Origin of the sequence: Escherichia sp. E13S3 (genome assembly GCF_004212325.1) — a bacterium.
Taxonomy (GTDB): domain Bacteria; phylum Pseudomonadota; class Gammaproteobacteria; order Enterobacterales; family Enterobacteriaceae; genus Escherichia.
The window spans coordinates 115,343-173,013 of sequence record NZ_RHJR01000003.1 but is presented as its reverse complement, the minus strand read 5'-3'; the positions used below and the strand labels follow the sequence as shown (position 1 = coordinate 173,013).

Below are 57,671 nucleotides of genomic sequence, written 5' to 3'. Positions count from 1 at the left end.
CCGATCTGATCGTCTGGCAGCACCCGATGCAGTGGTACAGCATTCCACCGCTCCTTAAACTTTGGATCGATAAAGTCTTCTCCCACGGCTGGGCTTACGGTCACGGCGGCACGGCGCTGCATGGCAAACATTTGCTGTGGGCGGTGACGACCGGCGGCGGGGAAAGCCATTTTGAGATTGGTGCGCATCCGGGCTTTGATGTGCTGTCGCAGCCGCTACAGGCGACGGCAATCTACTGCGGGCTGAACTGGCTGCCACCGTTTGCCATGCACTGCACCTTTATTTGTGATGACGAAACCCTCGAAGGGCAGGCGCGTCACTATAAACAACGTCTGCTGGAATGGCAGGAGGCACATCATGGATAGTCATACGCTGATTCAGGCGCTGATTTATCTCGGTTCGGCGGCGCTGATTGTACCCATTGCGGTACGCCTTGGTCTGGGATCGGTACTTGGCTACCTGATCGCTGGCTGCATTATTGGCCCGTGGGGGCTGCGACTGGTGACTGATGCCGAATCTATCCTGCACTTTGCTGAAATCGGCGTGGTGCTGATGCTGTTTATTATCGGCCTCGAACTCGATCCACAAAGGCTGTGGAAACTGCGTGCGGCGGTGTTCGGCGGTGGCGCATTGCAGATGGTGATTTGCGGCGGCCTGCTGGGGCTGTTCTGCATGTTACTTGGACTGCGCTGGCAGGTAGCGGAACTGATCGGCATGACGCTGGCGCTCTCCTCTACGGCGATTGCCATGCAGGCGATGAATGAGCGCAATCTGATGATGACGCAGATGGGCCGCAGTGCCTTTGCGGTGCTGCTGTTCCAGGATATCGCGGCGATCCCGCTGGTGGCGATGATCCCGCTACTGGCGGCGAGCAGTGCCTCGACGACGATGGGCGCATTTGCCCTGTCGGCGTTAAAAGTGGCGGGCGCGCTGGTGCTGGTGGTACTGCTGGGGCGCTATGTCACGCGTCCGGCGCTGCGTTTTGTTGCCCGCTCTGGCTTGCGGGAAGTGTTCAGCGCCGTGGCGTTATTCCTCGTGTTTGGCTTTGGTTTGCTGCTGGAAGAGGTCGGCTTGTCGATGGCGATGGGCGCGTTTCTGGCGGGCGTACTGCTGGCAAGCTCGGAATATCGTCATGCGCTGGAAAGCGATATCGAACCGTTTAAAGGTTTGCTACTGGGGCTGTTTTTCATCGGCGTTGGCATGTCGATAGACTTTGGCACGCTGCTTGAAAATCCGTTGCGCATTGTTATTTTGCTGCTCGGTTTCCTCATCATCAAAATCGCCATGCTGTGGCTGATTGCCCGACCGTTGCAGGTGCCAAATAAACAGCGTCGCTGGTTTGCGGTGTTATTAGGGCAGGGCAGTGAGTTTGCCTTTGTGGTATTTGGTGCGGCGCAGATGGCGAATGTGCTGGAGCCAGAGTGGGCGAAATCGCTGACCCTGGCGGTGGCGCTGTCGATGGCGGCAACGCCGATTCTGTTGGTGATCCTCAATCGCCTTGAGCAATCTTCTACTGAAGGAGCGCGTGAAGCCGATGAGATCGACGAAGAACAGCCACGGGTAATCATTGCCGGATTCGGTCGTTTTGGGCAGATCACCGGACGTTTACTGCTCTCCAGCGGGGTGAAAATGGTGGTGCTCGATCACGACCCGGACCATATCGAAACGCTGCGTAAATTCGGCATGAAAGTGTTTTATGGCGATGCCACGCGGATGGATTTACTGGAATCTGCGGGTGCGGCGAAAGCGGAAGTGCTGATTAACGCCATCGACGATCCGCAAACCAACCTGCAACTGACGGAGATGGTGAAAGAACATTTCCCGCATTTGCATATTATTGCCCGCGCCCGCGATGTCGACCACTACATTCGTTTGCGCCAGGCAGGTGTTGAAAAGCCGGAACGTGAAACCTTCGAAGGAGCGCTGAAAATCGGGCGTCTGGCGCTGGAAAGTTTAGGGCTGGGGCCGTATGAAGCGCGAGAACGCGCCGATGTGTTCCGCCGCTTTAATATTCAGATGGTGGAAGAGATGGCAATGGTTGAGAACGATACCAAAGCCCGCGCGGCGGTCTATAAACGCACCAGCGCGATGTTAAGCGAGATCATCACCGAGGACCGGGAACATCTGTCACTCATCCAACGGCATGGCTGGCAGGGTACTGAAGAGGGGAAACATACCGGTAATATGGCGGATGAACCGGAAACGAAACCCTTATCCTAATAAAGAGTGACGTAAATCACGCTTTACAGCTAACTATTTGTTTTTATTTCATTGTATTGCGGCGAGTCCACGAACAGATTATGGACTCGCCAGCAAAATAAAAATTTTCCTCAACATCATCCTCTCGCCAGTCGACGAAGGTTTACGCTTTACGTATAGTGACGACAATTTTTTTTATCGGGAAATTTCAATGATCAGTTTGATTGCGGCGCTAGCGGTAGATCGCGTTATCGGCATGGAAAACGCCATGCCGTGGAATCTGCCTGCCGATCTCGCCTGGTTTAAACGCAACACCTTAAATAAACCTGTGATTATGGGCCGCCATACCTGGGAATCCATCGGTCGCCCGCTGCCAGGACGCAAAAATATTATCCTCAGCAGCCAGCCGGGTACGGACGATCGCGTAACGTGGGTGAAATCGGTTGATGAAGCCATTGCGGCGTGTGGTGACGTACCAGAAATTATGGTGATTGGCGGCGGTCGCGTTTATGAGCAGTTCCTGCCGAAAGCGCAAAAACTGTATCTGACGCATATCGACGCAGAAGTGGAAGGCGACACCCATTTCCCGGATTACGAGCCGGATGACTGGGAATCGGTATTCAGCGAATTCCACGACGCTGATGCGCAGAACTCTCATAGTTATTGCTTTGAGATTCTGGAGCGGCGGTAATTTTTTGCCAGGACTACAAATTGAACGATAAGACGTTTGATTTTACCAGTGAGCGCGATTTTGTGAGTCGCGCTCATTGCGTAGGTCTAAACCTTCAAGCCACTCTACAGTGGAATGAAGTAAACGAGGATGCCATCTCGGCATTAAATGAATTTGCAGAAGAAACTGGATGTTTCTCTGATGAGTACCGGAAGTTTTAAGTTTTTAAACTCTGCTATTTCTGTACAGAAGTCAGAATGTTGAGTATCTGCTAAATACTTTCTTTTTGGTCTATCGTCTGGCGATATATTTTGGATTGTTACACATCACATCGTTGCTGAATAACATCAGCAAAGTGTTTTTTGAATAATCGAATCCAGGTTTGGTCATCAAAAACATCACCGATGATGTCAGGAATTTCAATTATTCGAAGATCGTCAGGACTAGAAAGTAGCAGTTCAAGCAATTCCTTAGTGGGTAACTTCTGGGCGTAGGGAATAGTTTCTGGCGGATAAAGCTGTTTAAGTTGTTGCCAAATATCAATGAGTTGGGTCGTTTTACTTTCTGTTATCCATACATCTTCAGCCATCCTGGTTATGTTCATTATTGACTGCTGAGAGACAGAACAGAAGAAGCCGTAGTCGACAGCAACGCTGATGCAATCACATAGAAAAGCGATTCGCCTGCGATGCCAGGTCCGCTGCTCAGCAAATGGGGGGGCATCTGCTTCGTCAATCATTTCCAGAATAATTTCTCTGGTATTAAGCCCGGTGTTGATTTGTCGCACTTAGATATTTTCCGCTTAATAGGCGCGTATTTGTCTCAGGAATTTTTCATTCCCAAAGCCTTTCTCGCAGCTGCACTAACAGGATAAATTTTTTCTGGCGGCAGGAAGGATTTCGCCTGTGTTGTTTTACCGTTTATCAAAAGGTTATGACACTTTCGCACCAGCGGAGTCAGATCATCAATAGCAACAATCGCGTCTTCGTTAAATTGACTGATCAAGTTACGAGAAATACCAAGCTGTAATGATCGGTGCTCCAGTTTTTTACCATTTATGCTGCGTTCTGGGTCCCACTGAACATACACATTTGCTTGTGCAAATAACGTTTCCCAAATTCCTGCATGTGGATAGACATGGGCTTCCGGCGTGGTTAGCACCGCTTGTTCCAGCAATGCATCAAAAAAGGTGCGTTTGATTCGGATAGCGAGAATGCGTTGTTGATCTTTTTTCAGCCCCCAGTTGCTACGCTCCATCATCCACATAAAAGAGGGTTTAATCCAGGTCATGCGGTTGAATGAAAAAGGGCTGCCAAATCGCCCGCCACGTACGGCGACGTCAGCGATTGCATCATTGTAAGCCTGATAAACCGTGATGGTGTGCTGATTGTAATCAGCACGTATTTCAAAATAGTCAGCCATTATTCCTCCCTGAATGGTAATTCGTTAAGACGCGGCCGCCTCTCCCTCACCCATATCTTTATGCCGGTTCGACGGCTGGACAAAATACTGTTTATCTTCCCAGCGCAGGCAGGTTAATGTACCACCCCAGCAGCAGCCGGTATCCAGCGCGTAAATACCTTCCGGCGTACCTTTGCCTTCCAGCGATGCCCAGTGACCGAAGGCGATGCTGTACTCTTCAGCGACAGGGCCAGGAATCGCAAACCACGGTTTCAGCGGGGCTGGGGCTTCTTCCGGCGATTCTTTGCTGTACATATCCAGTTGACCGTTTGGAAAGCAAAAGCGCATACGGGTAAAGGCGTTGGTGATAAAACGTAATCGCGCCAGACCACGCAAATCTGGTGACCAGTTGTTCGGCATATCGCCGTACATGGCATCGAGGAAGAAAGGGTAAGAGTCGCTTGACAGTACCGCTTCTACGTCACGTGCGCACTCTTTCGCGGTCGGTAAGTCCCACTGCGGCGTGATCCCCGCGTGGGCCATCACCAGCTTTTTCTCTTCATCGATTTGCAACAAAGGCTGACGACGTAGCCAGTTAAGCAGTTCATCGGCATCAGGTGCTTCCAGTAGCGGCGTGAGACGATCTTTTGGTTTGTTGCGGCTTATGCCTGAAAATACTGCCAGCAGATGCAGATCGTGATTGCCCAGCACCAGACGTACGCTGTCGCCTAAGGATTTCACATAGCGCAGAACATCAAGCGAACCAGGACCGCGCGCAACCAGATCGCCCGTCAGCCAGAGAGTATCTTTCCCAGGGGTAAATTCCACTTTATGCAGCAATGCGATCAGTTCATCGTAACAGCCATGAACATCGCCAATAAGGTATGTCGCCATAGTTTTTTAATGAATGAATATTGGAACGGCGAGTCGGAATACGGGAATGTCGATGATAAAGGGAACGCCGTTCTCATCAATCATTTCGTAGTGACCCTGCATGGTGCCCAGCGGCGTTTCGATAATCGCGCCGCTGGTATACTGGTACTCTTCGCCAGGCGCGATATGCGGTTGGACGCCCACCACACCTTCGCCCTGGACTTCTGTTTCACGGCCATTGCCGTTAGTGATCAGCCAGTAACGCCCCAACAACTGCACTGGCGCTCGCCCCAGGTTGCGTATGGTTACGGTATAAGAAAAAACGTAACGTTCATTATCAGGTGAAGATTGTGCCTCAATGTAGACGCTTTGAACCTGAATACACACTCGGGGCGAATTGATCATCGTTAACTCTCCTGCAAAGGCGCGTTCTCCGCCAGATAGTTCGCCATCTGGCAATATTGCGCGACAGAGATATTTTCCGCTCGCATCGCCGGGTCGATCCCCATTCCCGTTAACACCTCGACGCTAAACAGGTTGCCGAGGCTGTTACGAATGGTTTTACGACGCTGGTTAAAGGCTTCAGTGGTGATACGACTCAGCACGCGAACATCTTTAACCGGGTGAGGCATCGTTGCATGAGGAACCAGGCGCACGACGGCGGAATCCACTTTGGGTGGTGGTGTAAAGGCTGATGGCGGCACTTCCAGCACCGGGATCACGTTGCAATAGTATTGCGCCATGACGCTTAATCGACCATACGCCTTGCTGTTCGGTCCTGCAACCAGACGATTCACCACCTCTTTTTGCAACATAAAGTGCATGTCGGCAATGGCATCAGTATAGCTAAACAGATGGAACATCAACGGTGTGGAGATGTTATACGGCAGGTTGCCGAAAACACGCAGCGGCTGGCCCATTTTCTCTGCCAGTTCACCGAAGTTGAAAGTCATCGCATCCTGCTGATAAATCGTCAGTTTCGGGCCTAAGAACGGATGCGTTTGCAGGCGCGCTGCCAGATCACGGTCAAGTTCGATGACTGTCAGCTGGTCCAGTCGTTCGCCAACCGGTTCGGTTAAAGCTGCCAGACCGGGGCCGATTTCGACCATTGCCTGGCCCTTTTGCGGGTTAATGGCAGAAACAATACTGTCGATCACGAACTGATCGTTGAGAAAGTTTTGCCCGAAGCGTTTACGGGCTAAATGGCCCTGGTGGACTCGATTATTCATTGGGTATTAACAATCATTTTGATGGCGAGATTAAGCGCCGTAATAAAACTGCCGACATCGGCTTTGCCACGTCCCGCCAGTTCAAGCGCGGTGCCGTGGTCCACTGATGTGCGAATAAAGGGCAGGCCCAGCGTAATGTTCACACCGCGCCCGAAGCCCTGGTATTTTAGCACGGGAAGACCCTGATCGTGGTACATCGCCAGCACGGCGTCGGCGTTGTCGAGATATTTCGGCTGAAACAGGGTATCGGCAGGCAACGGCCCGTTGAGTTTCATCCCCTGCGCCCGCAGTTCGTCGAGAACGGGAATGATGGTGTCTATCTCTTCCGTGCCCATATGACCGCCTTCGCCCGCGTGCGGATTCAGGCCACAGACCAGAATCCGCGGTTCGGCAATACCAAATTTGGTTCGCAAATCGTGATGCAAAATAGCAATCACTTCGTGCAGAAGCGCAGGGGTGATGGCGTCAGCAATATCGCGCAGCGGTAAATGCGTTGTTGCCAGCGCTACGCGAAGTTCTTCGGTTGCCAGCATCATCACCACTTTTTTCGCCTGCGAGCGTTCTTCAAAAAACTCGGTATGACCGGTAAACGGAATGCCTGCGTCGTTGATAACGCCTTTATGCACCGGACCTGTGATCAGCGCGGCAAATTCGCCGTTAAGGCAACCGTCGCATGCGCGTGCCAGCGTCTCCACCACATAATGCCCATTCTCAACTGCTAATTGTCCCGCATTGGCAGGTACACGTAGTGCAATGGGAAGTAGCGTCAGCGTTCCCGCAGATTGCGGTTGCGCAGGGGAGTCGGGGGAATAAGGGCGGAGGTTAAGCGGTAAACCGAGCATCGCTGCCCGGTCGGTAAGGAGAGTGGCATCGGCACAAACAACCAGTTCTACCGGCCACTCTCGTTGTGCAAGCTGGACAACTAAGTCCGGGCCAATCCCGGCGGGTTCGCCGGGAGTGATCACAACACGTTGGGGTTTAACCATTAGTTGCTCAAAATTTTCACATAAGCGCTGGCGCGTTGTTCCTGCATCCAGCTTGCTGCTTCTTCCGAGAACTTACGGTTCATCAGCATGCGGTATGCACGATCTTTTTGCGCCGCATCGGTTTTATCGACGTTACGGGTGTCCAGCAGTTCGATTAAATGCCAGCCGAATGAAGAGTGAACCGGTGCACTCATTTGACCTTTATTCATGCGGGTCAACGCATCACGGAAGGCTGGATCGAAAATATCTGGCGTAGCCCAACCGAGATCGCCGCCCTGATTTGCAGAGCCAGGATCCTGAGAGAACTCTTTTGCTGCGGCAGCAAATGTGGTTTTACCGCTCTTGATATCCGCAGCAATTTGTTCCAGTTTCACGCGGGCCTGTTCGTCAGTCATGATAGGCGACGGTTTCAGCAGAATATGGCGAGCATGAACTTCGGTCACCGAGATATTTTTGCTTTCGCCGCGCAGGTCGTTAACTTTCAGAATATGGAAGCCAACGCCGGAACGAATTGGGCCAACAATGTCGCCTTTCTTCGCGGTGCTTAATGCCTGGGCGAAGATCCCCGGCAGCTCCTGAATGCGACCCCAGCCCATTTGGCCGCCGTTCAGCGCTTGCTGATCGGCAGAGTGAGCGATAGCCAGTTTGCCGAAGTCTGCACCGTTACGTGCCTGATCGACAATGGCACGCGCCTGAGTTTCCGCCTCATTCACCTGTTCAGAAGACGGGTTTTCCGGCAGCGGGATCAGGATGTGGCTTAAGTTCAGTTCAGTGCTGGCATCATTTTGATTACCGACTTGCTGCGCCAGAGCTTCAACTTCCTGTGGCAGGATAGTGATGCGACGACGCACTTCGTTGTTGCGCACTTCCGAGATAATCATCTCTTTGCGGATCTGATTACGATAGGTGTTGTAGTTCAGACCATCGTAAGCCAGACGGCTGCGCATCTGATCCAGCGTCATGTTGTTCTGTTTGGCAATGTTGGCAATCGCCTGATCAAGCTGCTCATCGGAGATTTTAACCCCCATTTTCTGCCCCATCTGCAGGAGGATTTGATCCATGATCAAACGTTCCATGATTTGGTGGCGCAGCGTAGCGTCATCAGGAAGTTGCTGCCTTGCCTGGGCAGCGTTCATTTTTACCGACTGCATTAATCCATCAACGTCGCTTTCCAGCACGACGCCGTTATTGACGACGGCTGCGACTTTATCGACTACCTGGGGGGCAGCGAAACTGGTATTCGCAATCATGGCGATACCGAGAAGCAGCGTTTTCCAGTTCTTCATACTTTTTCCATTTCAATTAACCGCACTGCGGATTACGTGGTAAATCAACAAATCACAAAGAGTTTTGATACGGCAGAATGTTCGAACGCAGCATCTCTTGCGTACCCAGACCGTAGTTGGAACTCAGGCCACGAAGTTCGATGTTAAAGCCGATTGCGTTGTCATATATCGCATGTTGTTTATCGTTATCCCAACCGTTCAGCTTACGCTCATAACCGACGCGAATCGCATAGCAGCAGGAGCTGTATTGCACACCTAACATTGAGTCGGCTTGTTTGTTCGCGTTGGTGTCGTAGTAGTACGCCCCGACAATCGACCAACGATCGGCGATTGGCCAGCTAGCGACTGCACCCACCTGCGAAATGCCATTCTTATACTGCTCGGCAGTGGAATAGTATTTAGGCAGTGTAGCCTGAATATATTCCGGGCTGGCGTAGCGATAGTTCAGCTGTACCAGACGGTCTTCATCCCGACGGTATTCAATGCTGGTGTTACTGGTGGCTACGTTATCAAGACGAGTATCGTACTGAATACCGCCACGCAATCCCCAGCGCTCGGAGATGCGCCAGTAGGTATCGCCTGCCCATACCAGTGAGCCCGTTTTGTCGTCATTCTCCCATGTTATGTTGTCATCGCCAGTGCGAGACTCCGTGAAATAGTAGATTTGACCAACGGAAATATTAAAACGTTCAACGGCTGCATCATCATATACGCGAGTTGTGATACCGGTCGTGACCTGGTTCGCGGAAGCAATACGGTCAAGACCGCCATAAGTCCGGTCCCGGAACAGGCCCGAGTAGTCGGATTGCAGCAATGAGGAGTCATAGTTATAGATGTCGCTCTGATCGCGATACGGCACATACAGGTATTGTGCGCGCGGCTCCAGCGTCTGGGTGTAACCCGGCGCCAGCATTTCCATATCACGTTCGAAGACCATTTTGCCGTCAACTTTAAATTGCGGCATTACGCGGTTAACAGAATCTGCCAACTTATTGTTTTGTGGGTTGCTGTTATACCAGTCGAGATTGGTCTGCTGATAATGGGTAGCCAGCAGCTTCGCTTCGGTATTGATACTGCCCCAGGTGTTAGATAACGGCAGGTTGATCGTCGGCTCCAGATGAACGCGAGTAGCCTCCGGCATATTGCTGTTTGTATTAACAAAATGCACAGCCTGACCATAAACTCGGGTATCAAACGGGCCGAGATCGTTATGGTAGTAGTTGACGTCTAACTGTGGTTCAGCGGCATAGCTGTTGCCACTGGTATCATCAAAAACCTGGAATTGTTTAGTCGAAAGCGTGGCGTCAAAGTTCTGCACCGCATAGCCCACGCTGAATTTTTGCGTGGCATAACCATCGGTACTGGAACCATATTTATTATCAAAATCATTGAAATAGGTCGGGTCGCTGACTTTGGTGTAGTCGATGTTAAAGCGCCAAACCTGGTCCATCACTCCGGAGTGTTGCCAGTAGAACAACCAACGGCGTGAATTGCTATCTTCTGGATGTTCATCTTCATAGACTTTATCCGAAGGCAGATAGTCCAGTTCCATCAAGCCTGCGCCGGCCTGGGTGAGATAACGGAATTCGTTTTCCCACATAATGTTGCCACGACGATGCATATAATGCGGCGTGATGGTGGCATCCATATTTGGCGCAATGTTCCAGTAATACGGCAGGTAGAACTCAAAGTAGTTGGTGGTGGTGTACTTGGCGTTCGGGATCAAGAAACCAGAACGGCGTTTGTCACCCACCGGCAACTGTAAATAGGGGCTGTAAAAGATCGGAACCGGACCCACTTTAAAACGGGCGTTCCAGATCTCCGCGACTTGTTCTTCGCGGTCATGAATAATTTCGCTACCCACCACGCTCCAGGTATCAGAACCTGGCAGACAGGAGGTAAAAGAACCGTTATCCAGAATGGTGTAGCGGTTTTCGCCACGCTGTTTCATCAGGTCTGCTTTACCGCGCCCCTGACGCCCCACCATCTGATAATCACCTTCCCAGACGTTGGTGTCTTTGGTGTTCAGATTCGTCCAGCCTTTTGGCCCTTTGAGGATCACCTGGTTATCGTCGTAATGGACATTACCGAGCGCATCGACGGTACGTATCGGCTCCGGTTGTCCTGGCGCCTCTTTTTGATGAAGCTGTACTTCATCGGCCTGCAGACGGCTGTTACCCTGCATGATATCCACGCTGCCGCTAAACACGGCGTCATCGGGGTAGTTCCCCTTTGCATGGTCAGCATTAATCGTCACGGGTAGGTCATTGGTATCGCCCTGTACCAGAGGACGGTCATAGCTTGGCACGCCCAACATGCACTGTGAGGCGAGGTCGGCTGCCAGTCCCTGTTGACTATAAAGGGCGGTGGCAATCATGGTGGCCAGGAGAGTGGGGATACGTTTTTTCATACGTTGATTTTATTGTTCCATCATCGGTAACGTTGCGCGTGACAAACGGTCAGAGACTAACGTACTCGTCATCTCTACGCTAGTGTTAATCCTGTCCGAATAGCGTCTGTGGTGTTAGGCACGGCATTGAATGACAGGTATGATAATGCAAATTATAGGCGATGTCCCACAATTGACCGCAGCCGGAAAACGGTAAAAGCACCTTTATATTGTGGGAGATAGCGCTGGTTTCCGTAAGTCCATTTGGGGAATATATGCAGTATTGGGGAAAAATCATTGGCGTGGCCGTGGCCTTACTGATGGGCGGCGGCTTTTGGGGCGTAGTATTGGGCCTGTTAATTGGCCATATGTTTGATAAAGCCCGTAGCCGCAAGATGGCGTGGTTCGCCAACCAGCGCGAGCGTCAGGCGCTGTTTTTTGCCACCACTTTTGAAGTGATGGGGCATTTAACCAAATCCAAAGGTCGCGTTACCGAGGCTGATATTCATATCGCCAGCCAGCTGATGGAGCGAATGAATCTTCATGGTGCTTCCCGTACTGCGGCACAAAATGCGTTCCGGGTGGGAAAATCAGACAATTACCCACTGCGCGAAAAGATGCGTCAGTTCCGCAGTGTCTGCTTCGGGCGTTTTGATTTAATTCGTATGTTTCTGGAGATCCAGATTCAGGCGGCATTTGCTGATGGTTCGCTGCATCCGAATGAGCGAGCGGTGCTGTATGTCATTGCTGAAGAATTAGGCATCTCCCGCGCCCAGTTTGATCAGTTTCTGCGCATGATGCAGGGCGGTGCACAGTTTGGCGGCGGTTATCAGCAGCAGTCCGGCGGTGGTAACTGGCAGCAAGCGCAGCGTGGCCCGACGCTGGAAGATGCCTGTAATGTGCTGGGCGTGAAGCCAACGGATGAGGCGACCACCATTAAACGCGCCTACCGTAAGCTGATGAGTGAACACCATCCGGATAAGCTGGTGGCGAAAGGTTTGCCGCCTGAGATGATGGAGATGGCGAAGCAGAAAGCACAGGAAATTCAGCAGGCGTATGAGCTGATTAAGCAGCAGAAAGGATTTAAATAAGTTTCAAATTGTAGGCCTGATAAGACGCGGTCCGCGTCGCATCAGGCAATCGGCGCAAAATTGCCGGATGCGGCGTGAACGCCTTCTCCGGCCTACCGAACTTCGCCAGCGTGACGATTAAAAATCCGCTGGCGCTTTAAACGTCATACTATTGCCATACGCCGGATGGGTAATCGTCAGCATCTCCGCATGCAGCAACAAACGCGGTGCCATTGCTCTCGCTTCTGGTGATGCATAAAAACGATCGCCGAGAATCGGATGACCCAGCGCCAGCATATGCACACGCAACTGATGCGAACGCCCGGTAATCGGTTTTAACACCACTCTTGCCGTGTTATCCGCCGCATACTCCACCACTTCATATTCCGTCTGCGCAGGCTTGCCCGTTTCGTAACAGACTTTCTGTTTCGGGCGGTTTGGCCAGTCGCAAATCAGCGGCAGATCCACCAGACCTTCCGCAGGGGATGGATGCCCCCAGACGCGGGCCACATACTGCTTTTTCGGCTCGCGCTCGCGGAACTGGCGTTTTAACTCCCGCTCCGCGGCTTTGGTCAGCGCCACTACAATCACCCCGCTGGTAGCCATATCCAGACGATGCACCGATTCTGCCTGCGGATAATCACGCTGAATGCGCGTCATCACGCTGTCTTTGTGCTCTTCCAGACGACCCGGCACAGACAACAAACCGCTCGGCTTGTTGACCACCATAATGTGGTCATCCTGATACAGGATAACCAGCCAGGGTTCCTGCGGTGGATTGTAGTTTTCCATCCCCATTTTCGGCTCCGTTACTGATGCGTTACAACGATCAAACGCAGGGCATCCAGACGCCAGCCTGCCTGATCCAGGCTTTCCATTACCTGCTGACGGTTGCTTTCAATGGCTGTCAGTTCGTCGTCACGAATGTTCGGGTTCACTGCGCGCAGCGCTTCCAGACGAGACAGCTCGGCAGACAGCTTTTCGTCGGCTTCGTTACGCGCTGCATCAATCAATGCACGGGCAGATTTCTCGATCTGCGCTTCACCCAGCTGAAGGATAGCGTGAACATCCTGCTGCACGGCGTTAACCAGTTTGCTGCCGGTGTGACGGTTAACCGCGTTAAGCTGACGGTTAAAGGTTTCAAACTCTACCTGCGCCGCCAGGTTGTTGCCGTTTTTATCCAGCAGCATACGTACCGGCGTCGGTGGCAGGAAGCGGTTGAGCTGCAACTGCTTCGGAGCCTGGGCTTCAACGACATAAATCAGTTCCACCAACAGCGTACCTACCGGCAACGCTTTGTTTTTTAACAGTGAAATCGTGCTGCTACCGGTATCGCCAGAGAGGATCAGATCCAGACCGTTGCGGATCAGCGGATGTTCCCAGGTAATAAACTGAGCATCTTCACGCGCCAGCGCCACTTCACGATCAAAGGTGATGGTGATGCCATCTTCCGACAGGCCAGGGAAGTCCGGCACCAGCATATGATCGGACGGCGTCAGCACGATCATGTTGTCGCCGCGATCGTCCTGATTGATACCGATGATATCGAACAGGTTCATGGCGAAGGCGATCAGGTTGGTATCGTCATCCTGCTCTTCAATGCTTTCTGCCAGTGCCTGGGCTTTTTCACCACCGTTGGAATGGATTTCCAGCAGGCGGTCACGACCCTGTTCCAGCTGTGCTTTCAGCGCTTCATGCTGCTCGCGGCAGTTTTTGATCAGATCGTCAAAGCCTTCGGTTTGATCCGGTGAAGCCAGATAGTTAATCAGATCGTTGTATACGCTATCGTAAATAGTGCGTCCGGTCGGGCAGGTGTGCTCGAACGCATCCAGACCTTCGTGATACCAGCGCACCAGTACTGACTGAGCGGTTTTTTCCAGATATGGCACATGGATCTGAATATCGTGCGCCTGACCGATACGATCCAGACGACCAATACGCTGCTCCAGCAGATCCGGGTTGAACGGCAGATCGAACATTACCATGTGGCTGGCGAACTGGAAGTTACGTCCTTCAGAACCGATTTCCGAGCACAGCAGTACCTGCGCGCCGGTGTCTTCTTCGGCGAACCAGGCGGCAGCGCGGTCACGTTCGATAATCGACATGCCTTCGTGGAACACCGCGGCGCGAATACCTTCACGTTCGCGCAGTACCTGCTCCAGTTGCAGCGCAGTGGCCGCTTTGGCGCAGATCACCAGCACTTTCTGAGAGCGATGGCTGGTCAGGTAGCCCATCAGCCACTCAACGCGCGGATCGAAGTTCCACCAGGTGGCGTTATCACCTTCAAATTCCTGATAAATACGCTCCGGGTAGAGCATATCGCGAGCGCGATCTTCCGCACTTTTGCGTGCGCCCATAATGCCGGACACTTTAATCGCCGTCTGATACTGCGTCGGCAGCGGCAGCTTAATAGTGTGCAGCTCGCGTTTCGGGAAGCCTTTTACGCCGTTACGTGTGTTACGGAACAGCACGCGGCTGGTGCCGTGGCGATCCATCAGCATCGAAACCAGTTCCTGACGGGCGCTCTGGGCATCTTCGCTGTCGCTGTTTGCCGCCTGCAGCAACGGCTCAATATCCTGCTCGCCGATCATCTCACCGAGCATGTTCAGTTCGTCATTGCTCAGTTTGTTACCTGCCAGCAGCATGGCAACGGCGTCTGCAACCGGACGATAATTTTTCTGCTCTTCAACGAATTGCGCGAAATCGTGGAAACGGTTCGGGTCCAGCAGACGCAGACGGGCGAAGTGGCTTTCCATTCCCAGCTGTTCCGGGGTTGCGGTCAACAGCAGAACGCCCGGCACGTGCTCTGCCAGTTGTTCAATAGCCTGATATTCGCGGCTCGGCGCGTCTTCGCTCCACACCAGGTGATGCGCTTCATCGACCACCAGCAGATCCCACTCGGCTTCACAGAGGTGTTCCAGACGCTGTTTGCTACGACGGGCAAAATCCAGCGAGCAAATCACCAGCTGTTCGGTATCGAACGGGTTGTAAGCATCGTGCTGAGCTTCGGCATAACGCTCATCATCAAACAGCGCAAAGCGCAGGTTGAAACGGCGCAGCATTTCCACCAGCCACTGATGCTGTAAAGTTTCCGGTACGATAATCAGCACACGTTCAGCAGCGCCAGAGAGCAACTGCTGATGCAGGATCATCCCAGCTTCAATGGTTTTCCCTAAACCCACTTCGTCAGCCAGCAGAACGCGCGGCGCGTGGCGGCGACCAACATCATGAGCGATGATGAGCTGGTGCGGGATCAGACTGGTACGCTGACCGCGCAGGCCGCTGTACGGCATACGGAACTGTTCGCTGGAATACTTACGCGCGCGATAACGCAGCGCAAAGCGGTCCATACGGTCAATCTGCCCGGCAAACAGGCGGTCCTGCGGTTTGCTGAACACCAGTTTGCTATCAAGGAAAACTTCACGCAGGGCAACGCCGGACTCTTCATTATCCAGGCGAGTACCGATATAGGTCAGCAAGCCATTTTCTTCTTTTACTTCTTCGACTTGCATCTGCCAGCCGTCATGGCTGGTAATGGTATCACCAGGGTTGAACATCACGCGGGTCACGGGGGAATCACTGCGTGCGTACAGACGGTTTTCACCAGTAGATGGGAAAAGTAATGTGACAGTTCGCGCATCCACCGCGACAACGGTTCCAAGTCCTAATTCGCTTTCTGTATCGCTGATCCAGCGTTGACCAAGTGTAAAAGGCATATGTGTTTGGCTCTATATCTTTAATTGCAGGCAATAACTACCCGCTACCAGGCTAATGTGGTAGTGGTGTTATTCAGGTCCAGGAATGGAAAGGGCGCTATGGTACTGGATGGCAAGGCATTCGTCACGCATCAAAATGGTATCTGACGAACTCTTTTTTTGCTCAAAATAGCCCAAGTTGCCCGGTCATAAGTGTAGCAAAATTATCCTCAATAAAGGGGAGTATTCCTTCCGCCACTGGCTGAAGCTGGCGGGTCAGATAGTGTTCGTAATCCAGCGGTGAACGTTGATAGTCCAGCGGCTCCGGGCCGTTGGTGGTCCATACGTACTTAATGGTGCCACGGTTCTGGTATTGCAAGGGGCGACCGCGTGTTTGGTTTTCTTCATCGGCAAGGCGTGCAGCGCGTACATGTGGCGGTACATTACGCTGATATTCGCTCAGCGGACGGCGCAGCCGTTTACGGTAAACCAGTTGGGCATCCAGTTCACCCGCCATCAGTTTGTCGATGGTTTCGCGTACGTATTCCTGATATGGCTCGTTGCGGAAGATGCGCAGGTAAAGTTCCTGCTGAAACTGCTGGGCCAGCGGCGTCCAGTCGGTGCGCACGGTTTCCAGCCCTTTAAACACCATCCGCTGTTTGTCACCCTCCTGAATCAGCCCGGCGTAGCGTTTTTTACTGCCGGTATCGGCTCCGCGAATGGTTGGCATCAGAAAACGGCAGAAATGAGTTTCATACTCCAGTTCTAATGCGCTGGTCAGCCGTTGTTTTTGCAGCGTTTCTGCCCACCAGGCGTTAACGTGCTGCACCAGTGCACGACCGATTTTCGCCGCCTCTTCTTCCGAATGTGCGCCTTTCAGCCAAACAAACGTTGAGTCGGTATCGCCGTAGATCACGTCGTAGCCCTGCGCTTCGATCAATGCTTTGGTTTGCCGCATGATCTGATGACCACGCATGGTGATCGATGACGCCAGGCGCGGATCGAAGAAGCGGCAGGCAGTGGTGCCAAGCACGCCATAAAAGGCATTCATGATGATCTTCAGCGCCTGCGACAGCGGCTTGTTGCCCTGACGTTTGGCTTCATCGCGCCCGTGCCAGATGTTAGTCACAATCTCCGGCAGGCAATGTTTTTCCCGCGAGAACCAGGCATCGAGAAAACCTTCGGTGCTGTGCTGTGGATCAGGCTGCGCCATGCCTTCTACCAGCCCGACGGGATCAATCAGAAAAGTGCGGATGATCGACGGATACAGGCTTTTGTAGTCCAGCACCAGCACCGAATCATAAAGCCCTGGCCGCGAATCCATCACGTAGCCGCCAGGGCTGGCGTGTGGCGGCACTTCGCCGAGATTAGGCGCGACATAACCAGCGCGGTGCATCCGGGGAAAATAGAGATGACCAAACGCCGCCACCGATCCCCCGTGCCGATCTACTGGCAGGCCGTTCACCGTCGCTCGTTCGAGCAAAAACGGCATGATTTCAGTTTTATGGAAAATCTGCGTCACCAGCTCGCAATCTTTCAGGTTATAAGTCGCCAGTGCGGGCTTATCTTCGGCGAAACGGCGGTCAATTTCGTCCATCCGATCCCACGGGTTATCGATAGATTTTCCTTCGCCTAATAGCTCCTGAGCGACAGTTTCCAGTGAGAATGAAGAGAAATTCCAGAACGCGGATTTCAGCGCCTCGATACCGTCGATAATTAGCCGACCTTTGGCCTGGGCGAAAAAGACGCCGTCTTTAAAGCCGTGCTCGCGCCACTCCAGCTCGCTGTTATCGCGCCCCAGACGCAGTGGAATACGGTAACGCTCGGCGTGTTTTTGCAGCATTCGCAGATCGAACTGCACCACGTTCCAGCCGATGATCACATCGGGATCGTGATTTGCAAACCAGGCGTTAAGTTTTTCCAGCAGCTGCGGGCGGCTGGCAACGTACTCCAGTTCGAAATCGAGCGCGGAGGCGTCGCCATTCTCTGGCCCCAGCATATAAACGATGCGCTGCCCGCAGCCCTCCAGGCCGATGCAGTACAGCTCACCGTGGCGGGTGGTTTCAATATCAATAGAAACCCACTTGAGCGGCGGACGATAGTCGGGATGCGGTTTCAGGCGAGCATTAACGATAGCGCCATTGCGCATATCTCCCTCGACCCACACCGGAGCGGTGATAAACCGCTCCATCAGATAGCGTTCAGGCGGGCGCACATCAGCCTCGTAGACGGTAACGCCACCTTCACGCAGGCGCTTTTCGTAATTCATCAACTGGCGATGAGCGCGACAGTAAAGGCCATACACCGGCTGACGGTGAAAATCCTTTAACGCCAGCGGCGTCAGGCGAACACCTTGTTCACCCTGCAAAATATGCTGAGCGCGGGGAACCTGATCGGCGGGAATAAACGCCACGGATTCTTGCGGCGCAAGCGTAACGTGCAACGGCCCGTTGTCCGTTGCCAGCCAGAAAGAAACTTCGGTCCCTTGAGGGGTATCCCGCCAGTGTCGGGTTAAGATAAAACCTGCCTGCGCCACGCTGAAAATCCAATAAAAAACCAGGCTTGAGTATAGCCTGGTTTCGTTTGACTGGCTGTGGTTTTATACAGTCATTACTGCCCGTAATACGCCTTTGCACCATGCTTACGCAGATAGTGTTTATCCAGCAAGGTTTGCTGCATATCAGGGAGCTGCGGGGCCAGCTGGCGGCAGAAAATCCCCATATAAGCGACTTCTTCCAGCACGATGGCGTTGTGCACCGCATCTTCGGCGTTTTTGCCCCATGCAAACGGGCCGTGAGAATGGACCAGAACGCCAGGCATTTGCGCTGCATCGATACCCTGTTTTTCAAAGGTTTCAACGATGACGTTACCGGTTTCCCACTCATATTCGCCGTTGATTTCTGCGTCGGTCATTTTGCGGGTGCAGGGAATGGTGCCGTAGAAATAGTCGGCGTGAGTGGTGCCGGTTGCTGGAATCGACTGACCCGCCTGCGCCCAGATGGTGGCATGGCGGGAGTGCGTGTGCACAATACCGCCAATGGACGGAAATGCCTGATAGAGCAGTCGGTGAGTTGGCGTGTCGGAGGAGGGCTTTTTCGTACCTTCAACCACTTCACCGGTTTCGATGCTGACCACGACCATATCGTCAGCGGTCATGATGCTGTAATCGACGCCGGAAGGTTTGATTACAAAGACGCCGCGCTCGCGATCAACGGCGCTGACGTTGCCCCAGGTCAGAGTGACCAGGTTGTGTTTTGGGAGCGCCAGGTTGGCTTCTAAAACCTGACGTTTGAGATCTTCTAACATGTTGACTCCTTCGTGCCGGATGCGCTTTGCTTATCCGGCCTACAAAATCGCAGCGTGTAGGCCTGATAAGACGCGCCAGCGTCGCATCAGGCGCTGAATGCCGGATGCGCGTTGCTTATCCGGCCTACAAAATCGCAGCGTGTAGGCCAGATAAGACGCGGCAGCGTCGCATCAGGCGCTGAATGCCGGATGCACTTTGCTTATCCGACCTACAAAATCTCAGCGCGTAGGCCTGATAAGACGCGCCAGCGTCGCATCAGGCGTTGAATGCCGGATGCGCGTTGCTTATCCGGTCTACAAAATCGCAGCGCGTAGGCCTGATAAGACGCGTCAGCGTCGCATCAGGCGTTGAATGCCGGATGCGCTTTGCTTATCCGGTCTACAAAATCGCAGCGCGTAGGCCTGATAAGACGCGCCAGCGTCACATCAGGCGCTGAATGCCGGATGCGCTTTGCTTATCCGGTCTACAAAATCGCAGCGTGTAGGCCTGATAAGACGCGCCAGCGTCGCATCAGGCGTTACATACCTGATGCGGCTACTTAGCGACGAAATCCGTAATACACTTCGTTCCAGCGCAGCGCGTCTTTAAACGCTGGCAGGCGGGTGTCGTTATCAATCACCGTGATTTCAATGCCGTGGATCTCGGCGAACTGGCGCATATCGTTAAGGTTCAGCGCATGGCTGAAGACGGTGTGGTGTGCACCACCAGCAAGGATCCACGCTTCGGAAGCAGTTGGCAGATCCGGTTGCGCTTTCCACAGCGCATTCGCCACCGGCAGTTTCGGCAGGGAGTGCGGTGTTTTCACCGTGTCGATGCAGTTAACCAACAGACGATAACGATCGCCGAGATCAATCAGGCTGGCGACAATCGCTGGACCGGTTTGGGTATTGAAGATCAGGCGGGCAGGATCGTCCTTACCACCAATACCGAGATGCTGAACGTCGAGGATCGGTTTCTCTTCCACCGCGATAGACGGACAGACTTCCAGCATATGGGAGCCGAGCACCAGGTCATTACCTTTCTCGAAGTGATAGGTGTAGTCCTCCATAAAGGAGGTGCCGCCCTGCAGACCGGTTGACATCACCTTCATGATGCGAAGCAGGGCGGCAGTTTTCCAGTCGCCTTCGCCCGCAAAGCCGTAGCCCTGCTGCATCAGACGCTGTACGGCCAGCCCAGGAAGCTGTTTCAGACCGTGCAAATCTTCAAAGGTAGTAGTGAAAGCGTGGAAGCCACCTTGTTCCAGGAAACGCTTCATCCCCAGCTCAATACGCGCCGCTTCCAGCACGTTCTGTCGTTTTTCGCCGTGGATTTGTGTGGCAGGCGTCATGGTGTAGCTGCTTTCGTACTCATCGACCAGCGCGTTAACATCGCCGTCGCTGATGGAGTTTACTACCTGCACCAGATCGCCAACCGCCCAGGTATTGACGGAGAAACCGAACTTGATCTGTGCGGCAACTTTATCGCCGTCAGTGACCGCCACTTCACGCATGTTATCGCCAAAACGGCAGACTTTCAGATGACGGGTATCCTGTTTAGATACCGCCTGACGCATCCAGGAGCCGATACGCTCATGTGCTTGTTTATCCTGCCAGTGACCGGTAACGACGGCATGTTGCTGACGCATACGCGCGCCGATGAAACCGAACTCGCGACCGCCGTGTGCAGTCTGGTTCAGGTTCATAAAGTCCATGTCGATGCTGTCCCACGGTAGCGCCGCGTTAAACTGGGTGTGGAATTGCAGCAACGGTTTGTTGAGCATGGTCAGGCCGTTGATCCACATTTTTGCCGGGGAGAAGGTGTGTAGCCACACCACCAGACCAGCGCAACGATCGTCGTAATTCGCGTCGCGGCAAATAGCGGTGATTTCGTCCGGCGTGGTGCCCAGCGGTTTCAGCACCAGTTTGCAGGGCAGTTTCGCTTCCGTATTCAGCGCATTAACGACGTGCTCGGCATGTTGGGTGACTTGACGCAGGGTTTCCGGGCCATACAGATGCTGGCTACCAATTACAAACCACACTTCATAATTATCAAAAATCGTCATTGTCGTGTCCTTATAGAGTCGGAACGGCCTGGGCAGCCTGTGCCGGGGCGGAAGTTGGAAGATAATGTTGTTCGGCGCTCATCGCCCATTGCTGATAGCGGCGATAAAGCTGTTCAAAGCGTTGTGCCTGCTCGCTGCACGGTTGCAGGGTTTTCTCTACCGCACTGGCCATTTTTTGCTGGGCTGATGGGATGTCGGCATGCACTTTCGCGGCGACGGCAGCAAAAATCGCCGCACCGAGCGCACAGCATTGGTCAGAGGCAACAATTTGCAGCGGGCGATTCAGCACGTCGCAGCAGGCTTGCATAATCACCTGGTTTTTCCGCGCGATGCCGCCCAGCGCCATCACGTTGTTTACGGCGATCCCCTGGTTGGTGAAGCACTCCTGAATTGCGCGCGCGCCAAAAGCGGTAGCGGCAATTAAACCGCCGAACAGTAGTGGAGCGTCGGTAGCGAGGTTCAGGCCGGTAATCACCCCTTTCAGACGTTGGTTAGCGTTTGGCGTGCGACGACCGTTAAACCAGTCGAGTACTACTGGCAGGTGATCCAGAGACGGGTTTTGAGCCCATGCTTCGGTCAGCGCCGGAAGCAGTTGTTTCTGGCTGGCTTTGATTTGCTCTTTCAGTTCCGGATGCTGGGCGGCAAGCTGTTCCAGCGGCCAGCCGAGTACGCGACCAAACCAGGCGTAGATATCACCAAACGCCGACTGACCTGCTTCCAGACCGATAAATCCAGGAACCACGCTGCCATCAACCTGACCGCAAATGCCTTTAACTGCCCGCTCGCCAACGCTCTGTTTGTCGGCAATCAGAATGTCGCAGGTGGAAGTACCGATAACTTTTACCAGCGCGTTAGGCTGTGCGCCTGCGCCGACTGCGCCCATATGGCAGTCAAACGCGCCGCCGGAAATCACCACGCTTTCAGGCAGACCGAGACGCTGCGCCCATTCCGGGCATAAAGTGCCCACCGGAATATCGGCAGTCCAGGTGTCAGTGAACAGCGGGGAAGGTAAATGACGGTTGAGGATCGGGTCCAGTTCGTCAAAGAAACTGGCTGGCGGCAGGCCGCCCCAGCTTTCGTGCCACAGAGATTTATGCCCGGCGCTACAGCGTCCGCGGCGAATATCCTGCGGGCGGGTGGTGCCGGAGAGCAGGGCGGGTACCCAGTCGCACAGTTCAATCCACGATGCGGCAGATTGCGCCACGGCGCTATCCTGGCGAGTCACATGCAGGATTTTTGCCCAGAACCATTCGCTGGAATAAATACCGCCAATATAGCGAGAGTAGTCAGTTTTGCCAGGTGTATGACACAAGCGGGTGATCTCTTCCGCTTCTTCAACCGCCGTGTGGTCTTTCCACAAAACGAACATCGCGTTCGGGTTTTCGGCAAACTCCGGGCGTAGCGCCAGCACGTTGCCGTCGGCGTCGATTGGTGCAGGTGTGGAGCCGGTACTGTCGACGCCAATGCCGACCACGTCAGCGCGTTGTTCGGCACTAAGCGCGGCCAGCACGGTTTTCAGCGCCGCTTCCATTGACTCGATATAGTCACGCGGATGATGACGGAACTGGTTATTCGGGGCATCACAATATTGCCCTTCCTGCCAACGGGGATACCACTCTACGCTGGTGGCGATCTCTTCACCGGTGGCGCATTCCACCGCCAAAGCTCGCACAGAATCACTGCCAAAATCGAGGCCAATTGCAATCGCCATCGTTTCACTCCATCCAAAAAAACGGGTATGGAGAAACAGTAGAGAGTTGCGAAAAAAAGCGTCAGGCAGGATCCGCTAATCTTATGGATAAAAATGCTATGGCATAGCAAAGTGTGACGCCGTGCAAATAATCAATGTGGACTTTTCTGCCGTGATTATAGACACTTTTGTTACGCGTTTTTGTCATGGCTTTTGCCCCCCTTTGTTACAAAATGCTTTTCACAAGCGGGGTTGCCGGTTGGATTAGCGAGAAGAGCCAGTAAAAGACGCAGTGACGGCAATGTCTGATGCAATATGGACAATTGGTTTCTTCTCTGAATGGCGGGAGTATGAAAAGTATGGCTGAAGCGCAAAATGATCCCTTGCTGCCGGGTTACTCGTTCAACGCCCATCTGGTGGCGGGTTTAACGCCGATTGAGGCCAACGGTTATCTCGATTTTTTTATCGACCGACCGCTGGGAATGAAAGGCTATATTCTCAATCTCACCATTCGCGGACAGGGCATAGTGAAAAACCAGGGGCGAGAATTTGTCTGCCGGCCTGGCGATATTTTGCTATTCCCGCCGGGAGAAATTCATCACTACGGTCGTCATCCGGAGGCCCGCGAATGGTATCACCAGTGGGTTTACTTTCGCCCCCGCGCTTACTGGCACGAATGGCTTAACTGGCCGTCGATATTTGCCAATACCGGTTTCTTTCGCCCGAACGAAGCGCATCAGCCGCATTTCAGCGATTTGTTCGGGCAAATTATCAATGCTGGACAAGGGGAAGGGCGCTATTCGGAGTTGCTGGCGATAAATCTTCTTGAGCAATTGTTACTGCGGCGCATGGAAGTCATTAATGAGTCGCTACATCCGCCAATGGATAATCGGGTACGCGAGGCTTGTCAGTACATCAGCGATCACCTGGCGGACAGCAATTTTGATATCGCCAGTGTCGCACAGCATGTTTGTCTGTCTCCGTCGCGTCTGTCACATCTGTTCCGCCAGCAATTAGGGATTAGCGTCTTAAGCTGGCGCGAGGATCAACGCATCAGTCAGGCGAAGCTGCTATTGAGCACGACTCGTATGCCTATCGCCACCGTCGGACGCAATGTTGGCTTTGACGATCAGCTCTATTTCTCGCGGGTATTTAAAAAATGTACAGGCGCCAGCCCGAGCGAGTTCCGTGCCGGTTGTGAAGAAAAAGTGAATGATGTAGCTCTCAGGTTGTCATAATTGGTAACGAATCAGACGATTGACGGCTTGACGGAGTAGCATTGGGTTTGCAGAATCCCTGCTTCGTCCATTTGACAGGCACATTATGCAAGCATTGCTGGAACACTTTATTACCCAATCCACTGTGTATTCATTGATGGCGGTGGTGTTGGTGGCCTTTCTGGAGTCACTGGCGCTGGTCGGTTTGATTCTGCCCGGTACGGTGCTGATGGCGGGGCTGGGGGCGCTGATAGGTAGCGGCGAGTTAAGTTTCTGGCACGCCTGGCTGGCGGGGATTGTTGGCTGCCTGATGGGCGACTGGATCTCCTTCTGGCTGGGCTGGCGGTTTAAAAAGCCGCTGCATCGCTGGTCCTTTCTGAAGAAAAACAAAGCGCTACTCGATAAAACCGAGCATGCGCTGCATCAACACAGCATGTTTACCATTCTGGTCGGGCGCTTTGTCGGGCCGACGCGCCCGCTAGTGCCAATGGTGGCGGGGATGCTGGATCTGCCTGTGGCAAAATTTATCACGCCAAATATTATCGGCTGCCTGCTGTGGCCGCCATTTTACTTCCTGCCGGGGATTCTGGCAGGCGCGGCGATCGATATTCCTGCCGGAATGCAGAGTGGCGAGTTTAAATGGTTGCTGCTGGCGACGGCGGTGTTTTTGTGGGTTGGCGGTTGGTTGTGCTGGCGATTATGGCGCAGCGGCAAGGTAACCGATCGTTTAAGTCATTATTTGTCGCGTGGTCATTTGTTGTGGCTGGCACCGTTGATTTCTGGTGTTGGTGTGGTGGCGCTGGTGGTGTTAATTCGCCATCCGTTAATGCCGATGTATATCGATATTTTACGTAAAGTGGTTGGGGTTTAGGGCATAGTCTTGTGCGGGGCGACTGATGCGGACAAAACGCACCCGTAGGTCGGATAAGGCGTTCACGCCGCATCCGACAGTGCATACTAACCCGTAATCCCCAATAGTGCCGAAGCACTCGCCTTACCGCTCAACAATTCATCGGTCTTACCCTGCCAGGCGATACGCCCGTCGGCGACCACCACCGAGCGCGTGGCGATCCGCGCGGCATCTTCCACACTGTGCGACACCATCAATAACGTCATTTTTTGCTGCTGGCAGCTCGTACTTACCAGCGTCAGCATCTCCTGGCGTAGCGCCGGGTCGAGCGCGGAGAACGGCTCATCGAGCAATAAAATCGGTTGTTCGCGCACCAGGCAACGCGCTAACGCCACGCGTTGTCGCTGACCGCCAGAAAGCTCGCCCGGTAACCGCGCCATTAAATTATCAATTCCCATCTGACGGGCAATAGCGTGCATTTTCTCCTGCTGTGCCGCGTTCAGCTTCAGTCCTGAATTAAGCCCCAGCCCGATGTTCTGCGCGACCGTCAGGTGACTGAACAGGTTGTTCTCCTGAAACAGCATCGATACCGGACGGCGTGACGGCGGCGTCGTGGTGTGATCAACGCCGTCGATAGTCAGCGAACCGCTGGCAGGGGGCAGAAAACCGGCGACCAAATTCAGCAGGGTACTTTTACCCGCGCCGCTTGGCCCGAGGATCGCCACCTGCTCGCCGCGTTCCACCGTTAAGCTAAAACGCATCGGCAAATGGTGGTAAAGCCAGGTGATATCAGTCAGTTTTAACATTTCGCCCCGGTAGTTTTTCAATCACGGTAAACAGCAGAAAACAGAGCAGCAGCAGAATTAACGCGGTGACCGCGCCGTCCTGGCTGCGATAGGAGCCAATTTGCTGGTAGAGATAAAACGGCAGGGTGCGGAAATCATCGTTACCGAACAACGCCACCACGCCAAAATCACCAATCGATAACACGCAGGCAAAGGCCAGCGCCTGCGCCAGCGGACGTTTCAGGGCGCGCAGCTCCACCACTTTTAAGCGCGACCAGCCTTCAATACCCAGCGACTGACACAACATGCTGTAACGCGTGGTGATATCGCGCATCGGGTTTTCCAGCACCTTCAGCGCATAAGGGATCGCCATTAACGCATTGGTGAAAATCACAATGCCGTCAGCAGATTGCGGCAGGCCAATGGTGTTGTTGAGCAGTAAAAAGAAGCCCGTTGCCAGCACAATCCCCGGCATGGCGAGGATCAACATGCCGCTCATCTCCAGCACCTGACCCGCCAGCATTTTTTGCCGCGCCCGCAGTTCGCGACTGCTCCATAGCAGCATCATGGTCAGCACTACGCACAATACACCTGCCGCCAGCGCAATACGCAACGAGGTCCACAGCGCCTGCCACAGCACCGGTTGTGCCAGCACTTCCGGCAACTGGCGATTTACCCCATCGACGATCACCGCCAGTAACGGTGGCAGCAACAGCAGCAGCGCCAGCACAATTAACACAGTGTCGCAAATGCGGCTATGCAGACGATCGTCCGGGTCGCGCCAACCTTGCAGCAGCGTGGTGCCAGGCGCAATGGCCTTACTTAGTCGCTGACTCAACAGCACCAGCCCGAGGCAACACACCATCTGGATCAGCGCCAGCATTGCCGCGCGGGCGGGATCGTAGTCGTAACTCAGCGCCTGATAAATAGCCAGCTCGATAGTCGTCGCTTGCGGACCGCCCCCCAGCGATAGCACGGTGGCGAAGCTGGCGAAACAGAGCATAAAGATAAGCGCAGCAACCGGCGGGATTTGTCGCCGTAACCACGGCCATTCGACGAAGCGGAAAAAATGCCAGCCACGCATCCCAAGTTGTGCGGCAAGTTGACGTTGTTCGCCGGGAATGTTTTCCAGCGCCTGGAGTAATAAGCGGCTCGCCATCGGCAGATTAAAAAATACATGCGCCAGCAAAATGCCTTGCAGGCCGTAGGGCGAAAATGTCCACTCCAGACCAAGCGATTGCCAGAGCGATGCCAGCCAGCCCTGGCGACCATAGACGCTAAGAATGCCGAAAACGGCGACCAGCACCGGGAGGATCAAGGTCATTGCGCACAGACGCAACAGCGCCAACCGCCCGGGAAAGCGCCTGCGATAAAGCGCGCGGGCAAGGAATATTGCGGGTACGACAGAGAGCAGCGCCGAGAGAAACGCCTGCCAGAAGGAGAAGCGCACCACATGCCACAGGTAGCTGTCCTGCCAGATTGCCGCCCAGCTACCCTGCGGCGCGTTCCACCACAGGGCGAGAAACGCCGCCAGTGCAACCGCCACCACAAGCGTAGCGGCGCTTACACCTGGAATTAACCAGCCGGGAATTAACGGCTGACGGCGCGTTGCCATTCGCTAATCCATGCCTGACGTTGTGCTGCCACTTCGGCTGGCGTGAACTCCAGCGTGGTTGCTGGTTTGGTCAATTGTTCAAACCCGGCAGGCAGCGTGACGTTTGCTACCGGATACATCCAGTTGCCGGTTGGAATCGCATTCTGGAAAGCCGGAGAAACCATAAACTGGAGGAATTTTTGCGCCAGCTCCGGCTGCTTGCTGGCAGCGGTGCGGGCGGCAACTTCCACTTGCAGATAGTGACCTTCGCTGAAGTTCGCAGCGGCGTAGTTATCTTTCTTCTCTTCGATAATGTGATAAGCCGGAGAGGTGGTGTAACTCAGTACCAGATCGCTTTCACCTTTTAAAAACAGGCCGTAGGCTTCGCTCCAGCCTTTGGTGACTGTGACGGTTTTCTTCGCCAGCTTCTGCCAGGCTTGCGGGGCGTTATCGCCATAGACTTTTTGCATCCACAACAGCAGACCCAGCCCCGGCGTACTGGTGCGCGGATCCTGATAAATCACCCGCCAGTTTTGATCGCTCTCAACCAGTTCTTTCAGGCTTTGCGGCGGGTTTTTCAGTTTGTTCTTGTCATAGACGAAGGCGAAGTAGCCGTAATCAAACGGTACGAAAGTGTCATTATTCCAGCCGCCGGGAACGTTTACGGCATCCGCTGCCACACCGCTTTTGGCAAACAATCCGGTTTTGCTGGCGGCGTCTAACAGGTTGTTATCCAGCCCCAGCACCACATCGGCTTTACTGTTTTTGCCTTCCATCCGTAGACGGTTGAGAAGCGAAACGCCATCTTCCAGCGCCACCAGTTTCAGTTCGCAATTACAGTCGGCTTCAAAGGCTTTTTTGACCACCGGACCAGGTCCCCAGTCGGCGGCGAAGGAATCGTAGGTATAAACAGTCAGAACGGGTTTAGCGAAAACAGGCGCTGTGCACAGCAACAGCAGGGGAAGACATTTTTTTAACACTTTGCACCTCAAAAAAGAGTGGCAAAGGACTTGAGAAGGAGCCTCAAATCCCTTCGCCGGCGTTATCCGGATCAGGTTCGACGGGTATTTTCTCAGCGCACGCGTCTGCGTGGCACCCCGTTGAGAACGGCGTTAGTGTAGTGATTTTGTTATCAACCAGCAATCATGGATCCGGTGGCGCAAACCACGCTGATTTAAAATCGAACCAGCCGAGGGTGTTCATGCGCAGGCCGCGCATACTGCGTTGTCCCTGAATAATCAGCCAGTGGTGGATCAGCGGCACCATTGCTTTACTGGCGACCAGTTGCTGGCACCAGTTCGCCAGATTCATCTCGCCATTACGCCAGCGGGCGGCGTCGGCTTGCCAGTCGAGAGGAATACAGTGTTGTAGCAGCGGTACTTCGCACAAGTGCGCGAACAGCGAAAAATCCAGCGGCAGCGTAAAGTTGGCGCTGTTAAGCCAGATGTCGCTTTCGATCTCACCTTCGTGCCACTGATCGTAGCTGATCTCTTTGATTTCCAGCGTGACCTGGTGACTTGCCAGAATCTGCTGCATGATCCTGGCAATCACCCGATGTTCAATATGATCCTGATAAAAGGTCAGGGTGAGATGTTCCAGCCCGGCAGGTTTTTCGCAATGTGTTGGGCGGGCATGGTGCCAGCGGGGGAGCAACCCATAGGCCGGAAACCACAGTTGCTGGTACTGTTCCTCGGCGAAATAAACCAGATTGGTCGGCGAAAGTACATAGCTTATCCAGTCTCTGACTTGCTGATTCGCCCCGCGATGGGTGCGACTGTCGAACAGTAGATAGTAGCAACCTTCTTCAAGGCGACTTTCAATCTCTTTTTCCTCACCCTGTGGCCCTTTGAGCATCAGGCCTCCAGCGGGTTCATCGGCAATTTCCGGCAAGACCCAGACGTTAACTTCGTCGATTAATGCCCGATAACCGAAGAAATCATCGAATGCCTGAATTTTCAGTTGGTTAGTGCTGTTACGCATTACCGCATACGGACCGGTGCCGATCGGATGGCTGGCAAAGTTGCTGAGGGTTTCCCATTCACGCGGCAGGATCATCGCCGGAACTTGCGCCAGTAGTAACGGCAACCAGCGGTCTGGCTGTTTGAGATGGATGTCCAGTGTCCAGGGCGTCGGCGACACAATGTCAGCAATGTGGGAATAGAGCGGCAGCGTATTGATCCGTTTCAAAGAGGCAATCACGTCGTCCATTTCCAGTTCACGACCATGATGAAAATGGATCCCGGGGCGCAAAAAGAAGCGCCAGTGGAGTGGGGAAATTTGCTGCCAGTGGTGGGCGATGTCCGCCTCCAGTTCCCCATTTTCCTCATTTATTCGGGTTAACGCACTGAAGATTTGCCGGGCGATATGGGTTTCGGAACGGCGTAATGCGCTGCCAGGCAGCAGATTGCGCAACGGGCGATAGTAGAGCACGCGCAGGATATGCCGCCCCTGGCGGAAGCTGCGGCCCAGATGAGAAACCAGCATTTGCCGCACGGCAGTTTTATCACCGACTAACTGCACCAACTGGTCGATGCGATCCTGTTCCAGCAGGTCTTCCGCCCGCTGTTGCTGAAGCGCCAGCCCGGTGTAGAGGAATGTCAGACGCGAGCGTTTACCGCGCCCAACTTCTGCTTCCCATGTTAACCAGCCGCGATCCTGCATGGTGTTGAGCAGGGTGCGCATATGACGACGGGAGCAGCTCAATAACTCCGCTAGTTCGTTCAGCGTTGTCTCCTGCGATTTACCCTCGCAGCATTGCCACAGGCGGATGAACTGTTGTTGCAGACGAGCAGATGGCATAAAAGGGGAACTCCTGCGCAAAAGTCAGCAATTTTATTTTCCCTATATTAAGTCAATAATTCCTAACGATGAAGCAAGGAGGTGCCCCATGCGTCAGTTTTATCAGCACTATTTTACCGCGATAGCGACTGTGCTGGCTGCGTTGGTTAAGCGTTCCACAGCGTTTAGCCATGCTTGAAGAACTGATGCAGTGGGAGGGGAGTGATTCTGAATACTGATTTGCGGACATCATGTGTGACTGAGTATTGGTGTTAATCGCCACGCCAGCAGTGAATACCTGCTGGCTTTTTTCTTTTTGGCGATTGAGTGCCGGACGGCATACAAATTAACGCATAAACGCCGGTTGCTTCTCTTCATAAGTGGCAATAGCGTCGTCGTGCTGCAGGGTCAGACCGATGCTGTCCAGACCATTCATCATGCAGTGGCGGCGGAAGGCATCGATAGAAAAACGATACGTTTTATCACCCGCTTTCACCTCTTGCGCTTCCAGATCCACGGCGAAATGAATCCCTGGATTGGCTTGCACCAGTGCAAACAACTCATCCACTTCTGCATCGCTTAATTTCACCGGCAGCAGTTGGTTGTTAAAGCTGTTGCCATAGAAGATGTCAGCGAAACTCGGCGCAATCACCACTTTAAAACCGTAGTCGGTCAATGCCCACGGCGCGTGCTCACGCGAGGAGCCGCAGCCGAAGTTTTCTCGTGCCAGCAAAATCGATGCGCCCTGATATTGCGGGAAGTTCAGCACGAAGTCCGGGTTTGGCTGTTGGCCTTTTTCATCCAGAAAACGCCAGTCGTTAAACAGATGCGCGCCAAAACCAGTACGCGTCACTTTCTGCAGAAACTGTTTCGGGATAATCGCATCGGTATCGACATTGGCGGCATCCAGCGGAACCACCAGACCTGTATGTTTGATAAATTTCTCTGCCATGGTGTGCTCCTTATTTAATGTTGCGAATGTCGGCGAAATGTCCGGTCACAGCCGCGGCGGCAGCCATTGCCGGGCTGACCAGATGCGTGCGCCCGCCGCGCCCCTGGCGGCCTTCAAAGTTACGGTTGCTGGTGGAGGCGCAACGTTCGCCCGGATTCAGACGGTCGTTGTTCATCGCCAGACACATTGAGCAGCCAGGCAAACGCCATTCAAAACCGGCTTCAATAAAGATTTTGTCCAGACCTTCCGCTTCCGCCTGAGCTTTTACCGGGCCAGAGCCGGGAACCACCAGTGCCTGTACGCCTGGCGCGACTTTTCGCCCTTTGGCGATTTCCGCTGCCGCACGTAAATCTTCAATGCGCGAGTTGGTGCAAGAACCGATAAACACTTTATCGATAGCGACTTCGGTCAATGGAATACCCGGTTTCAGCCCCATATAGGCCAACGCTTTTTCTGCCGACGCGCGTTCAACCGGATCGGCAAACGAAGCCGGGTCGGGAATGTTGTCGTTCACGGAAATCACCTGGCCTGGATTGGTGCCCCAGGTGACCTGCGGGGCGATCTCTTCTGCTTGCAGAGTCACAACAGTATCGAAAGTTGCGCCTTCGTCGGTTTGCAGGGTTTTCCAGTAGGCGACGGCATCGTCAAAATCTTTGCCTTTCGGCGCATGCAGACGGCCTTTGACATAGTTAAAGGTGGTTTCGTCAGGTGCAACCAGACCGGCTTTCGCGCCCATTTCGATTGCCATATTGCACAGGGTCATACGACCTTCCATGCTTAAATCACGGATTGCTTCGCCGCAAAACTCCACTACATGCCCGGTGCCGCCAGCGCTGCCGGTTTTACCGATGATCGCCAGCACGATATCTTTCGCGGTAATGCCCGGTGCGGCTTTGCCCTGGACTTCAATTTTCATGGTCTTCGCACGACCCTGTTTCAGGGTTTGCGTTGCCAGTACGTGTTCAACTTCGGAAGTGCCGATACCAAAGGCCAGTGCGCCAAATGCGCCGTGGGTGGCGGTGTGCGAGTCGCCACAGACAATGGTCATCCCCGGCAAGGTGACGCCCTGTTCTGGCCCCATTACGTGGACGATCCCCTGATACGGGTGATTCAGGTCATACAGCTCGACGCCAAATTCTTTGCAGTTTTTGATCAGCTCCTGCATCTGGATCCGCGCCATTTCACCGCAGGCATTAATGTCTTTAGTCTGAGTTGAGACGTTGTGATCCATAGTGGCGAAGGTTTTCCCTGGCTGACGCACTGGGCGTCCGTGGGCGCGCAGGCCATCGAACGCCTGCGGTGAGGTCACTTCATGCACCAGGTGGCGGTCGATATATAACAGCGGGGTTTCGTTTTCGGCTTCGTACACTACGTGAGCGTCGAACAATTTTTCGTATAACGTCTTAGCCATGATTACACCCCTTCTGCCACATAGCGGGCAATGATATCGCCCATTTCATCGGTACTAACGGCGGCAGCGCCACGGGCTAAATCCCCGGTGCGAATGCCTTCTTCTAATGCGCGGTTAATGGCGCGTTCAATGGCGGAAGCCGCATCATCGGCATCCAGGCTGTAGCGCAACAGCAGCGCCAGCGACAGAATTTGCGCAATCGGGTTGGCGATGTTTTTGCCTGCGATATCTGGTGCCGAGCCGCCCGCCGGTTCATACAGACCAAAACCTTGCTCGTTCAGGCTAGCGGAAGGCAACATCCCCATCGAGCCAGTGATCATTGCGCACTCGTCAGACAGAATGTCGCCAAACAGGTTGGAGCACAGCAGAACGTCAAACTGTGATGGATCTTTAATCAGCTGCATGGTGGCGTTGTCGATGTACATATGCGCCAGTTCGACATCCGGATATTCAATGGCGATCTCATTAACGATTTCCCGCCATAAAATAGAGGATTGCAGCACGTTGGCTTTGTCGATCGAGGTGACTTTACGGCGACGCTTGCGGGCAGATTCAAACGCGATGCGGGCGATACGTTCGATCTCAAAACGGTGATACACCTCGGTATCAAACGCTTTTTCATATTGTCCGCTACCTTCGCGGCCTTTTGGCTGACCGAAGTAGATGCCGCCGGTCAGTTCGCGCACACACAGGATGTCGAAGCCGTTAGCGGCAATGTCAGCACGCAGTGGACAGAATGCTTCCAGCCCCTGATACAGTTTTGCCGGACGCAGGTTGCTGAATAATTTGAAATGTTTACGCAAAGGCAACAGCGCGCCGCGTTCTGGTTGCTGATCCGGCGGTAAATGTTCCCACTTCGGGCCGCCTACCGAGCCAAACAGCACGGCATCGGCTTGCTCACAGCCTTCAACCGTTGCAGGTGGCAGCGGTTGCCCGTGGTTATCGATGGCTGCGCCGCCTACATCGTAATGGCTGGTGGTGATGCGCATTGCAAAGCGGTTGCGCACGGCATCCAGCACTTTCAGCGCCTGGGTCATCACTTCCGGACCAATACCGTCCCCCGGCAATACGGCAATATGGTAATTCTTCGACATCACACGGTTTCCTTGTTGTTTTCGTTGTGTTGAGCTTTGCGTTGCAACTCTTTTTCGACTTCTGCGGCGCGCCAGATATTGTTCAGTACGTGCACCATGGCTTTGGCGGAGGACTCGACAATATCGGTGGCCAGGCCGACGCCGTGGAAGCGGCGACCGTTGTAGTTGGCGACAATATCCACCTGACCCAGCGCATCTTTTCCGTGGCCTTTGGCGGTCAGGCTGTATTTCACCAGTTCGACGTTATAGTCAGTGATGCGGTTAATTGCCTGGTAGATGGCATCGACCGGACCGTTACCGTTGGCGGCTTCCGCTTTGACTTCTTCGCCACAGGCCAGTTTGACGGCGGCGGTGGCGATATCGTTAGAGCCAGACTGCACGCTGAAGTAATCCAGACGGAAATGCTCCGGCTCTTCTTGCTGCTTACCGATGAAGGCCAGCGCCTCCAGATCGTAATCAAACACCTGACCTTTTTTGTCCGCCAGCTTCAGGAAAGCGTCGTACAAATTGTCTAAATTATATTCACTTTCTTTATAACCCATCTCATCCATGCGGTGTTTCACTGCCGCACGGCCTGAACGAGAGGTCAGATTCAGCTGGATTTGGTTCAGACCAATAGATTCTGGTGTCATGATTTCGTAGTTTTCGCGGTTTTTCAGCACGCCATCCTGGTGGATACCGGAGGAGTGTGCGAATGCGCCGCTACCAACAATGGCTTTGTTTGCCGGGATCGGCATATTACAAATCTGGCTAACTAACTGGCTGGTGCGCCATATCTCCTGGTGATTAATGGCGGTGTGGACGTTGAGGATATCCTTACGAACTTTGATCGCCATGATCACTTCTTCCAGCGAACAGTTTCCGGCGCGTTCGCCGATCCCGTTCATTGCGCCTTCTACCTGCCGCGCTCCGGCATGTACCGCCGCCAGTGAGTTACCTACTGCCAGGCCTAAATCGTCGTGGGTGTGTACGGAAATAATGGCTTTGTCGATGTTAGGCACGCGTTCATACAGGCCGCTGATGATTCCGGCGAACTCAAACGGCATGGTGTAGCCCACGGTGTCCGGAATGTTGATGGTGGTGGCACCGGCGTTAATCGCCGCTTCGACCACTCGCGCCAGATCGGCAATCGGGGTACGCCCGGCATCTTCGCAAGAAAATTCAACGTCATCGGTGTAATTACGGGCGCGCTTCACCATATAGATAGCGCGTTCGATCACTTCATCCAGCGTGCTGCGCAGCTTGGTGGCGATGTGCATTGGGGAGGTAGCAATAAAGGTATGAATACGGAAGGCTTCGGCGACTTTCAGAGATTCAGCCGCCACATCGATATCTTTTTCCACGCAGCGGGCTAACGCACATACGCGGCTATTTTTGACCTGGCGGGCGATGGTTTGCACCGATTCAAAATCGCCCGGCGAAGAGACGGGAAAACCAACTTCCATTACGTCAACACCCATACGCTCAAGGGCCAGCGCAATTTGCAGTTTTTCTTTCGCACTCAGACTTGCCTGTAACGCCTGTTCACCGTCGCGTAATGTGGTATCGAAAATAATAACTTGCTGGCTCATGGTTTGGGTCCTTGTCTCTTTTAGAGCGCCTCGCTTCGGGCATAAAAAAACCCGCGCAATGGCGCGGGTTGTTTTTGACTGCGTGCTGGCTTAATGCTGGATGCCGCTCACTCGTCTACCGCGCAAAGTAGATGCGTTTAGTAGTAGTAGACCGATAAAGCGAACGATGTGAGTCATTAAATCAGCTCCAGATGAATGCGATATGCTTTTAGAGTTACTGGATACAAAAACGGATGTCAACCCTGTAGTAAGAAAAGCGGCTTTTCAGCGGTAATTTTGCATGTATCAAATTAGCTAATTGTGCTGTGTATACATAAACCAACAATATTAATTTCTGTCAGCCAGATCACACTTTTCATTAATTGACATACTTCAGCATAATTTATTGCATTTAATCAATAAGTGCTATGCATATAGATAGTATCAATTACCTAACCCATCCTGATGATTTTTCTGTAATTATTTATTTGATGAATGTTTAATTATTGATGAGGCTTATATTATTGATAAGTTAATAAGGAAGATATGGGTGATTAATATATAAATTTTTAATTAAAGTGGCGATTTTATACATATCACGGATGATTGAGCATTCATGGTGGTTATGATTATATTGTTTGTGTGACAAAAACATTATAGATAATCATGCTGTGGTGGGTGACTCTCTGCGCGGCGGTGGGTTTTGTTTTAAACAGAACTCTTATCTTTATGTTTTCCTAATTTTACTCATTTTCCTTTTTCTTATTTTATATGTATGGTAAATCATATTTTTCAGGATTATTTTTTTTCTGCATTCCGGTAAGGAAAAGGGAGTTAAGTGTGACAGTGGAGTTAAGTATGCCAGAGGTAAAAACAGATCATCCAGAACCAGCAGATTTTAGTAAGCCACAGCTGCGCATGGTCGATCTAAACTTATTAACTGTTTTCGATGCCGTGATGCAGGAGCAGAATATTACTCGTGCCGCTCATGTTCTGGGAATGTCGCAACCTGCGGTCAGTAACGCTGTTGCACGCCTGAAAGTGATGTTTAATGACGAGTTGTTTGTTCGTTATGGTCGTGGCATTCAGCCGACCGCTCGCGCATTTCAACTTTTTGGTTCTGTGCGCCAGGCGCTGCAATTAGTGCAAAACGAATTACCAGGTTCAGGTTTTGAGCCAGCCAGTAGCGAGCGGGTATTCCATCTCTGTGTTTGCAGCCCGTTAGACAGCATTCTGACCTCGCAGATTTATAATCACATTGAGCAGATTGCGCCAAATATACATGTTATGTTCAAGTCTTCATTAAATCAGAACACTGAACATCAGTTGCGCTATCAGGAAACGGAGTTCGTTATAAGTTATGAAGATTTCCACCGCCCTGAATTTACCAGTGTGCCGTTATTTAAAGATGAAATGGTGCTGGTAGCCAGTAAGAACCATCCGCATATTAAGGGTCCATTACTGAAACATGATGTTTATAACGAACAACATGCGGCGGTTTCGCTCGATCGTTTCGCCTCATTTAGTCAACCGTGGTACGACACAGTAGATAAGCAAGCCAGTATTGCTTATCAGGGCATGGCAATGATGAGCGTCCTTAGCGTGGTGTCGCAAACTCACCTGGTCGCTATTGCGCCTCGTTGGCTGGCTGAAGAGTTCGCCGAATCTTTAGAATTACAGATATTGCCGCTGCCATTAAAACAGAATAGCAGAACCTGTTATCTCTCCTGGCATGAAGCTGCCGGGCGCGATAAAGGCCATCAGTGGATGGAAGAGCAATTAATTTCTATATGTAAACGCTAAACAAAAGCAGAATAAATCAGGCATTCCTTTCTGGTTTATTCTGCTTTTTTTATTAAATGCAGAATTTTGTTCTAAATGCATGTGCGCCAGATTTCATGAATAATAAAAAAATAGAGAAATTGCTGTAAGTAGCCGAATCTAGCCAATTTATTATCAATTTACGCCTTCATTCTGGAGTATTTTATCGTTTCTTTTCTCCTTTCCTCCTGTTTATTCTTATTTCTTCACGTTTGTGACTCTGTCTGCCAATTGCTTAAGCAAGATCGGACGGTTAATGTGTTTTACACATTTTTTCCGCCAAACAGTGAGGCAGGCCATGGAGATGTTGTCTGGAGCCGAGATGGTCGTCCGATCGCTTATCGATCAGGGCGTTAAACAAGTATTCGGTTATCCCGGAGGCGCGGTCCTTGATATTTACGATGCATTGCATACCGTGGGGGGTATCGATCACGTATTAGTTCGTCATGAGCAAGCGGCTGTGCATATGGCCGATGGCCTGGCACGTGCAACCGGGGAAGTGGGGGTTGTGCTGGTGACGTCGGGTCCTGGGGCGACTAACGCGATTACTGGTATCGCTACTGCTTATATGGACTCCATTCCCTTGGTTGTCCTTTCTGGTCAGGTAGCGACCTCGCTGATAGGCTACGATGCCTTTCAGGAGTGCGACATGGTGGGAATTTCCCGCCCGGTGGTCAAACACAGTTTCCTGGTTAAGCAAACGGAAGACATTCCTCAGGTGCTGAAAAAGGCATTCTGGCTGGCGGCAAGTGGTCGTCCTGGGCCAGTGGTGGTTGATTTACCGAAAGATATTCTTAATCCGGCGAACAAATTACCCTACGTTTGGCCGGAGTCGGTCAGTATGCGCTCTTATAACCCGACAACACTGGGTCATAAGGGGCAGATTAAACGCGCATTGCAGACACTGGCGGCAGCGAAAAAACCGGTAGTTTACGTTGGCGGCGGCGCCGTGACTGCGAGTTGCCATCAACAACTCAAACAGATTATTGAGCAGCTTAATCTTCCCGTCGTCTCTTCATTAATGGGGCTGGGGGCGTTTCCGGCAACGCATCGTCAGGCGCTGGGGATGCTGGGAATGCACGGCACCTACGAAGCCAATATGACCATGCATAATGCCGATGTTATTTTTGCGGTCGGCGTGCGCTTTGACGATCGCACCACTAACAATCTGGCCAAGTACTGCCCGAATGCAACGGTTTTACATATTGATATCGATCCTACGTCGATCTCAAAAACCGTTACCGCCGACATTCCGATCGTTGGTGACGCGCGGTTGGTGCTGGATCAAATGCTGGAGTTGCTGGCACAAGAAACGGCTCACCAACCGTTGGATGAAATTCGTGACTGGTGGCAACAGATTGAACAGTGGCGCGCTCGCCAGTGCCTTAAATACGACACTCAGAGCGAAAAGATTAAACCGCAAGCGGTGATCGAGACACTCTGGCGACTGACGAAAGGCGATGCATATGTCACGTCCGACGTCGGGCAGCACCAGATGTTCGCCGCGCTTTATTATCCTTTCGACAAACCGCGCCGCTGGATCAATTCCGGTGGCCTCGGCACTATGGGCTTTGGTTTGCCTGCGGCGCTGGGTGTCAAAATGGCATTGCCAGAAGAAACCGTGGTCTGTGTCACTGGCGACGGCAGCATTCAGATGAACATTCAGGAACTGTCTACCGCTTTGCAATATGAACTGCCGGTGCTGGTGGTGAATCTCAATAACCGCTATCTGGGGATGGTGAAGCAGTGGCAGGACATGATCTATTCCGGCCGCCATTCACAATCTTATATGCAGTCGCTACCGGATTTCGTTCGTCTGGCGGAAGCCTATGGCCATGTTGGGATCCAGATCTCTCATCCGCAAGAGCTGGAAAACAAACTTAGCGAGGCACTGGAACAGGTCCGCAATAATCGCCTGGTGTTTGTTGATGTCACTGTTGATGGCAGCGAGCACGTCTACCCGATGCAGATTCGTGGCGGCGGAATGGATGAAATGTGGTTAAGCAAAACGGAGAGAACCTGATTATGCGCCGGATATTATCCGTATTACTCGAAAATGAATCAGGCGCGTTATCCCGCGTGATCGGCCTCTTTTCCCAACGGGGCTATAACATTGAAAGCCTGACCGTTGCGCCAACCGACGATCCGACATTATCGCGTATGACTATCCAGACCGTGGGCGATGAAAAAGTGTTGGAGCAGATTGAAAAGCAATTACACAAGCTGGTCGATGTGCTGCGTGTTAGCGAACTGGGGCAGGGGGCGCATGTTGAGCGGGAAATCATGCTGGTGAAAATTCAGGCCAGTGGCTACGGACGTGACGAAGTGAAGCGCAATACGGAAATATTCCGTGGGCAAATCATTGATGTCACGCCATCGCTTTATACCGTTCAATTGGCGGGAACCAGCGATAAGCTTGATGCATTTTTAGCATCGATTCGCGATGTGGCGAAAATTGTGGAGGTCGCTCGTTCCGGTGTAGTAGGACTTTCGCGCGGCGATAAAATAATGCGTTGAGAATGATCTCAATGCGCAATTTACAGCCCAACATGTCACGTTGGGCTTTTTTTGCGAATTCAGTGGGAACCTGGAATAAAAGCAGTTGCCGCAGTTAATTTTCTGCGCTTAGATGTTAATGAATTTAACCCATGCCAGTACAATGGGTATGGTTTTTACATTTTACTCAAGGGGCAATTGTGAAACTGGATGAAATCGCTCGGCTGGCGGGAGTGTCGCGGACCACTGCAAGCTATGTTATTAACGGCAAAGCGAAGCAATACCGTGTGAGCGACAAAACCGTTGAAAAAGTCATGGCAGTGGTGCGTGAGCACAATTACCACCCAAATGCCGTGGCTGCTGGGCTTCGTGCTGGACGCACACGTTCGATTGGTCTTGTGATCCCCGATCTGGAGAACACAAGTTACACCCGTATCGCTAATTATCTTGAACGTCAGGCGCGGCAACGGGGCTATCAACTACTGATTGCCTGCTCAGAAGATCAGCCAGACAACGAAATGCGCTGTATTGAGCATCTTTTGCAGCGTCAGGTCGATGCCATCATTGTTTCGACGTCGCTGCCGCCGGAGCATCCTTTTTATCAACGCTGGGCTAACGACCCGTTCCCGATTGTCGCGCTGGACCGCGCCCTCGATCGTGAACACTTCACCAGCGTTGTGGGTGCCGACCAGGATGATGCAGAAATGCTGGCCGAAGAGTTACGTAAGTTTCCTGCTGAGACGGTGCTTTATCTTGGCGCGTTGCCGGAGCTTTCTGTCAGCTTCCTGCGCGAGCAGGGTTTCCGTACCGCCTGGAAAGATGATCCACGCGAAGTGCATTTCCTTTATGCCAACAGTTATGAGCGAGAAACCGCTGCCCAGTTGTTCGAAAAATGGTTGGAAACGCATCCGATGCCGCAGGCGCTGTTCACCACCTCATTTGCGTTGTTGCAAGGCGTTATGGATGTCACGCTGCGCCGCGATGGCAAACTGCCTTCTGATTTGGCAATTGCGACCTTTGGTGACAACGAATTGCTCGACTTCTTACAGTGTCCGGTATTGGCGGTAGCCCAGCGTCATCGCGACGTTGCGGAACGCGTACTGGAGATTGTGCTCGCCAGTCTGGACGAGCCGCGCAAACCAAAACCAGGCTTAACACGCATTAAACGTAATCTTTATCGTCGTGGTGTACTAAGCCGTAGATAAACATTACGGAAAGATGCGCCAGTGGATTTTACCTCTGGCGCATTGAGTACGTAATTGGACATCGATATCCATAATGTAAATAAGACTATTCTGGACAATTATCCATAAGCCCTCCTGAATATCCTGCCAATTAACTCCATTCGCTGCGCTGAATGATAATTAACTCGTAACGGTAGATTGCAATTGCATTATTTTGTTACAAGCAAATCGGCAATTGCCGATTAAACAAACACTTTTCTAAACTTTTGTCCAAAGTCGCTGGCATCAGGCATGGCGCACGTGCAACAGGGACTGTTATCCGGGGGAGATATGTCCTAAAATGCCGCTCGCGTCGCAAACTGACACTTTATATTTCCATTAAGGAAAATCGAGTCGTTTTTAAAACGGTAATGATGAATGGGATTTTTTCTTACAACTATTCATGACGTTAATTTGCTTCGTTTGTTGGGCGATTTTTAAACAATGCAGATATTAGCCGTAAACATTGGGTTTTTTGCTTCGGTAAGGAATGTTCCTGGCTTGACAAGCTTTTCCTCCGCTCCGTAAACTCCTTTTAGTGGGAATTTGTGGGATAAAGTGGTAATCGGGGGGAGACTGGCATGTTCCGGGGAGCAACGTTAGTCAATCTCGACAGTAAAGGGCGCTTATCGGTGCCTACCCGTTATCGGGAAGAACTGCTCGGGAGCGCTGCCGGTCAAATGGTGTGTACCATTGACATTCATCACCCGTGCCTGCTGCTTTACCCCCTTCCTGAATGGGAAATTATCGAGCACAAATTATCGCGTCTTTCGAGCATGAACCCTGTTGAACGTCGTGTTCAACGCCTTCTGTTAGGGCATGCCAGTGAGTGTCAGCTGGATAGCGCAGGCCGATTATTAATCGCGCCTGTGTTGCGGCAGCATGCCGGGCTGACGAAAGAAGTGATGCTGGTCGGGCAGTTCAATAAGTTTGAACTGTGGGATGAAACGACCTGGCATCAACAGGTCAGGGAAGATATCGACGCTGAACAGTCTGTTACCGAAAACTTGTCGGAGCGACTGCAGGACTTGTCTCTATAAAATGATGGAAAACTATAAACATACCACGGTACTGCTGGACGAAGCCGTAAATGGCCTCAATATCCGTCCTGACGGTATCTACATTGATGGAACTTTTGGTCGCGGTGGTCACTCACGTCTGATTCTTTCGCAACTTGGCGAAACGGGACGCTTGTTGGCAATCGATCGCGACCCGCAGGCTATTGCCGTCGCGAAGACTATTGATGATCCGCGCTTCTCCATCATTCATGGACCTTTCTCTGCGCTGGGCGAATATGTCGCCGAACGCGATCTTATCGGCAAGATCGACGGCATTCTGCTCGATCTTGGCGTCTCTTCACCGCAACTCGATGATGCTGAACGCGGTTTTTCCTTCATGCGCGATGGCCCGTTGGACATGCGTATGGACCCGACGCGCGGTCAGTCTGCCGCCGAATGGCTACAAACCGCAGAAGAATCCGATATTGCCTGGGTATTAAAAACCTATGGCGAAGAGCGTTTTGCTAAACGTATTGCACGCGCCATTGTCGAGCGTAACCGCGAACAGCCGATGACCCGCACTAAAGAACTGGCAGAAGTCGTTGCTGCCGCAACGCCGGTGAAAGACAAATTCAAACATCCCGCGACCCGTACCTTCCAGGCGGTGCGCATTTGGGTGAACAGTGAACTGGAGGAGATAGAGCAGGCGCTAAAAAGCTCGCTTAACGTGCTGGCCCCAGGTGGGCGGCTTTCGATCATCAGTTTTCATTCGCTGGAAGATCGTATTGTGAAACGCTTTATGCGTGAAAACAGTCGCGGTCCACAAGTTCCGGCAGGGTTACCGATGACTGAAGAGCAGCTCAAAAAACTGGGTGGCCGTCAGTTGCGAGCACTAGGTAAGTTGATGCCGGGCGAAGAAGAGGTGGCAGAGAACCCTCGTGCCCGTAGTTCAGTTCTGCGTATTGCAGAGAGGACGAACGCATGATCAGCAGAGTGACAGAAGCCCTCAGCAAAGTTAAAGGATCGATGGGAAGCCACGAGCGCCATGCCTTGCCTGGCGTTATCGGTGACGATCTTTTGCGGTTTGGGAAGCTGCCGCTCTGCCTGTTCATTTGCATTATTTTGACGGCGGTGACTGTGGTGACCACGGCGCACCATACCCGTTTGCTCACCGCTCAGCGCGAACAACTGGTGCTGGAGCGAGACGCTTTAGACATTGAATGGCGCAACCTCATTCTTGAAGAGAATGCGCTCGGCGACCATAGCCGGGTGGAACGGATCGCCACGGAGAAGCTGCAAATGCAGCATGTTGATCCATCACAAGAAAATATCGTAGTGCAAAAATAAGGATAAACGCGACGCATGAAAGCAGCGGCGAAAACGCAGAAACCAAAACGTCAGGAAGAACATGCCAACTTTATCAGTTGGCGTTTTGCGTTGTTATGCGGCTGTATTTTATTGGCACTGGCTTTCCTGCTGGGGCGCGTTGCCTGGTTGCAGGTAATCTCCCCGGATATGCTGGTGAAAGAGGGCGACATGCGCTCTCTTCGCGTTCAGCAAGTCTCCACCTCCCGCGGCATGATTACCGACCGTTCTGGTCGCCCGTTAGCAGTAAGTGTGCCAGTAAAAGCGATCTGGGCCGACCCGAAAGAAGTGCATGAAGCCGGTGGCATCAGCGTCGGCGACCGTTGGAAGGCGCTGGCTAACGCGCTCAATATTCCGCTGGATCAACTTTCCGCCCGCATTAATGCTAACCCGAAAGGGCGCTTTATCTATCTGGCGCGTCAGGTTAACCCTGACATGGCTGAATACATCAAAAAACTGAAGCTGCCGGGGATTCATCTGCGCGAAGAATCTCGCCGTTACTACCCGTCTGGCGAAGTGACCGCTCACCTCATTGGCTTTACCAACGTCGATAGCCAGGGGATTGAGGGCGTCGAGAAAAGTTTTGATAAATGGCTTACCGGGCAACCGGGCGAACGTATTGTGCGTAAAGACCGCTATGGCCGTGTAATCGAAGATATTTCTTCTACCGACAGCCAGGCGGCGCACAACCTGGCGTTGAGTATTGATGAACGCCTGCAGGCGCTGGTTTATCGCGAACTGAACAACGCCGTGGCCTTTAACAAGGCTGAATCCGGCAGCGCCGTGCTGGTGGATGTCAACACCGGCGAAGTGCTGGCGATGGCCAACAGCCCGTCTTACAACCCCAACAATCTGAGTGGCACGCCAAAAGAGGCGATGCGTAACCGTACCATTACCGACGTGTTTGAACCGGGCTCTACTGTCAAACCGATGGTGGTGATGACCGCGTTGCAACGTGGTGTGGTGCGGGAAAACTCGGTGCTTAATACCGTTCCTTATCGAATTAACGGCCACGAAATTAAAGACGTGGCGCGCTATAGCGAATTAACCCTGACCGGGGTATTACAGAAGTCGAGTAACGTCGGTGTTTCCAAGCTGGCGTTAGCGATGCCGTCCTCAGCGTTAGTAGATACTTACTCACGTTTTGGGTTGGGAAAAGCGACCAATTTGGGGTTGGTCGGAGAACGCAGTGGCTTATATCCTCAAAAACAACGGTGGTCTGACATAGAGAGGGCCACCTTCTCTTTCGGCTACGGGCTAATGGTAACACCGTTACAGTTAGCGCGAGTCTACGCAACCATCGGCAGCTATGGCATCTATCGCCCGCTGTCGATTACCAAGGTTGACCCCCCGGTTCCTGGTGAACGTGTCTTCCCGGAATCCATTGTCCGCACTGTGGTGCATATGATGGAAAGCGTGGCACTACCGGGCGGCGGTGGCGTGAAGGCGGCGATTAAAGGCTATCGTATCGCCATTAAAACCGGTACCGCGAAAAAGGTCGGGCCGGATGGTCGCTACATCAATAAATATATTGCTTATACCGCAGGCGTTGCGCCTGCGAGTCAGCCGCGCTTCGCGCTGGTTGTTGTTATCAACGATCCGCAGGCGGGTAAATACTACGGCGGCGCCGTTTCCGCGCCGGTCTTTGGTGCCATCATGGGCGGCGTATTGCGCACCATGAACATCGAACCGGATGCGCTGACAACGGGTGATAAAAACGAATTTGTGATTAATCAAGGCGAGGGGACAGGTGGCAGATCGTAATTTGCGCGACCTTCTTGCTCCGTGGGTGCCAAACGCACCTTCGCGAGCACTGCGAGAGATGACACTCGACAGCCGTGTGGCTGCGTCGGGCGATCTTTTTGTAGCTGTAGTAGGTCATCAGGCGGACGGGCGTCGATATATCCCGCAGGCGATAGCGCAAGGTGTGGCTGCCATTATTGCAGAGGCGAAAGATGAGGCGACCGATGGTGAAATCCGTGAAATGCACGGCGTACCGGTCATCTATCTCAGCCAGCTCAATGAGCGTTTATCAGCGCTGGCGGGCCGCTTTTACCATGAACCCTCTGACAATTTACGTCTCGTGGGCGTAACGGGTACCAACGGCAAAACCACCACTACCCAGCTTCTGGCGCAGTGGAGTCAGTTGCTTGGTGAAACCAGCGCGGTGATGGGTACCGTAGGTAACGGCCTGCTGGGTAAAGTTATTCCGACGGAAAACACGACCGGTTCGGCAGTCGACGTTCAGCATGAGCTGGCGGGGCTGGTGGATCAGGGCGCGACTTTTTGCGCAATGGAAGTTTCCTCCCATGGGCTGGTACAACACCGTGTGGCAGCATTGAAATTTGCGGCGTCGGTCTTTACCAACTTAAGCCGCGATCACCTTGATTATCACGGTGATATGGAACATTACGAAGCCGCAAAATGGCTGCTTTATTCTGAACATCATTGCGGTCAGGCGATAGTCAACGCCGATGACGAAGTAGGCCGTCGCTGGCTGGCAAAACTGCCGGATGCAATTGCGGTGTCGATGGAAGACCATATCAATCTGAACTGTCATGGCCGCTGGTTGAAAGCGACCAACGTGAACTATCACGACAGCGGCGCAACCATTCGCTTTAGTTCAAGCTGGGGCGATGGGGAAATTGAAAGCCATCTGATGGGCGCTTTTAACGTCAGCAACCTGCTGCTCGCGCTGGCGACGCTGCTGGCACTGGGGTATCCGCTGGCTGACCTGCTGAAAACCGCCGCGCGTCTGCAACCGGTTTGCGGACGTATGGAAGTGTTTACTGCACCGGGCAAACCGACGGTGGTTGTGGATTACGCTCACACCCCGGATGCACTGGAAAAAGCCTTGCAGGCTGCACGTCTTCACTGTGCAGGCAAGCTGTGGTGCGTCTTCGGCTGTGGCGGCGATCGTGATAAAGGCAAGCGTCCACTGATGGGGGCGATTGCTGAAGAGTTTGCTGACGTGGCGGTAGTAACTGACGATAACCCGCGTACCGAAGAACCGCGCGCCATCATCAACGATATTCTGGCGGGAATGTTAGATGCCGGACATGCCAAAGTGATGGAAGGCCGCGCCGAAGCGGTGACTTGCGCCGTTATGCAGGCTAAAGAGAACGATGTGGTGCTTGTCGCGGGCAAAGGCCATGAAGATTACCAGATTGTTGGCAATCAGCGCCTGGATTACTCCGATCGCGTCACGGTGGCGCGTTTGCTGGGGGTGATCGCATGATTAGCGTAACCCTTAGCCAACTTACCGATATTCTCAACGGTGAACTAAAAGGGGCAGATATTACCCTGGATGCCGTAACCACTGACACGCGAAAACTGACGCCGGGCTGCCTGTTTGTTGCCCTGAAAGGCGAACGTTTCGATGCCCACGATTTTGCCGACCAGGCGAAAGCTGGCGGTGCAGGTGCATTACTGGTCAGCCGTCCACTGGATATCGACCTGCCGCAGTTAATCGTTAAAGACACGCGTCTGGCATTTGGTGAACTGGCTGCATGGGTTCGCCAGCAAGTTCCGGCGCGCGTGGTTGCTCTGACCGGTTCCTCCGGTAAAACCTCCGTTAAAGAGATGACGGCGGCGATTTTAAGCCAGTGCGGCAACACGCTTTATACGGCAGGCAATCTCAACAACGACATCGGCGTGCCAATGACGCTGCTGCGCTTAACGCCGGAATACGATTACGCAGTTATCGAACTTGGCGCGAACCATCAGGGCGAAATTGCCTGGACCGTTAGCCTGACTCGCCCAGAAGCGGCGCTGGTCAACAACCTGGCGGCGGCGCATCTGGAAGGTTTCGGTTCTTTGGCTGGCGTGGCAAAAGCGAAAGGCGAAATCTTTACCGGCCTGCCGGAAAACGGTATCGCCATTATGAATGCCGACAACAACGACTGGCTGAACTGGCAGAGCGTAATTGGCTCACGCAAAGTGTGGCGTTTCTCACCCAATGCCGCCAACAGCGATTTCACCGCCACCAATATCCATGTGACTTCGCACGGTACGGAATTTACGCTACAAACCCCAACGGGTAGCGTCGATGTTCTGCTGCCGTTGCCCGGGCGTCACAATATTGCGAATGCGCTGGCAGCCGCCGCGCTCTCCATGTCCGTGGGCGCAACGCTTGATGCTATCAAAGCGGGGCTGGCAAATCTGAAAGCCGTTCCCGGGCGTCTGTTCCCCATTCAACTGGCGGAAAACCAGTTGTTGCTCGACGACTCCTACAACGCCAATGTCGGTTCAATGACCGCAGCAGTCCAGGTTCTGGCTGAAATGCCTGGCTACCGCGTGCTGGTGGTGGGCGATATGGCGGAACTGGGCGCTGAAAGCGAAGCCTGCCATGTACAGGTGGGCGAAGCGGCGAAGGCGGCTGGTATTGACCGCGTGTTAAGCGTGGGTAAACAAAGCCATGCTATCAGCACCGCCAGCGGCGTTGGCGAACATTTTGCTGATAAATCCGCGTTAATTGCGCGTCTTAAATCACTGATTGCAGAGCAACAGGTGATTACGATTTTAGTTAAGGGTTCACGTAGTGCCGCCATGGAAGAGGTGGTACGCGCTTTACAGGAGAATGGGACATGCTAGTTTGGCTGGCCGAACATTTGGTCAAATATTATTCCGGCTTTAACGTCTTTTCCTATCTGACGTTTCGCGCCATCGTCAGCCTGCTGACCGCGCTGTTCATCTCATTGTGGATGGGCCCGCGTATGATTGCCCATTTGCAAAAACTCTCCTTTGGTCAGGTCGTTCGTAACGATGGCCCGGAATCGCACTTTAGTAAGCGCGGTACGCCGACCATGGGCGGGATAATGATCCTGACGGCGATTGTGATCTCCGTACTGCTGTGGGCTTACCCCTCCAACCCGTACGTCTGGTGCGTACTTGTGGTGCTGGTGGGTTACGGCATCATTGGTTTTGTCGACGACTATCGCAAAGTGGTGCGTAAAGACACCAAAGGCCTGATTGCGCGCTGGAAGTATTTCTGGATGTCGGTGATCGCGCTGGGCGTCGCCTTTGCGCTGTATCTTGCCGGGAAAGACACGCCAGCAACGCAGCTGGTGGTGCCGTTCTTTAAAGATGTGATGCCGCAGCTGGGGCTGTTCTACATCCTGCTGGCTTACTTCGTCATTGTGGGTACCGGTAACGCGGTAAACCTGACCGATGGCCTCGACGGGCTGGCGATTATGCCGACCGTATTTGTCGCCGGTGGTTTTGCGCTGGTGGCGTGGGCAACTGGCAACATGAACTTTGCCAGCTACTTGCATATACCGTATCTGCGGCACGCCGGGGAACTGGTTATTGTTTGCACCGCGATAGTCGGGGCAGGGCTGGGCTTCCTGTGGTTTAACACCTATCCGGCGCAGGTCTTTATGGGCGATGTCGGTTCGTTGGCATTAGGTGGTGCTTTAGGCATTATCGCCGTACTGCTGCGTCAGGAATTCCTGCTGGTGATTATGGGCGGTGTGTTTGTGGTTGAAACCCTGTCGGTTATTTTGCAGGTCGGTTCCTTTAAACTGCGCGGGCAACGTATTTTCCGCATGGCGCCGATTCATCACCACTATGAACTGAAAGGTTGGCCGGAACCGCGCGTCATTGTGCGCTTCTGGATTATTTCGCTGATGCTGGTCCTGATTGGTCTGGCAACGCTGAAGGTACGTTAATCATGGCTGATTACCAGGGTAAAAATGTCGTTATTATCGGCCTGGGCCTCACCGGGCTTTCCTGTGTGGACTTTTTCCTTGCTCGCGGCGTGACGCCGCGCGTTATGGATACACGTATGACACCGCCTGGCCTGGATAAATTACCCGAAGCGGTGGAACGTCACACTGGCGGTCTTAATGACGAGTGGCTGATGGCAGCCGATCTGATCGTCGCCAGCCCCGGTATTGCGCTGGCGCATCCATCTTTAAGCGCCGCTGCCGATGCCGGAATTGAAATTGTTGGCGATATCGAACTGTTCTGCCGCGAAGCGCAGGCACCGATTGTGGCGATCACTGGCTCTAACGGCAAAAGCACTGTCACCACTTTAGTGGGCGAAATGGCGAAAGCAGCAGGTGTTAACGTCGGCGTGGGGGGCAACATTGGCCTGCCTGCGTTGATGTTGCTGGATGCCGAGTGCGAACTGTACGTGCTGGAACTGTCGAGCTTCCAGCTGGAAACCACCTCCAGCTTACAGGCGGTGGCGGCGACCATTCTGAATGTGACTGAAGATCATATGGATCGCTATCCGTTTGGATTGCAGCAATATCGTGCGGCAAAACTGCGCATTTACGAAAATGCGAAAGTTTGTGTCGTCAATGCCGATGATGCCTTAACGATGCCGATTCGCGGTGCGGATGAACGTTGCGTCAGCTTTGGCGTCAACATGGGTGACTACCACCTGAATCATCAGCAGGGCGAAACCTGGCTGCGTGTGAAAGGCGAGAAAGTGTTGAACGTGAAAGAGATGAAACTTTCCGGGCAACATAACTATACCAATGCGCTGGCAGCGCTGGCGCTGGCTGATGCCGCAGGGTTACCGCGCGCCAGCAGCCTGAAAGCGTTAACCACGTTCACTGGTCTGCCGCATCGTTTTGAAGTGGTGCTGGAGCATAACGGCGTGCGCTGGATTAACGATTCGAAAGCCACCAACGTCGGGAGTACAGAGGCGGCGCTGAACGGCTTGCAGGTAGACGGTACGCTGCATTTATTGCTGGGCGGTGATGGCAAATCGGCGGATTTCAGTCCACTGGCGCGCTATCTGAATGGCGACAACGTGCGTTTGTACTGTTTTGGTCGTGATGGCGCCCAGTTAGCGGCACTGCGCCCGGAAGTGGCAGAGCAAACCGAAACCATGGAGCAGGCGATGCTCTTGCTGGCGCCACGCGTGCAGCCAGGGGATATGGTGCTGTTGTCACCAGCCTGTGCCAGCCTCGATCAGTTCAAGAACTTTGAACAACGGGGCAATGAGTTCGCCCGTCTGGCGAAGGAGTTAGGTTGATGCGTTTATCTCTCCCTCGCCTGAAAATGCCGCGCCTGCCAGGACTCAGTATCCTGGTCTGGATCTCCACGGCGCTTAAAGGCTGGGTGATGGGCTCGCGGGAAAAAGATACCGACAGCCTGATCATGTACGATCGCACCTTGCTTTGGCTGACCTTCGGCCTCGCGGCGATCGGCTTTATCATGGTGACTTCGGCGTCAATGCCCATTGGGCAGCGCTTAACCAACGATCCGTTTTTCTTCGCGAAGCGTGATGGCGTCTATCTGATCCTGGCGTTCATTCTGGCGATCATTACGCTGCGTCTGCCGATGGAGTTCTGGCAACGTTACAGCGCCACGATGCTGCTTGGATCAATCATCCTGCTGATGATCGTGCTGGTGGTAGGTAGCTCAGTTAAAGGGGCATCACGTTGGATCGATCTCGGCCTGCTGCGTATTCAGCCTGCGGAGCTGACCAAGCTGTCGCTGTTTTGTTACATCGCCAACTATCTGGTGCGCAAAGGCGACGAAGTACGTAACAACCTGCGCGGCTTCCTGAAACCGATGGGCGTAATTCTGGTGCTTGCAGTGTTACTGCTGGCACAGCCAGACCTTGGTACGGTGGTGGTGCTGTTTGTGACTACGCTGGCGATGTTGTTCCTGGCGGGGGCAAAATTGTGGCAGTTCATTGCCATTATCGGCATGGGGATTTCAGCGGTCGTGCTGCTGATCCTCGCCGAACCGTACCGTATCCGCCGTGTTACTGCGTTCTGGAACCCGTGGGAAGATCCCTTCGGTAGCGGCTATCAGTTAACGCAATCCCTGATGGCCTTTGGTCGTGGCGAATTGTGGGGGCAAGGTTTAGGCAATTCGGTACAAAAACTGGAGTATCTGCCAGAAGCTCACACTGACTTCATTTTCGCCATAATCGGCGAAGAACTGGGGTATATCGGTGTGGTGCTGGCGCTTTTAATGGTATTCTTCGTCGCTTTTCGCGCGATGTCGATTGGCCGTAAAGCGTTAGAAATTGACCACCGTTTTTCCGGTTTTCTCGCCTGTTCAATTGGTATCTGGTTTAGCTTCCAGGCGCTGGTTAACGTAGGCGCGGCAGCGGGGATGTTGCCAACTAAAGGTCTGACATTGCCGCTGATCAGTTACGGTGGTTCGAGCTTACTGATTATGTCGACAGCCATCATGATGCTGTTACGTATTGATTATGAAACACGTCTGGAGAAAGCGCAGGCGTTTGTACGAGGTTCTCGATGAGTGGTAAAGGGAAGCGATTAATGGTGATGGCAGGCGGTACTGGCGGGCATGTGTTCCCGGGACTGGCTGTTGCACACCATTTAATGGCCCAGGGGTGGCAAGTTCGCTGGCTGGGTACTGCCGATCGTATGGAAGCGGACTTAGTGCCGAAGCACGGTATCGAGATCGACTTTATTCGTATTTCTGGTCTGCGCGGCAAGGGTATTAAAGCGTTGCTCGCGGCTCCGCTGCGGATCTTTAACGCCTGGCGTCAGGCGCGGGCGATTATGAAAGCTTACAAGCCCGATGTGGTGCTCGGTATGGGCGGCTATGTTTCCGGGCCTGGTGGTCTGGCAGCATGGTCGTTAGGCATTCCGGTCGTACTTCACGAACAAAACGGCATTGCTGGCTTGACCAATAAATGGCTGGCGAAAATTGCTACCAAAGTCATGCAGGCGTTTCCGGGGGCTTTCCCTGATGCCGAAGTTGTTGGTAACCCGGTGCGTACTGATGTGCTGGCGCTGCCGTTGCCACAGCAGCGTATGGCTGGCCGTGAAGGTCCGGTTCGTGTTCTGGTGGTGGGTGGTTCCCAGGGAGCGCGCATCCTTAACCAGACAATGCCGCAGGTTGCAGCAAAGCTGGGTGATTCAGTCACTATCTGGCATCAGAGCGGCAAAGGTTCGCAACAAACCGTTGAACAGGCTTATGCCGAAGCGGGGCAACCGCAGCATAAAGTGACGGAATTTATTGATGATATGGCGGCGGCCTATGCGTGGGCGGATGTCGTCGTTTGCCGCTCTGGCGCGTTGACGGTGAGTGAAATCGCTGCGGCAGGGCTACCGGCGTTGTTTGTGCCGTTTCAACATAAAGACCGCCAACAGTACTGGAATGCGCTGCCGCTGGAAAAAGCAGGCGCAGCCAAAATTATCGAGCAGCCACAGCTTACTGTGGATGCCGTCGCCAACACCCTGGCCGGGTGGTCGCGAGAAACCTTATTAACCATGGCAGAACGCGCCCGAGCTGCATCCATTCCGGATGCCACCGAGCGAGTGGCAAATGAAGTGAGTCGGGCTGCCCGGGCGTAATCGTAGCGATGCCTTTTGCATCGTATGAATTTGAGAAGTTAATGGCGTAAAGAATGAATACACAACAATTGGCAAAACTGCGTTACATCGTGCCTGAAATGCGTCGCGTTCGGCACATACACTTTGTCGGCATCGGTGGTGCCGGTATGGGCGGTATTGCCGAAGTTCTGGCCAATGAAGGGTATCAGATCAGTGGTTCCGATTTAGCGCCAAACCCAGTCACGCAACAGTTAACGAATCTGGGAGCGACGATTTACTTCAATCATCGCCCGGAAAACGTGCGTGATGCCAGTGTGGTCGTCGTTTCCAGCGCGATTTCCGCCGATAACCCGGAAATTGTTGCCGCTCATGAGGCTCGTATTCCGGTTATTCGTCGTGCTGAAATGCTGGCTGAGTTAATGCGTTTTCGTCATGGTATCGCCATTGCCGGGACGCATGGCAAAACCACGACCACCGCGATGGTTTCCAGCATCTACGCAGAAGCGGGCCTCGACCCGACCTTCGTGAACGGTGGGCTGGTAAAAGCGGCGGGTGTTCATGCACGTTTAGGTCACGGTCGTTACCTGATTGCTGAAGCGGATGAAAGCGATGCGTCGTTCCTGCATCTGCAACCGATGGTAGCGATTGTCACTAATATCGAAGCCGACCATATGGATACCTACCAGGGCGACTTTGAGAATTTAAAACAGACCTTTATTAATTTTCTGCACAACTTGCCGTTTTACGGTCGTGCGGTGATGTGTGTTGACGATCCGGTAATTCGCGAATTGTTACCGTGTGTAGGCCGTCAAACCACCACTTATGGCTTCAGCGAAGATGCTGACGTGCGTGTGGAAGATTATCAGCAGATTGGCCCGCAGGGACACTTTACGCTGCTGCGTCAGGACAAAGAGCCAATGCGCGTTACACTGAATGCGCCAGGTCGTCACAATGCCCTGAATGCTGCCGCTGCCGTTGCGGTCGCCACGGAAGAGGGGATTGAAGACGAGGCTATTTTGCGTGCGCTGGAGAGTTTCCAGGGGACCGGACGCCGCTTTGATTTCCTTGGTGAATTTCCATTGGAACCCGTGAATGGTAAAAGCGGTACGGCAATGCTGGTTGATGACTATGGTCACCACCCGACCGAAGTGGACGCGACTATTAAAGCGGCGCGTGCAGGTTGGCCGGATAAAAACCTGGTGATGCTGTTTCAGCCACACCGTTTCACCCGTACGCGCGACCTGTATGACGATTTTGCCAATGTGCTAACTCAGGTGGATACCCTGCTGATGCTGGAAGTGTATCCGGCAGGCGAAGCGCCTATTCCGGGAGCGGACAGTCGTTCGTTGTGTCGTACAATCCGTGGCCGTGGGAAAATTGATCCGATTCTGGTGCCGGACCCGGCGCAGGTGGCTGAGATGTTAGCACCAGTATTAACTGGTAACGACCTGATTCTCGTTCAGGGGGCAGGAAATATCGGAAAAATTGCCCGATCTTTAGCTGAAATCAAACTGAAGCCGCAAACTACGGAGGAAGAACAACATGACTGATAAAATCGCGGTCCTGTTGGGCGGGACCTCCGCAGAGCGGGAAGTTTCTCTGAATTCTGGCGCGGCAGTGTTAGCTGGGCTGCGTGAAGGCGGTATTGACGCGTATCCTGTCGACCCAAAAGAAATCGACGTAACGCAACTGAAGTCGATGGGCTTTCAGAAAGTGTTTATCGCTCTGCACGGTCGCGGTGGTGAAGATGGCACGCTGCAGGGTATGCTCGAGCTGATGGGCTTGCCTTATACCGGCAGTGGAGTGATGGCATCTGCGCTTTCAATGGATAAACTACGCAGCAAACTGCTTTGGCAGGGCGCTGGTTTACCGGTAGCGCCGTGGGTAGCATTAACCCGCGCAGAGTTTGAAAAAGGCATTAGTGATAAGCAGTTAGCAGAAATTTCTGCCTTAGGTTTGCCGCTTATCGTCAAGCCGAGCCGCGAAGGTTCCAGTGTGGGAATGTCAAAAGTAGTAGCAGAAAATGCTCTGCAAGATGCATTAAGATTGGCATTTCAGCACGATGAAGAAGTTTTGATTGAAAAATGGCTAAGTGGGCCGGAGTTCACGGTTGCGATACTCGGTGAAGAAATTTTACCGTCAATACGTATTCAACCCGCTGGAACCTTCTATGATTATGAGGCGAAGTATCTCTCTGATGAGACACAGTATTTCTGCCCGGCAGGTTTAGAAGTGGCTCAAGAGGCAAATTTGCAGGCATTAGTGCTGAAAGCATGGACGACTTTAGGATGCAAAGGATGGGGGCGTATAGACGTCATGCTGGACAGTGATGGACAGTTTTATCTGCTGGAAGCTAATACCTCACCGGGTATGACCAGTCACAGTCTGGTGCCGATGGCGGCACGTCAGGCGGGTATGAGCTTCTCGCAGTTGGTAGTACGAATTCTGGAACTGGCGGACTAATATGTCGCAGGCTGCTCTGAACACGCGAAACAGTGAAGAAGAGATTTCTTCTCACCGCAATAATGGAACGCGTCTGGCGGGGATCCTTTTCCTGCTGACCGTTTTAACGACAGTGTTGGTGAGCGGCTGGGTCGTGTTGGGCTGGATGGAAGATGCGCAACGCCTGCCGCTCTCAAAGCTGGTGTTGACCGGTGAACGCCATTACACGCGTAATGACGATATCCGGCAGTCGATCCTGGCATTGGGTGAGCCAGGTACCTTTATGACCCAGGATGTAAATATCATCCAGACGCAAATTGAACAACGCCTGCCGTGGATTAAGCAGGTGAGCGTCAGAAAGCAGTGGCCTGATGAATTGAAGATTCATCTGGTTGAATATGTGCCGATTGCGCGTTGGAATGATCAGCATATGGTTGACGCCGAAGGAAACACCTTCAGCGTTCCGCCAGATCGCACCAGCAAGCAGGTGCTCCCAATGTTGTATGGTCCGGAAGGCAGCGCAAATGAAGTGTTGCAGGGTTATCGCGAAATGGGGCAGATGCTGGCAAAGGACAGATTTACTCTGAAGGAAGCGGCGATGACCGCGCGGCGTTCCTGGCAGTTGACGCTGAATAACGATATTAAGCTCAATCTTGGCCGGGGCGATACGATGAAACGTTTGGCTCGCTTTGTAGAACTTTATCCGGTTTTACAGCAGCAGGCGCAAACCGATGGCAAACGGATTAGCTACGTTGATTTGCGTTATGACTCTGGTGCGGCAGTCGGCTGGGCGCCCTTGCCACCAGAGGAATCTACTCAGCAACAAAATCAGGCACAGGCAGAACAACAATGATCAAGGCGACGGACAGAAAACTGGTAGTAGGACTGGAGATTGGTACCGCGAAGGTTGCCGCTTTAGTAGGGGAAGTTCTGCCCGACGGTATGGTCAATATCATTGGTGTGGGCAGCTGCCCGTCACGTGGTATGGATAAAGGCGGGGTGAACGACCTCGAATCCGTGGTCAAGTGCGTACAGCGCGCCATTGACCAGGCAGAATTGATGGCAGATTGTCAGATCTCTTCGGTATATCTGGCGCTTTCTGGTAAGCACATCAGCTGCCAGAATGAAATTGGTATGGTGCCTATTTCTGAAGAAGAAGTGACACAAGAAGATGTAGAAAATGTCGTCCATACCGCGAAATCGGTGCGCGTGCGTGATGAACATCGTGTGCTGCATGTGATCCCGCAAGAGTATGCGATTGACTATCAGGAAGGGATCAAAAATCCGGTAGGACTTTCTGGCGTGCGTATGCAGGCAAAAGTGCACCTGATCACATGTCACAACGATATGGCAAAAAACATTGTGAAAGCCGTTGAACGTTGTGGCCTGAAAGTTGACCAACTGATATTTGCCGGACTGGCATCAAGTTATTCGGTATTGACGGAAGACGAACGTGAACTGGGCGTCTGCGTCGTCGATATCGGTGGTGGTACAATGGATATCGCCGTTTATACTGGCGGGGCATTGCGTCACACCAAGGTAATTCCTTATGCTGGCAATGTCGTGACCAGTGATATCGCTTATGCCTTTGGCACACCGCCAAGCGACGCCGAAGCGATTAAAGTTCGTCATGGCTGCGCGCTGGGTTCCATCGTCGGTAAAGACGAGAGCGTGGAAGTGCCGAGTGTAGGTGGTCGTCCGCCGCGTAGTCTGCAACGTCAGACGCTGGCGGAGGTGATTGAGCCGCGCTATACCGAGCTGCTCAACCTGGTCAACGAAGAGATATTGCAGCTGCAGGAAAAGCTTCGCCAACAAGGCGTAAAGCATCACCTGGCTGCGGGTATCGTATTAACCGGTGGCGCGGCGCAGATCGAAGGTCTTGCCGCCTGCGCTCAACGCGTGTTTCATACGCAGGTGCGTATCGGCGCGCCGCTGAATATCACCGGTTTAACGGATTACGCTCAGGAGCCGTATTATTCAACGGCAGTGGGATTGCTTCATTACGGGAAAGAGTCACATCTTAACGGTGAAGCGGAAGTTGAAAAACGTGTTACAGCATCTGTTGGCTCGTGGATCAAGCGACTCAATAGTTGGCTGCGAAAAGAATTTTAATTTTTATGAGGCCGGCGGTGATTACGGCCTCAGGCGACAGGCACATATCGGAGAGAAACTATGTTTGAACCAATGGAACTTACCAACGACGCGGTGATTAAAGTCATCGGCGTCGGCGGCGGCGGCGGTAATGCTGTTGAACACATGGTGCGTGAGCGCATTGAAGGTGTTGAATTTTTCGCGGTAAATACCGATGCACAGGCGCTGCGTAAAACAGCGGTTGGGCAGACGATTCAGATCGGTAGTGGTATCACCAAAGGACTGGGAGCTGGCGCTAATCCAGAAGTTGGCCGTAATGCGGCTGATGAGGATCGTGATGCACTGCGTGCGGCGCTGGAAGGGGCAGACATGGTCTTTATTGCAGCGGGCATGGGCGGTGGTACCGGTACAGGTGCAGCGCCGGTTGTTGCTGAAGTGGCTAAAGATTTAGGTATTCTGACCGTTGCTGTCGTGACCAAGCCTTTCAACTTTGAAGGCAAGAAGCGTATGGCATTTGCGGAGCAGGGGATCACTGAATTATCCAAACATGTGGACTCACTGATCACAATCCCGAACGACAAACTGCTGAAAGTTCTGGGCCGCGGTATCTCCCTGCTGGATGCGTTTGGCGCAGCTAACGATGTGCTGAAAGGCGCTGTTCAGGGTATCGCCGAACTGATTACTCGTCCGGGTCTGATGAACGTGGACTTTGCAGACGTACGTACTGTGATGTCTGAAATGGGCTACGCAATGATGGGTTCTGGCGTGGCGAGCGGTGAAGACCGTGCGGAAGAAGCGGCCGAAATGGCAATTTCTTCTCCGCTGCTGGAAGATATCGACCTGTCTGGCGCGCGCGGCGTGCTGGTTAACATCACTGCGGGCTTCGACCTGCG

At 53.1% G+C, this 57,671-nt stretch carries 50 protein-coding genes, 1 pseudogene and 1 riboswitch (2 of these 52 running past the window's edge); of the genes and pseudogenes, 28 read left to right on the top strand and 23 right to left on the bottom strand.

All coding sequences use genetic code 11. From position 1 onward, the window contains the following. The 4 genes from kefF to D9597_RS03735 all read left to right on the top strand — a co-directional run. Positions 1-365: the 3' portion of a glutathione-regulated potassium-efflux system oxidoreductase KefF gene (gene kefF, locus D9597_RS03750; RefSeq protein ID WP_000600725.1), read on the top strand. It extends 166 nt beyond the left edge of the window; the window shows 365 of its 531 coding nt (coding positions 167-531); the start codon falls outside the window, past its left edge; it ends in the stop codon at positions 363-365. Then, the gene (gene kefC / locus D9597_RS03745) at positions 358-2,220 is read left to right on the top strand and encodes a glutathione-regulated potassium-efflux system protein KefC (RefSeq protein ID WP_130221651.1); all 1,863 of its coding nucleotides are present in this window, start codon (positions 358-360) and stop codon (positions 2,218-2,220) included. Before kefF ends, kefC begins: the two co-directional genes overlap by 8 nt. A gap of 190 nt (positions 2,221-2,410) precedes the next feature. Then, positions 2,411-2,890: a type 3 dihydrofolate reductase gene (gene folA, locus D9597_RS03740; protein WP_000624375.1), complete on the top strand. Its 480-nt coding sequence runs from the start codon at positions 2,411-2,413 to the stop codon at positions 2,888-2,890. Between the two features lie 20 nt (positions 2,891-2,910). Then, positions 2,911-3,090 (top strand): type II toxin-antitoxin system CcdA family antitoxin, encoded by a 180-nt coding sequence (locus D9597_RS03735; RefSeq protein WP_000998542.1) that lies wholly within the window; start codon positions 2,911-2,913, stop codon positions 3,088-3,090. 98 nt (positions 3,091-3,188) lie between these two features. Here the strand turns inward: D9597_RS03735 and D9597_RS03730 are convergent, their stop codons facing one another. Genes D9597_RS03730 through lptD form a run of 8 tightly spaced genes read right to left on the bottom strand, consistent with a single transcriptional unit; the run spans position 3,189 to position 11,054 of the window. Next, a complete protein-coding gene (locus tag D9597_RS03730) occupies positions 3,189-3,656 on the bottom strand; it encodes a hypothetical protein (protein ID WP_130221650.1) in 468 nt (155 codons plus the stop codon). 35 nt (positions 3,657-3,691) lie between these two features. Beyond that, on the bottom strand, positions 3,692-4,291 hold the full coding sequence (locus tag D9597_RS03725) for a DUF4291 domain-containing protein (protein WP_130221649.1): 600 nt from the start codon (positions 4,289-4,291) through the stop codon (positions 3,692-3,694). A 24-nt stretch (positions 4,292-4,315) separates the two neighbouring features. Next, on the bottom strand, positions 4,316-5,164 hold the full coding sequence (apaH, locus tag D9597_RS03720; protein ID WP_130221648.1) for a bis(5'-nucleosyl)-tetraphosphatase (symmetrical) ApaH: 849 nt from the start codon (positions 5,162-5,164) through the stop codon (positions 4,316-4,318). Between the two features lie 6 nt (positions 5,165-5,170). Further along, complete coding sequence (gene apaG, locus D9597_RS03715) at positions 5,171-5,548, bottom strand: Co2+/Mg2+ efflux protein ApaG (RefSeq protein WP_130204873.1); 378 nt, start codon at positions 5,546-5,548, stop codon at positions 5,171-5,173. 2 nt (positions 5,549-5,550) lie between these two features. Continuing rightward, the gene (rsmA, locus tag D9597_RS03710; RefSeq protein WP_001065381.1) at positions 5,551-6,372 is read right to left on the bottom strand and encodes a 16S rRNA (adenine(1518)-N(6)/adenine(1519)-N(6))-dimethyltransferase RsmA; all 822 of its coding nucleotides are present in this window, start codon (positions 6,370-6,372) and stop codon (positions 5,551-5,553) included. Next, positions 6,369-7,358 (bottom strand): 4-hydroxythreonine-4-phosphate dehydrogenase PdxA, encoded by a 990-nt coding sequence (gene pdxA, locus D9597_RS03705; RefSeq protein WP_130221647.1) that lies wholly within the window; start codon positions 7,356-7,358, stop codon positions 6,369-6,371. The genes rsmA and pdxA overlap by 4 nt, the downstream gene beginning before the upstream one ends. Then, complete coding sequence (gene surA, locus D9597_RS03700; RefSeq protein WP_105289210.1) at positions 7,358-8,644, bottom strand: peptidylprolyl isomerase SurA; 1,287 nt, start codon at positions 8,642-8,644, stop codon at positions 7,358-7,360. Before surA ends, pdxA begins: the two co-directional genes overlap by 1 nt. A gap of 52 nt (positions 8,645-8,696) precedes the next feature. After that, complete coding sequence (lptD, locus tag D9597_RS03695; RefSeq protein ID WP_130217452.1) at positions 8,697-11,054, bottom strand: LPS assembly protein LptD; 2,358 nt, start codon at positions 11,052-11,054, stop codon at positions 8,697-8,699. Positions 11,055-11,308: 254 nt separating this feature from the next. Here lptD and djlA point away from each other — a divergent pair, with 254 nt between their 5' ends. Further along, positions 11,309-12,124 (top strand): co-chaperone DjlA, encoded by an 816-nt coding sequence (djlA, locus tag D9597_RS03690; RefSeq protein ID WP_130204881.1) that lies wholly within the window; start codon positions 11,309-11,311, stop codon positions 12,122-12,124. 117 nt (positions 12,125-12,241) lie between these two features. On the opposite strand, the gene rluA is transcribed toward djlA, so the two are convergent. From rluA to araB, 6 genes are all read right to left on the bottom strand, one after another. Then, positions 12,242-12,901, bottom strand: a complete 660-nt coding sequence (rluA, locus tag D9597_RS03685) for a bifunctional tRNA pseudouridine(32) synthase/23S rRNA pseudouridine(746) synthase RluA (RefSeq protein ID WP_000525176.1) — start codon at positions 12,899-12,901, stop codon at positions 12,242-12,244. A gap of 11 nt (positions 12,902-12,912) precedes the next feature. After that, positions 12,913-15,819 (bottom strand): RNA polymerase-associated protein RapA, encoded by a 2,907-nt coding sequence (rapA, locus tag D9597_RS03680; RefSeq protein WP_130221646.1) that lies wholly within the window; start codon positions 15,817-15,819, stop codon positions 12,913-12,915. A 163-nt stretch (positions 15,820-15,982) separates the two neighbouring features. Next, complete coding sequence (polB, locus tag D9597_RS03675) at positions 15,983-18,334, bottom strand: DNA polymerase II (protein ID WP_130221645.1); 2,352 nt, start codon at positions 18,332-18,334, stop codon at positions 15,983-15,985. Positions 18,335-18,408: 74 nt separating this feature from the next. Further along, positions 18,409-19,104: an L-ribulose-5-phosphate 4-epimerase gene (araD, locus tag D9597_RS03670; protein WP_000888658.1), complete on the bottom strand. Its 696-nt coding sequence runs from the start codon at positions 19,102-19,104 to the stop codon at positions 18,409-18,411. Between the two features lie 539 nt (positions 19,105-19,643). Continuing rightward, positions 19,644-21,146 carry an L-arabinose isomerase gene (gene araA, locus D9597_RS03665; RefSeq protein WP_130221644.1) on the bottom strand — a complete coding sequence of 501 codons (1,503 nt, stop codon included), beginning with the start codon at positions 21,144-21,146 and terminating at the stop codon, positions 19,644-19,646. A 10-nt stretch (positions 21,147-21,156) separates the two neighbouring features. Then, the gene (gene araB, locus D9597_RS03660) at positions 21,157-22,857 is read right to left on the bottom strand and encodes a ribulokinase (protein WP_130221643.1); all 1,701 of its coding nucleotides are present in this window, start codon (positions 22,855-22,857) and stop codon (positions 21,157-21,159) included. 338 nt (positions 22,858-23,195) lie between these two features. Between araB and araC the strand changes: the two genes are divergently transcribed. Then, complete coding sequence (gene araC, locus D9597_RS03655; RefSeq protein WP_130217548.1) at positions 23,196-24,074, top strand: arabinose operon transcriptional regulator AraC; 879 nt, start codon at positions 23,196-23,198, stop codon at positions 24,072-24,074. Between the two features lie 85 nt (positions 24,075-24,159). Beyond that, on the top strand, positions 24,160-24,924 hold the full coding sequence (locus D9597_RS03650) for a DedA family protein (RefSeq protein WP_130221642.1): 765 nt from the start codon (positions 24,160-24,162) through the stop codon (positions 24,922-24,924). A gap of 86 nt (positions 24,925-25,010) precedes the next feature. Here the strand turns inward: D9597_RS03650 and thiQ are convergent, their stop codons facing one another. From thiQ to sgrR, 4 genes are all read right to left on the bottom strand, one after another. Continuing rightward, on the bottom strand, positions 25,011-25,709 hold the full coding sequence (gene thiQ / locus D9597_RS03645) for a thiamine ABC transporter ATP-binding protein ThiQ (RefSeq protein ID WP_130221641.1): 699 nt from the start codon (positions 25,707-25,709) through the stop codon (positions 25,011-25,013). After that, on the bottom strand, positions 25,693-27,303 hold the full coding sequence (gene thiP, locus D9597_RS03640) for a thiamine/thiamine pyrophosphate ABC transporter permease ThiP (protein ID WP_130221640.1): 1,611 nt from the start codon (positions 27,301-27,303) through the stop codon (positions 25,693-25,695). Before thiP ends, thiQ begins: the two co-directional genes overlap by 17 nt. Next, positions 27,279-28,262 carry a thiamine ABC transporter substrate binding subunit gene (thiB, locus tag D9597_RS03635; RefSeq protein ID WP_130221639.1) on the bottom strand — a complete coding sequence of 328 codons (984 nt, stop codon included), beginning with the start codon at positions 28,260-28,262 and terminating at the stop codon, positions 27,279-27,281. The genes thiP and thiB overlap by 25 nt, the downstream gene beginning before the upstream one ends. A gap of 30 nt (positions 28,263-28,292) precedes the next feature. Further along, a riboswitch (TPP riboswitch) is annotated at positions 28,293-28,392 on the bottom strand. Between the two features lie 33 nt (positions 28,393-28,425). Then, the gene (gene sgrR, locus D9597_RS03630; RefSeq protein WP_130221638.1) at positions 28,426-30,081 is read right to left on the bottom strand and encodes a DNA-binding transcriptional regulator SgrR; all 1,656 of its coding nucleotides are present in this window, start codon (positions 30,079-30,081) and stop codon (positions 28,426-28,428) included. An 88-nt stretch (positions 30,082-30,169) separates the two neighbouring features. Here sgrR and sgrT point away from each other — a divergent pair. Next, positions 30,170-30,299: pseudogene (sgrT, locus tag D9597_RS03625) on the top strand (glucose uptake inhibitor SgrT). Between the two features lie 107 nt (positions 30,300-30,406). Here the strand turns inward: sgrT and leuD are convergent. From leuD to leuL, 5 genes are all read right to left on the bottom strand, one after another. After that, the gene (gene leuD, locus D9597_RS03620; RefSeq protein WP_130221637.1) at positions 30,407-31,012 is read right to left on the bottom strand and encodes a 3-isopropylmalate dehydratase small subunit; all 606 of its coding nucleotides are present in this window, start codon (positions 31,010-31,012) and stop codon (positions 30,407-30,409) included. 10 nt (positions 31,013-31,022) lie between these two features. Beyond that, entirely contained in the window at positions 31,023-32,423 is a 1,401-nt protein-coding gene (gene leuC / locus D9597_RS03615) for a 3-isopropylmalate dehydratase large subunit (RefSeq protein WP_001140645.1), read from the bottom strand. Positions 32,424-32,425: 2 nt separating this feature from the next. After that, on the bottom strand, positions 32,426-33,517 hold the full coding sequence (gene leuB, locus D9597_RS03610; RefSeq protein ID WP_000042367.1) for a 3-isopropylmalate dehydrogenase: 1,092 nt from the start codon (positions 33,515-33,517) through the stop codon (positions 32,426-32,428). After that, positions 33,517-35,088, bottom strand: a complete 1,572-nt coding sequence (gene leuA / locus D9597_RS03605; protein ID WP_130221636.1) for a 2-isopropylmalate synthase — start codon at positions 35,086-35,088, stop codon at positions 33,517-33,519. The genes leuB and leuA overlap by 1 nt, the downstream gene beginning before the upstream one ends. A gap of 90 nt (positions 35,089-35,178) precedes the next feature. Then, complete coding sequence (leuL, locus tag D9597_RS03600; protein WP_130221802.1) at positions 35,179-35,265, bottom strand: leu operon leader peptide; 87 nt, start codon at positions 35,263-35,265, stop codon at positions 35,179-35,181. Positions 35,266-35,925: 660 nt separating this feature from the next. On the opposite strand from leuL, the gene leuO reads away from it, so the two are divergent. The 20 genes from leuO to ftsZ form a co-directional block, all read left to right on the top strand. Beyond that, positions 35,926-36,870, top strand: coding sequence for a transcriptional regulator LeuO (gene leuO / locus D9597_RS03595; RefSeq protein WP_130221635.1), 945 nt, complete (start codon positions 35,926-35,928; stop codon positions 36,868-36,870). 316 nt (positions 36,871-37,186) lie between these two features. After that, entirely contained in the window at positions 37,187-38,911 is a 1,725-nt protein-coding gene (gene ilvI, locus D9597_RS03590) for an acetolactate synthase 3 large subunit (protein WP_130204910.1), read from the top strand. A 2-nt stretch (positions 38,912-38,913) separates the two neighbouring features. Continuing rightward, positions 38,914-39,405 (top strand): acetolactate synthase small subunit, encoded by a 492-nt coding sequence (gene ilvN, locus D9597_RS03585; RefSeq protein ID WP_001252744.1) that lies wholly within the window; start codon positions 38,914-38,916, stop codon positions 39,403-39,405. Between the two features lie 11 nt (positions 39,406-39,416). Continuing rightward, positions 39,417-39,503, top strand: a complete 87-nt coding sequence (locus D9597_RS03580) for a hypothetical protein (protein ID WP_032160836.1) — start codon at positions 39,417-39,419, stop codon at positions 39,501-39,503. Between the two features lie 81 nt (positions 39,504-39,584). Further along, positions 39,585-40,589 carry a catabolite repressor/activator gene (cra, locus tag D9597_RS03575; protein WP_064525210.1) on the top strand — a complete coding sequence of 335 codons (1,005 nt, stop codon included), beginning with the start codon at positions 39,585-39,587 and terminating at the stop codon, positions 40,587-40,589. A 599-nt stretch (positions 40,590-41,188) separates the two neighbouring features. After that, complete coding sequence (gene mraZ / locus D9597_RS03570) at positions 41,189-41,647, top strand: division/cell wall cluster transcriptional repressor MraZ (RefSeq protein WP_064525207.1); 459 nt, start codon at positions 41,189-41,191, stop codon at positions 41,645-41,647. A 1-nt stretch (position 41,648) separates the two neighbouring features. Further along, entirely contained in the window at positions 41,649-42,590 is a 942-nt protein-coding gene (gene rsmH / locus D9597_RS03565) for a 16S rRNA (cytosine(1402)-N(4))-methyltransferase RsmH (protein WP_064525204.1), read from the top strand. After that, positions 42,587-42,952 carry a cell division protein FtsL gene (gene ftsL / locus D9597_RS03560; RefSeq protein WP_000625658.1) on the top strand — a complete coding sequence of 122 codons (366 nt, stop codon included), beginning with the start codon at positions 42,587-42,589 and terminating at the stop codon, positions 42,950-42,952. The genes rsmH and ftsL overlap by 4 nt, the downstream gene beginning before the upstream one ends. A gap of 15 nt (positions 42,953-42,967) precedes the next feature. Beyond that, positions 42,968-44,734: a peptidoglycan glycosyltransferase FtsI gene (gene ftsI, locus D9597_RS03555; protein WP_000642222.1), complete on the top strand. Its 1,767-nt coding sequence runs from the start codon at positions 42,968-42,970 to the stop codon at positions 44,732-44,734. Beyond that, positions 44,721-46,208 (top strand): UDP-N-acetylmuramoyl-L-alanyl-D-glutamate--2,6-diaminopimelate ligase, encoded by a 1,488-nt coding sequence (gene murE / locus D9597_RS03550; RefSeq protein ID WP_130221634.1) that lies wholly within the window; start codon positions 44,721-44,723, stop codon positions 46,206-46,208. The genes ftsI and murE overlap by 14 nt, the downstream gene beginning before the upstream one ends. Beyond that, positions 46,205-47,563, top strand: coding sequence for a UDP-N-acetylmuramoyl-tripeptide--D-alanyl-D-alanine ligase (murF, locus tag D9597_RS03545; protein ID WP_130221633.1), 1,359 nt, complete (start codon positions 46,205-46,207; stop codon positions 47,561-47,563). Before murE ends, murF begins: the two co-directional genes overlap by 4 nt. After that, the gene (gene mraY / locus D9597_RS03540) at positions 47,557-48,639 is read left to right on the top strand and encodes a phospho-N-acetylmuramoyl-pentapeptide-transferase (protein ID WP_000964122.1); all 1,083 of its coding nucleotides are present in this window, start codon (positions 47,557-47,559) and stop codon (positions 48,637-48,639) included. The genes murF and mraY overlap by 7 nt, the downstream gene beginning before the upstream one ends. 2 nt (positions 48,640-48,641) lie before the next feature. Further along, on the top strand, positions 48,642-49,958 hold the full coding sequence (gene murD / locus D9597_RS03535; RefSeq protein WP_130221632.1) for a UDP-N-acetylmuramoyl-L-alanine--D-glutamate ligase: 1,317 nt from the start codon (positions 48,642-48,644) through the stop codon (positions 49,956-49,958). Further along, a complete protein-coding gene (gene ftsW, locus D9597_RS03530; RefSeq protein WP_130204918.1) occupies positions 49,958-51,202 on the top strand; it encodes a cell division protein FtsW in 1,245 nt (414 codons plus the stop codon). Before murD ends, ftsW begins: the two co-directional genes overlap by 1 nt. Then, positions 51,199-52,266 carry an undecaprenyldiphospho-muramoylpentapeptide beta-N-acetylglucosaminyltransferase gene (gene murG, locus D9597_RS03525; protein ID WP_130204920.1) on the top strand — a complete coding sequence of 356 codons (1,068 nt, stop codon included), beginning with the start codon at positions 51,199-51,201 and terminating at the stop codon, positions 52,264-52,266. Before ftsW ends, murG begins: the two co-directional genes overlap by 4 nt. A gap of 53 nt (positions 52,267-52,319) precedes the next feature. Next, positions 52,320-53,795 carry a UDP-N-acetylmuramate--L-alanine ligase gene (murC, locus tag D9597_RS03520; protein ID WP_130221631.1) on the top strand — a complete coding sequence of 492 codons (1,476 nt, stop codon included), beginning with the start codon at positions 52,320-52,322 and terminating at the stop codon, positions 53,793-53,795. Then, on the top strand, positions 53,788-54,708 hold the full coding sequence (gene ddlB, locus D9597_RS03515) for a D-alanine--D-alanine ligase (RefSeq protein ID WP_130204924.1): 921 nt from the start codon (positions 53,788-53,790) through the stop codon (positions 54,706-54,708). The genes murC and ddlB overlap by 8 nt, the downstream gene beginning before the upstream one ends. A gap of 1 nt (position 54,709) precedes the next feature. Next, positions 54,710-55,540, top strand: coding sequence for a cell division protein FtsQ (gene ftsQ / locus D9597_RS03510; RefSeq protein ID WP_000075731.1), 831 nt, complete (start codon positions 54,710-54,712; stop codon positions 55,538-55,540). Continuing rightward, positions 55,537-56,799: a cell division protein FtsA gene (ftsA, locus tag D9597_RS03505; protein WP_000588474.1), complete on the top strand. Its 1,263-nt coding sequence runs from the start codon at positions 55,537-55,539 to the stop codon at positions 56,797-56,799. Before ftsQ ends, ftsA begins: the two co-directional genes overlap by 4 nt. Before the next feature lie 60 nt (positions 56,800-56,859). After that, positions 56,860-57,671, top strand: the 5' portion of a protein-coding gene (gene ftsZ / locus D9597_RS03500; protein ID WP_064525175.1) for a cell division protein FtsZ. The gene runs 340 nt beyond the window's last position; the window shows 812 of its 1,152 coding nt (coding positions 1-812); the start codon lies at positions 56,860-56,862; its stop codon lies off the right edge, out of view.

Excerpts from the sequence above, each read along its gene's own strand:
- kefC (WP_130221651.1), top strand. The coding sequence starts at position 358 with ATGGATAGTCATACGCTGATTCAGGCGCTGATTTATCTCGGTTCGGCG.
- folA (WP_000624375.1), top strand. The coding sequence starts at position 2,411 with ATGATCAGTTTGATTGCGGCGCTAGCGGTAGATCGCGTTATCGGCATG.
- D9597_RS03725 (WP_130221649.1), bottom strand. The coding sequence starts at position 4,291 with ATGGCTGACTATTTTGAAATACGTGCTGATTACAATCAGCACACCATC.
- apaH (WP_130221648.1), bottom strand. The coding sequence starts at position 5,164 with ATGGCGACATACCTTATTGGCGATGTTCATGGCTGTTACGATGAACTG.
- apaG (WP_130204873.1), bottom strand. The coding sequence starts at position 5,548 with ATGATCAATTCGCCCCGAGTGTGTATTCAGGTTCAAAGCGTCTACATT.
- rsmA (WP_001065381.1), bottom strand. The coding sequence starts at position 6,372 with ATGAATAATCGAGTCCACCAGGGCCATTTAGCCCGTAAACGCTTCGGG.
- pdxA (WP_130221647.1), bottom strand. The coding sequence starts at position 7,358 with ATGGTTAAACCCCAACGTGTTGTGATCACTCCCGGCGAACCCGCCGGG.
- surA (WP_105289210.1), bottom strand. The coding sequence starts at position 8,644 with ATGAAGAACTGGAAAACGCTGCTTCTCGGTATCGCCATGATTGCGAAT.
- lptD (WP_130217452.1), bottom strand. The coding sequence starts at position 11,054 with ATGAAAAAACGTATCCCCACTCTCCTGGCCACCATGATTGCCACCGCC.
- djlA (WP_130204881.1), top strand. The coding sequence starts at position 11,309 with ATGCAGTATTGGGGAAAAATCATTGGCGTGGCCGTGGCCTTACTGATG.
- rluA (WP_000525176.1), bottom strand. The coding sequence starts at position 12,901 with ATGGGGATGGAAAACTACAATCCACCGCAGGAACCCTGGCTGGTTATC.
- rapA (WP_130221646.1), bottom strand. The coding sequence starts at position 15,819 with ATGCCTTTTACACTTGGTCAACGCTGGATCAGCGATACAGAAAGCGAA.
- araD (WP_000888658.1), bottom strand. The coding sequence starts at position 19,104 with ATGTTAGAAGATCTCAAACGTCAGGTTTTAGAAGCCAACCTGGCGCTC.
- araA (WP_130221644.1), bottom strand. The coding sequence starts at position 21,146 with ATGACGATTTTTGATAATTATGAAGTGTGGTTTGTAATTGGTAGCCAG.
- araB (WP_130221643.1), bottom strand. The coding sequence starts at position 22,857 with ATGGCGATTGCAATTGGCCTCGATTTTGGCAGTGATTCTGTGCGAGCT.
- araC (WP_130217548.1), top strand. The coding sequence starts at position 23,196 with ATGGCTGAAGCGCAAAATGATCCCTTGCTGCCGGGTTACTCGTTCAAC.
- D9597_RS03650 (WP_130221642.1), top strand. The coding sequence starts at position 24,160 with ATGCAAGCATTGCTGGAACACTTTATTACCCAATCCACTGTGTATTCA.
- thiQ (WP_130221641.1), bottom strand. The coding sequence starts at position 25,709 with ATGTTAAAACTGACTGATATCACCTGGCTTTACCACCATTTGCCGATG.
- thiP (WP_130221640.1), bottom strand. The coding sequence starts at position 27,303 with ATGGCAACGCGCCGTCAGCCGTTAATTCCCGGCTGGTTAATTCCAGGT.
- sgrR (WP_130221638.1), bottom strand. The coding sequence starts at position 30,081 with ATGCCATCTGCTCGTCTGCAACAACAGTTCATCCGCCTGTGGCAATGC.
- leuD (WP_130221637.1), bottom strand. The coding sequence starts at position 31,012 with ATGGCAGAGAAATTTATCAAACATACAGGTCTGGTGGTTCCGCTGGAT.
- leuC (WP_001140645.1), bottom strand. The coding sequence starts at position 32,423 with ATGGCTAAGACGTTATACGAAAAATTGTTCGACGCTCACGTAGTGTAC.
- leuB (WP_000042367.1), bottom strand. The coding sequence starts at position 33,517 with ATGTCGAAGAATTACCATATTGCCGTATTGCCGGGGGACGGTATTGGT.
- leuA (WP_130221636.1), bottom strand. The coding sequence starts at position 35,088 with ATGAGCCAGCAAGTTATTATTTTCGATACCACATTACGCGACGGTGAA.
- leuL (WP_130221802.1), bottom strand. The coding sequence starts at position 35,265 with ATGACTCACATCGTTCGCTTTATCGGTCTACTACTACTAAACGCATCT.
- leuO (WP_130221635.1), top strand. The coding sequence starts at position 35,926 with ATGCCAGAGGTAAAAACAGATCATCCAGAACCAGCAGATTTTAGTAAG.
- ilvI (WP_130204910.1), top strand. The coding sequence starts at position 37,187 with ATGGAGATGTTGTCTGGAGCCGAGATGGTCGTCCGATCGCTTATCGAT.
- ilvN (WP_001252744.1), top strand. The coding sequence starts at position 38,914 with ATGCGCCGGATATTATCCGTATTACTCGAAAATGAATCAGGCGCGTTA.
- D9597_RS03580 (WP_032160836.1), top strand. The coding sequence starts at position 39,417 with ATGCGCAATTTACAGCCCAACATGTCACGTTGGGCTTTTTTTGCGAAT.
- mraZ (WP_064525207.1), top strand. The coding sequence starts at position 41,189 with ATGTTCCGGGGAGCAACGTTAGTCAATCTCGACAGTAAAGGGCGCTTA.
- rsmH (WP_064525204.1), top strand. The coding sequence starts at position 41,649 with ATGATGGAAAACTATAAACATACCACGGTACTGCTGGACGAAGCCGTA.
- ftsL (WP_000625658.1), top strand. The coding sequence starts at position 42,587 with ATGATCAGCAGAGTGACAGAAGCCCTCAGCAAAGTTAAAGGATCGATG.
- ftsI (WP_000642222.1), top strand. The coding sequence starts at position 42,968 with ATGAAAGCAGCGGCGAAAACGCAGAAACCAAAACGTCAGGAAGAACAT.
- murF (WP_130221633.1), top strand. The coding sequence starts at position 46,205 with ATGATTAGCGTAACCCTTAGCCAACTTACCGATATTCTCAACGGTGAA.
- mraY (WP_000964122.1), top strand. The coding sequence starts at position 47,557 with ATGCTAGTTTGGCTGGCCGAACATTTGGTCAAATATTATTCCGGCTTT.
- murD (WP_130221632.1), top strand. The coding sequence starts at position 48,642 with ATGGCTGATTACCAGGGTAAAAATGTCGTTATTATCGGCCTGGGCCTC.
- ftsW (WP_130204918.1), top strand. The coding sequence starts at position 49,958 with ATGCGTTTATCTCTCCCTCGCCTGAAAATGCCGCGCCTGCCAGGACTC.
- murG (WP_130204920.1), top strand. The coding sequence starts at position 51,199 with ATGAGTGGTAAAGGGAAGCGATTAATGGTGATGGCAGGCGGTACTGGC.
- murC (WP_130221631.1), top strand. The coding sequence starts at position 52,320 with ATGAATACACAACAATTGGCAAAACTGCGTTACATCGTGCCTGAAATG.
- ddlB (WP_130204924.1), top strand. The coding sequence starts at position 53,788 with ATGACTGATAAAATCGCGGTCCTGTTGGGCGGGACCTCCGCAGAGCGG.
- ftsQ (WP_000075731.1), top strand. The coding sequence starts at position 54,710 with ATGTCGCAGGCTGCTCTGAACACGCGAAACAGTGAAGAAGAGATTTCT.
- ftsA (WP_000588474.1), top strand. The coding sequence starts at position 55,537 with ATGATCAAGGCGACGGACAGAAAACTGGTAGTAGGACTGGAGATTGGT.